53 protein-coding genes and 1 pseudogene (1 of these 54 running past the window's edge) are annotated in these 57671 nt (G+C 69.1%); 30 read left to right on the forward strand and 24 right to left on the reverse strand.

Annotated elements, in window-relative coordinates; all coding sequences use genetic code 11:
* Window positions 1-202 precede the first annotated feature (202 nt).
* Entirely contained in the window at window positions 203-1747 is a 1545-nt protein-coding gene (locus tag IT779_RS33000) for an AMP-binding protein (protein WP_196153410.1), read from the reverse strand.
* Between the two features lie 430 nt (window positions 1748-2177).
* Here IT779_RS33000 and IT779_RS33005 point away from each other — a divergent pair, with 430 nt between their 5' ends.
* From IT779_RS33005 to IT779_RS33025, 5 genes are all read left to right on the forward strand, one after another.
* Window positions 2178-2369 (forward strand): ferredoxin, encoded by a 192-nt coding sequence (locus IT779_RS33005; protein WP_196153483.1) that lies wholly within the window; start codon window positions 2178-2180, stop codon window positions 2367-2369.
* Between the two features lie 111 nt (window positions 2370-2480).
* A complete protein-coding gene (locus tag IT779_RS33010; protein ID WP_196153411.1) occupies window positions 2481-3572 on the forward strand; it encodes an amidohydrolase family protein in 1092 nt (363 codons plus the stop codon).
* A 20-nt stretch (window positions 3573-3592) separates the two neighbouring features.
* Window positions 3593-4738 carry an amidohydrolase family protein gene (locus IT779_RS33015; protein WP_196153412.1) on the forward strand — a complete coding sequence of 382 codons (1146 nt, stop codon included), beginning with the start codon at window positions 3593-3595 and terminating at the stop codon, window positions 4736-4738.
* The gene (locus IT779_RS33020) at window positions 4738-5157 is read left to right on the forward strand and encodes a Rieske (2Fe-2S) protein (RefSeq protein WP_196153413.1); all 420 of its coding nucleotides are present in this window, start codon (window positions 4738-4740) and stop codon (window positions 5155-5157) included. Before IT779_RS33015 ends, IT779_RS33020 begins: the two co-directional genes overlap by 1 nt.
* A gap of 13 nt (window positions 5158-5170) precedes the next feature.
* Complete coding sequence (locus IT779_RS33025; RefSeq protein WP_196153414.1) at window positions 5171-6037, forward strand: alpha/beta fold hydrolase; 867 nt, start codon at window positions 5171-5173, stop codon at window positions 6035-6037.
* Window positions 6038-6048: 11 nt separating this feature from the next.
* On the opposite strand, the gene IT779_RS33030 is transcribed toward IT779_RS33025, so the two are convergent.
* Window positions 6049-6540: a hypothetical protein gene (locus IT779_RS33030; protein ID WP_196153415.1), complete on the reverse strand. Its 492-nt coding sequence runs from the start codon at window positions 6538-6540 to the stop codon at window positions 6049-6051.
* A gap of 69 nt (window positions 6541-6609) precedes the next feature.
* Here IT779_RS33030 and IT779_RS33035 point away from each other — a divergent pair, with 69 nt between their 5' ends.
* The 3 genes and pseudogenes from IT779_RS33035 to IT779_RS33045 all read left to right on the forward strand — a co-directional run bounded on the left by IT779_RS33035 (window position 6610) and on the right by IT779_RS33045 (window position 8568).
* On the forward strand, window positions 6610-7917 hold the full coding sequence (locus tag IT779_RS33035) for an NADH-ubiquinone oxidoreductase-F iron-sulfur binding region domain-containing protein (protein ID WP_196153416.1): 1308 nt from the start codon (window positions 6610-6612) through the stop codon (window positions 7915-7917).
* Window positions 7914-8100 (forward strand): annotated as a pseudogene (locus IT779_RS38310) (ferredoxin); the annotation flags it as partial. The gene IT779_RS33035 and the pseudogene IT779_RS38310, both read left to right, overlap by 4 nt.
* Before the next feature lie 276 nt (window positions 8101-8376).
* Window positions 8377-8568, forward strand: coding sequence for a ferredoxin (locus IT779_RS33045; protein WP_196153418.1), 192 nt, complete (start codon window positions 8377-8379; stop codon window positions 8566-8568).
* Window positions 8569-8627: 59 nt separating this feature from the next.
* Here IT779_RS33045 and IT779_RS33050 read toward each other — a convergent pair whose 3' ends face one another.
* Complete coding sequence (locus tag IT779_RS33050) at window positions 8628-9803, reverse strand: acyl-CoA dehydrogenase family protein (protein ID WP_196153419.1); 1176 nt, start codon at window positions 9801-9803, stop codon at window positions 8628-8630.
* A complete protein-coding gene (locus IT779_RS33055) occupies window positions 9787-10779 on the reverse strand; it encodes an acyl-CoA dehydrogenase family protein (protein WP_196153420.1) in 993 nt (330 codons plus the stop codon). Before IT779_RS33055 ends, IT779_RS33050 begins: the two co-directional genes overlap by 17 nt.
* A 254-nt stretch (window positions 10780-11033) precedes the next feature.
* Here IT779_RS33055 and IT779_RS33060 point away from each other — a divergent pair, with 254 nt between their 5' ends.
* From IT779_RS33060 to IT779_RS33070, 3 genes are all read left to right on the forward strand, one after another.
* A complete protein-coding gene (locus IT779_RS33060; RefSeq protein ID WP_196153484.1) occupies window positions 11034-11693 on the forward strand; it encodes a TetR/AcrR family transcriptional regulator in 660 nt (219 codons plus the stop codon).
* Window positions 11694-11733: 40 nt separating this feature from the next.
* Window positions 11734-13341 carry an FAD-dependent oxidoreductase gene (locus IT779_RS33065; RefSeq protein ID WP_196153421.1) on the forward strand — a complete coding sequence of 536 codons (1608 nt, stop codon included), beginning with the start codon at window positions 11734-11736 and terminating at the stop codon, window positions 13339-13341.
* Between the two features lie 244 nt (window positions 13342-13585).
* The gene (locus IT779_RS33070; RefSeq protein WP_196153422.1) at window positions 13586-14062 is read left to right on the forward strand and encodes a DUF4254 domain-containing protein; all 477 of its coding nucleotides are present in this window, start codon (window positions 13586-13588) and stop codon (window positions 14060-14062) included.
* Between the two features lie 192 nt (window positions 14063-14254).
* On the opposite strand, the gene IT779_RS33075 is transcribed toward IT779_RS33070, so the two are convergent.
* From IT779_RS33075 to IT779_RS33120, 10 genes are all read right to left on the reverse strand, one after another.
* Complete coding sequence (locus IT779_RS33075) at window positions 14255-15697, reverse strand: MCE family protein (RefSeq protein ID WP_196153485.1); 1443 nt, start codon at window positions 15695-15697, stop codon at window positions 14255-14257.
* Window positions 15698-15699: 2 nt separating this feature from the next.
* Window positions 15700-16851 carry an MCE family protein gene (locus IT779_RS33080; RefSeq protein ID WP_196153423.1) on the reverse strand — a complete coding sequence of 384 codons (1152 nt, stop codon included), beginning with the start codon at window positions 16849-16851 and terminating at the stop codon, window positions 15700-15702.
* Complete coding sequence (locus IT779_RS33085) at window positions 16848-18104, reverse strand: MCE family protein (RefSeq protein WP_196153424.1); 1257 nt, start codon at window positions 18102-18104, stop codon at window positions 16848-16850. Before IT779_RS33085 ends, IT779_RS33080 begins: the two co-directional genes overlap by 4 nt.
* Window positions 18101-19123 carry an MCE family protein gene (locus tag IT779_RS33090; RefSeq protein ID WP_196153425.1) on the reverse strand — a complete coding sequence of 341 codons (1023 nt, stop codon included), beginning with the start codon at window positions 19121-19123 and terminating at the stop codon, window positions 18101-18103. The genes IT779_RS33085 and IT779_RS33090 overlap by 4 nt, the downstream gene beginning before the upstream one ends.
* A 1-nt stretch (window position 19124) precedes the next feature.
* Window positions 19125-20147, reverse strand: coding sequence for an MCE family protein (locus tag IT779_RS33095; RefSeq protein WP_196153426.1), 1023 nt, complete (start codon window positions 20145-20147; stop codon window positions 19125-19127).
* Complete coding sequence (locus tag IT779_RS33100; protein WP_196153427.1) at window positions 20144-21319, reverse strand: MCE family protein; 1176 nt, start codon at window positions 21317-21319, stop codon at window positions 20144-20146. The genes IT779_RS33095 and IT779_RS33100 overlap by 4 nt, the downstream gene beginning before the upstream one ends.
* A 12-nt stretch (window positions 21320-21331) precedes the next feature.
* Entirely contained in the window at window positions 21332-22177 is an 846-nt protein-coding gene (locus IT779_RS33105; RefSeq protein WP_196153428.1) for an MlaE family ABC transporter permease, read from the reverse strand.
* A 10-nt stretch (window positions 22178-22187) separates the two neighbouring features.
* Window positions 22188-22901, reverse strand: coding sequence for an MlaE family ABC transporter permease (locus tag IT779_RS33110; RefSeq protein WP_196153486.1), 714 nt, complete (start codon window positions 22899-22901; stop codon window positions 22188-22190).
* Between the two features lie 77 nt (window positions 22902-22978).
* The gene (locus tag IT779_RS33115; RefSeq protein WP_196153429.1) at window positions 22979-24484 is read right to left on the reverse strand and encodes an aldehyde dehydrogenase family protein; all 1506 of its coding nucleotides are present in this window, start codon (window positions 24482-24484) and stop codon (window positions 22979-22981) included.
* A gap of 758 nt (window positions 24485-25242) precedes the next feature.
* Complete coding sequence (locus IT779_RS33120; RefSeq protein WP_196153430.1) at window positions 25243-25680, reverse strand: LLM class oxidoreductase; 438 nt, start codon at window positions 25678-25680, stop codon at window positions 25243-25245.
* A 99-nt stretch (window positions 25681-25779) separates the two neighbouring features.
* Between IT779_RS33120 and IT779_RS33125 the strand changes: the two genes are divergently transcribed.
* The 8 genes from IT779_RS33125 to IT779_RS33160 all read left to right on the forward strand — a co-directional run bounded on the left by IT779_RS33125 (window position 25780) and on the right by IT779_RS33160 (window position 35321).
* Complete coding sequence (locus IT779_RS33125) at window positions 25780-26358, forward strand: TetR/AcrR family transcriptional regulator (RefSeq protein ID WP_196153431.1); 579 nt, start codon at window positions 25780-25782, stop codon at window positions 26356-26358.
* A 367-nt stretch (window positions 26359-26725) separates the two neighbouring features.
* A complete protein-coding gene (locus IT779_RS33130; RefSeq protein WP_196153432.1) occupies window positions 26726-27946 on the forward strand; it encodes an oxygenase MpaB family protein in 1221 nt (406 codons plus the stop codon).
* Window positions 27947-28323: 377 nt separating this feature from the next.
* A complete protein-coding gene (locus IT779_RS33135) occupies window positions 28324-29538 on the forward strand; it encodes an LLM class flavin-dependent oxidoreductase (RefSeq protein ID WP_196153433.1) in 1215 nt (404 codons plus the stop codon).
* A gap of 11 nt (window positions 29539-29549) precedes the next feature.
* On the forward strand, window positions 29550-30911 hold the full coding sequence (locus IT779_RS33140; protein WP_196153434.1) for an NtaA/DmoA family FMN-dependent monooxygenase: 1362 nt from the start codon (window positions 29550-29552) through the stop codon (window positions 30909-30911).
* Between the two features lie 189 nt (window positions 30912-31100).
* On the forward strand, window positions 31101-31328 hold the full coding sequence (locus tag IT779_RS33145) for a ferredoxin (RefSeq protein ID WP_196153435.1): 228 nt from the start codon (window positions 31101-31103) through the stop codon (window positions 31326-31328).
* Window positions 31325-32755, forward strand: a complete 1431-nt coding sequence (locus IT779_RS33150) for an NAD(P)/FAD-dependent oxidoreductase (RefSeq protein WP_196153436.1) — start codon at window positions 31325-31327, stop codon at window positions 32753-32755. The genes IT779_RS33145 and IT779_RS33150 overlap by 4 nt, the downstream gene beginning before the upstream one ends.
* Before the next feature lie 36 nt (window positions 32756-32791).
* The gene (locus IT779_RS33155) at window positions 32792-33997 is read left to right on the forward strand and encodes a cytochrome P450 (protein ID WP_196153437.1); all 1206 of its coding nucleotides are present in this window, start codon (window positions 32792-32794) and stop codon (window positions 33995-33997) included.
* A gap of 451 nt (window positions 33998-34448) precedes the next feature.
* Complete coding sequence (locus tag IT779_RS33160; protein WP_332839073.1) at window positions 34449-35321, forward strand: peptidoglycan recognition protein family protein; 873 nt, start codon at window positions 34449-34451, stop codon at window positions 35319-35321.
* Between the two features lie 71 nt (window positions 35322-35392).
* On the opposite strand, the gene IT779_RS33165 is transcribed toward IT779_RS33160, so the two are convergent.
* The 3 genes from IT779_RS33165 to IT779_RS33175 form a co-directional block, all read right to left on the reverse strand.
* The gene (locus IT779_RS33165; RefSeq protein WP_198429209.1) at window positions 35393-36127 is read right to left on the reverse strand and encodes an FkbM family methyltransferase; all 735 of its coding nucleotides are present in this window, start codon (window positions 36125-36127) and stop codon (window positions 35393-35395) included.
* A 236-nt stretch (window positions 36128-36363) separates the two neighbouring features.
* Window positions 36364-36906 carry a hypothetical protein gene (locus IT779_RS33170; protein ID WP_196153439.1) on the reverse strand — a complete coding sequence of 181 codons (543 nt, stop codon included), beginning with the start codon at window positions 36904-36906 and terminating at the stop codon, window positions 36364-36366.
* Window positions 36903-37418 (reverse strand): hypothetical protein, encoded by a 516-nt coding sequence (locus IT779_RS33175; RefSeq protein WP_196153440.1) that lies wholly within the window; start codon window positions 37416-37418, stop codon window positions 36903-36905. Before IT779_RS33175 ends, IT779_RS33170 begins: the two co-directional genes overlap by 4 nt.
* Window positions 37419-37583: 165 nt before the next feature.
* Between IT779_RS33175 and IT779_RS33180 the strand changes: the two genes are divergently transcribed.
* The 5 genes from IT779_RS33180 (at window position 37584) to IT779_RS33200 (ending at window position 42041) form a co-directional block, all read left to right on the forward strand.
* Window positions 37584-38471, forward strand: a complete 888-nt coding sequence (locus IT779_RS33180) for a Scr1 family TA system antitoxin-like transcriptional regulator (RefSeq protein ID WP_196153441.1) — start codon at window positions 37584-37586, stop codon at window positions 38469-38471.
* Window positions 38472-38508: 37 nt separating this feature from the next.
* The gene (locus IT779_RS33185) at window positions 38509-39357 is read left to right on the forward strand and encodes an SAM-dependent methyltransferase (protein WP_196153442.1); all 849 of its coding nucleotides are present in this window, start codon (window positions 38509-38511) and stop codon (window positions 39355-39357) included.
* A 38-nt stretch (window positions 39358-39395) separates the two neighbouring features.
* Window positions 39396-39788 (forward strand): DUF397 domain-containing protein, encoded by a 393-nt coding sequence (locus IT779_RS33190; protein ID WP_196153443.1) that lies wholly within the window; start codon window positions 39396-39398, stop codon window positions 39786-39788.
* Window positions 39785-40819 (forward strand): alpha/beta hydrolase, encoded by a 1035-nt coding sequence (locus IT779_RS33195; protein WP_332839074.1) that lies wholly within the window; start codon window positions 39785-39787, stop codon window positions 40817-40819. Before IT779_RS33190 ends, IT779_RS33195 begins: the two co-directional genes overlap by 4 nt.
* Before the next feature lie 334 nt (window positions 40820-41153).
* On the forward strand, window positions 41154-42041 hold the full coding sequence (locus IT779_RS33200) for an alpha/beta hydrolase (RefSeq protein WP_196153489.1): 888 nt from the start codon (window positions 41154-41156) through the stop codon (window positions 42039-42041).
* Between the two features lie 8 nt (window positions 42042-42049).
* Here the strand turns inward: IT779_RS33200 and IT779_RS33205 are convergent, their stop codons facing one another.
* The 3 genes from IT779_RS33205 to IT779_RS33215 all read right to left on the reverse strand — a co-directional run bounded on the left by IT779_RS33205 (window position 42050) and on the right by IT779_RS33215 (window position 45328).
* Entirely contained in the window at window positions 42050-42358 is a 309-nt protein-coding gene (locus IT779_RS33205; protein WP_196153444.1) for a Rieske (2Fe-2S) protein, read from the reverse strand.
* A gap of 91 nt (window positions 42359-42449) precedes the next feature.
* Window positions 42450-44963, reverse strand: coding sequence for a nitrite reductase large subunit NirB (nirB, locus tag IT779_RS33210; RefSeq protein ID WP_196153445.1), 2514 nt, complete (start codon window positions 44961-44963; stop codon window positions 42450-42452).
* Window positions 44964-44974: 11 nt separating this feature from the next.
* Window positions 44975-45328 (reverse strand): molybdopterin oxidoreductase, encoded by a 354-nt coding sequence (locus tag IT779_RS33215; protein WP_196153446.1) that lies wholly within the window; start codon window positions 45326-45328, stop codon window positions 44975-44977.
* Window positions 45329-45833: 505 nt separating this feature from the next.
* On the opposite strand from IT779_RS33215, the gene IT779_RS33220 reads away from it, so the two are divergent.
* On the forward strand, window positions 45834-47921 hold the full coding sequence (locus IT779_RS33220) for an acyltransferase family protein (RefSeq protein WP_196153490.1): 2088 nt from the start codon (window positions 45834-45836) through the stop codon (window positions 47919-47921).
* A gap of 272 nt (window positions 47922-48193) precedes the next feature.
* Entirely contained in the window at window positions 48194-51820 is a 3627-nt protein-coding gene (locus IT779_RS33225) for a BTAD domain-containing putative transcriptional regulator (protein ID WP_332839075.1), read from the forward strand.
* Between the two features lies 1 nt (window position 51821).
* On the opposite strand, the gene IT779_RS33230 is transcribed toward IT779_RS33225, so the two are convergent.
* Window positions 51822-52490 carry a hemerythrin domain-containing protein gene (locus IT779_RS33230; RefSeq protein ID WP_196153447.1) on the reverse strand — a complete coding sequence of 223 codons (669 nt, stop codon included), beginning with the start codon at window positions 52488-52490 and terminating at the stop codon, window positions 51822-51824.
* Window positions 52491-52690: 200 nt separating this feature from the next.
* Between IT779_RS33230 and mftA the strand changes: the two genes are divergently transcribed.
* Genes mftA through mftC form a run of 3 tightly spaced genes read left to right on the forward strand, consistent with a single transcriptional unit; the run spans window position 52691 to window position 54280 of the window.
* On the forward strand, window positions 52691-52792 hold the full coding sequence (gene mftA / locus IT779_RS33235; protein ID WP_196153448.1) for a mycofactocin precursor MftA: 102 nt from the start codon (window positions 52691-52693) through the stop codon (window positions 52790-52792).
* On the forward strand, window positions 52782-53072 hold the full coding sequence (mftB, locus tag IT779_RS33240) for a mycofactocin biosynthesis chaperone MftB (protein WP_332839076.1): 291 nt from the start codon (window positions 52782-52784) through the stop codon (window positions 53070-53072). The genes mftA and mftB overlap by 11 nt, the downstream gene beginning before the upstream one ends.
* Before the next feature lie 17 nt (window positions 53073-53089).
* Window positions 53090-54280 carry a mycofactocin radical SAM maturase gene (gene mftC / locus IT779_RS33245; RefSeq protein ID WP_196153450.1) on the forward strand — a complete coding sequence of 397 codons (1191 nt, stop codon included), beginning with the start codon at window positions 53090-53092 and terminating at the stop codon, window positions 54278-54280.
* 149 nt (window positions 54281-54429) lie between these two features.
* Here mftC and IT779_RS33250 read toward each other — a convergent pair whose 3' ends face one another.
* The 3 genes from IT779_RS33250 to IT779_RS33260 form a co-directional block, all read right to left on the reverse strand.
* Window positions 54430-55407 (reverse strand): homocysteine S-methyltransferase family protein, encoded by a 978-nt coding sequence (locus IT779_RS33250; protein ID WP_196153451.1) that lies wholly within the window; start codon window positions 55405-55407, stop codon window positions 54430-54432.
* Between the two features lie 227 nt (window positions 55408-55634).
* A complete protein-coding gene (locus tag IT779_RS33255; RefSeq protein ID WP_196153452.1) occupies window positions 55635-56039 on the reverse strand; it encodes an ArsR/SmtB family transcription factor in 405 nt (134 codons plus the stop codon).
* The gene (locus IT779_RS33260) at window positions 56039-56695 is read right to left on the reverse strand and encodes an SRPBCC family protein (protein ID WP_196153453.1); all 657 of its coding nucleotides are present in this window, start codon (window positions 56693-56695) and stop codon (window positions 56039-56041) included. Before IT779_RS33260 ends, IT779_RS33255 begins: the two co-directional genes overlap by 1 nt.
* Before the next feature lie 399 nt (window positions 56696-57094).
* Here IT779_RS33260 and IT779_RS33265 point away from each other — a divergent pair, with 399 nt between their 5' ends.
* Window positions 57095-57671, forward strand: the 5' portion of a protein-coding gene (locus IT779_RS33265) for an NAD(P)H-binding protein (RefSeq protein WP_196153454.1). It continues 320 nt past the right edge of the window; 577 of the gene's 897 nt are visible here — the first part of the coding sequence; the start codon lies at window positions 57095-57097; its stop codon lies off the right edge, out of view.

The raw sequence follows: 57671 nt of genomic DNA on the forward strand, positions 1-57671 counted from the left end.
TTTGTCGGTCGGGGGGGGGGGGGGGGGGGGGGGGGGCGCGGGGGGGCCGCCCCGGGGGGGGGGGGGGGGGGGGCCGCCCGGGCCCGGACTGTCACGCACCGGATCGACTCGACGAAGCGAACTCTGGTTCTCGGTCCGGAGCTGCGATGACAGCGCAATTCCGGCAACCACTTGAAACAGTCATTCGCTTCTATGAAGAATCCTATTCTCGCATGGAGGATGTCGCAATCCCCTGTCGGATCAGATGTTTCTGAACCTTGCCGCTCGGCGTGCGCGGATAGTCGTCGACCTCGGACAACCGCTCCGGCCACTTCTGGCGCGCCACGCCTGCGGCGGCGAAATGTTCGCGGATATCGGTCACCGACGGGAGCGCAGCGCCCGGCCGCACCCGTACCACCGCACCGACGACCTCGCCGAAACGCGCGTCGGGAACGGCGACGACCACGGCCTCCGCGATCGCGGGCAACTGGGCCAACACCTCCTCGACCTCGAGTGCGCTGATGTTCTCGCCGCCGCGGATGATCACGTCGGATTTGCGGTCGGTGATCGTCAGATGGCCGTCGGCGTGCAGCACTCCGATATCCCCGGTGCGATACCAACCGGTCGCGTCGAAGGCACGCTCGGTCAATTCCGGGTCGAGGTAGCCCAGGCACAGATCCGGGCCTCGGCTGAGGATCTCACCGTCCTCGGCGATGCGGATCTCGACGCCGGGCATCGGCCTGCCGTCGGTCTCCAGGCGTTCGAACTCCGGCGCCGAATACCGGGAGGCGGTGATCGACGGATGTTCGGTGCTGCCGTAGGCACGGAACGGGTGCAGGCCCATTCCCGCCAGCCTGCGGGTCACCGAGACCGGCACCGTCGAACCGCCGAGGCCGACGTACTTCACCCGCGACATGTGTTCGGGCGTGAATTCCGGATGGTCGAGCAGGCTGGTCACGAAGTAGGGCGGGCCGCCGCCGACGGAAAGGCCGTACTCGCGCATCAACGCCAGCGCCCGGCCCGGCTCCCAGACGTCGGTCAGGTGCACCGGTTTCCCGTGCAGCAGCGGGATGAGGAACGCCCCGACCATGCCGATGAAATGGCCGACCGGGGTCGCGGTCAGGTGCGCGCTGTCGTCGAGTTCGTTCTGCTCGGCGAGCTGCCTGGTCTCGCAGCCGAGGGTCTGATGGCTGTGCACGACGCCCTTGGCCGCGCTGGTGGTGCCCGAGGTGAAGGCGATCAGCGCCGGGGCGCCCGGATCGACCGGGAGCACGCCCGCGAGCGGTTCGGCCGCCGAGAGGTCGTCGAAATCATCGCCGACCACGCCGACGATCGGCACCTTCGCCCGCACGCCGGGATCGAAACTCATCCTCGGGAACGCCGCGGCGGTGACGAAGACCTTCGGCCGCGCCGACTCGATGATGTGGTCGAGTTCGCGGCGCCCGTAGAAGTGCACGATCGGCACCGTCACCGCGCCGAGCAGCGCCGAGGCATAGAAGGTCGCCGCCGCTTCCATCCAGTTGGGGAGTTGGAAGGCGATCACGTCGCCGGGGCCGACGCCGCGCGCCCGCAGCCCCGCGGCGAGCCTGCGCGCCGCGTCCTCGACCTCGCCGAAGGTGCCGTGCCACGGCCGGATCTCGGAGTGCACGTGGAATTCGACGGCGCGGGCGCGCGCGAGGTGCTCGGTGAGCAGCTCACCGAGCGACTCCCGGCGCCACCAGCCCTCGGCCTCGTATCGGACTCTCAGGTCTTCGGGGATCACTCGCATTCGACCGCCGCTCCGGTACCGGCGCGCACCGGTCGCGCGCCTGGGATATCGCGATCGCCCCGGCGCCGCGCGGCTCGTCGTCCGCACTCGGCGGTCGGGAATCACGACGTGTTGAAAATAGCATTCTCATCAGTTGCGAACGTCAATCTTCAAAATTGAGTAGCGGCACCTCGCGGACCGAGGGTCCCTTCGAGCGAAGGCCATAAGTCACCTCTCGATCGCCGCTGGTCAAGCAAACCTTGCAGGTCGACGCGGAGGTAGAGTAACGTTCTCACTAGACGCAAGGAGGATTCTTGCGGCGTGTGAAGGTCGCGGTGACCATGAGCACCGGGAGTACCGAGCACCGGGAGTGCCCAGCCCGGACGGCATGACTTCCGAGGGGTGTCGGGCCGGACGCCCCGATCACCACCTACTCGAAGGGATGCCGACAGTGAAGGTCAAGGTCGACTCCGAACGGTGTCAGGGACACACCCTCTGCGCGATCAACGCGCCACACGCGTTCGAACTCAGCGATATCGACGGACACGCCACGCCCGCGTTCGACAGTGTGCCCGCCGACCAGCAGGAGCAGGTGCGCGAAGCGGTGCGCTCGTGCCCGGAGCGCGCCATCTCGCTGTCCTGACCCTCGCGGGGTGAGTGGAACAGCCCCCGCGCGCCCCCGACCACGGTGCGTCGGCCTCCCACCGGCGCCGCAGGCATGACCACGCGTTCGCGCGCTCACCGGAGATAACGAATGAGACTGCTTCCCGACGGCACGAGCACACCGATCATCGACGCCAGTGTGCACATCTTCTTCACCTCGAACCGCGATATGCGCGGGTTCCTGCGCGAACCGTTCAAGAGCCGAGGCGTCCCCGATGCCGAGATGGACTGGTACGGCGCGCCCGGCGGTGAGTACGCGAAGGGAACGCGCGGCGCCGAACGCGGATATCCGGGCTCCGACCCGAGTTTCGTCGGCGAGCAACTGTTCGGCGCACGCGGCGTCGACGTGGCGATCCTGCATCCCATGACCCGAGGCATCCTGCCCGACCGGCACCTCACCACCGCCGTGCTCGCCGCGCACAACGAGATGATGGTCACCCGGTGGCTCGAATCCGGCGAATACTCCTCGCGTTTCCGCGGCACCATCCGGGTCAATCCCGAGGACATCCCCGGCGCGATCCGCGAGATCCAGAAGTGGGGCGACCATCCCGGCGTCGTGCAGCTCGGCATCCCGCTGCAATCGCGCGAACTGTACGGCAAGCCGCAGTTCTGGCCGCTGTGGGAAGCCGCCGTCGAAGCCGGACTTCCGGTAGCCGCCCATATCGAGACCGGTGAGAGCATCGCGTTCCCGCCGACGCCGTCCGGGCACACCAGGACCTACGAGCAGTACCTGGGCTTCATGTCGCTCAACTACATCTACCACCTGATGAACATGATCGCCGAAGGCGTGTTCGAGCGGCTGCCCGAGCTGAAGTTCGTCTGGGCCGACGGCGGCGCCGACCTGCTCACCCCGTTCACCTGGCGCATGGATACCTTCGGGCGCCCGCACCTCGAACAGACCCCGTGGGCGCCGCGGATGCCGAGTGACTACCTGCCCGGCCACGTGTACTTCGTCCAAGGCAGCCTGGACGGCCCCGGCGACTCCGAATTCGCCTCCGAGTGGCTCGATTTCACCGGCAAGGACGACATGGTGATGTTCGGGTCGAGCTATCCGCACTGGCATGCGGGCGATATCGACGCGCTGCCAACCACGCTCACCGCCGCACAGCGCGAAAAGCTCTGCTGGCGCAACGCTTCCGAACTCTACGGGATCGACATCCCGGCCGAGCTGGTCACCGAGTAGTCGCGAACAAGGAGACGATCATGACGCTGGCACACGAGCAGCACCGCACCCCCGCGCCCGAGACCATCGCGGTCCGTGTCGTCGACTCCGACGTGCACCCGGTGCCGCGGCGGCGCGAGCTGGTGGAATACATCCCCGAGCCGTATCGCAGCAAGCACTTCCTTTCGCACCGCGTCGGCGAGACCATCATCTACGACGCGCCCGACTACGCGCACTCCTATGCGATGCGGGTCGACACCTTCCCCGCCGACGGCGAATTCCCCGGCAGCGACCCGGATCTGGCATTCCGCCAGTTGATCGTGGAAGCGGGCTCCGACATCGCGATCCTGGAGCCGACGGTCAAGGCGACCCGCCTGCCCGAGGCGACCCAGGCGCTGGCCACCGGCATCAACCACTGGCTGGCCAACCACTGGCTGGACTCGAAGAACAACTGGCATCAGCGCTGGCGCGGCTCGATCTGCGCGGCCATCGACGACCCGGCGAACGCGGTACGCGAGATCGAGCACTGGGCCGGGCACCCGTACATGTCCCAGATCCTCATCAAGGCCGAACCCCGACCCGCCTGGGGCGACCCGAGATACGATCCGATCTGGGCCACCGCCGTCAAACACGACCTGGTGGTGAGCTGCCACCTCGGACGCGGCGCCTACGAGACCATGCCCATGCCGCCGGTCGGATTCCCCAGCTACAACCACGATTTCATGGTCACCTACTCGCTGCTGGCGGCGAACCAGATCATGAGCCTGATCTTCGACGGCGTGTTCGACCGGTTCCCGTCGCTGCGGATCGTGTTCGTGGAGCACGCCTTCAGCTGGATTCTGCCGCTGATGTGGCGCATGGACGCGATCTATGCCGCGCGCAAATCCCATGTGAGCATCGGCCGCAAGCCATCGGAGTACGTGAAGGAGCACATCCGCTTCACCACCCAGCCGCTGGACTACCCGGAGGACAAGACCGAACTCACCCGGGCGTTCGAATGGATGGAGGCGGACAAGATCCTGCTGTACTCCTCGGACTACCCGCACTGGACCTTCGACGATCCGCGCTGGCTGGTCAAGCATCTGCCGCCCGCCGCGCGCGACCGGGTCATGTACAAGAACGGCATCGAGACATACCACCTGCCCGAATTCGTCCCCGCCATCGAGGGGCAGAGGCGGGTTCTCTGATGACGACCTCGGAATCAGCGAACCCCGAACCATCGCCCGCCGAGCGTCCGCGCCTGGCCCAAGGCCGCGAGCACGTCGTGGCGACCGTGGACGAGATTCCGCCGGGCTCCTCGAAAGTGGTGCCGATCGGCAGGCACGGCGTCGGCGTCTACAACGTGAACGGCACCTTCTACGCCATCGCGAACTACTGTCCGCACGAGGGCGGTCCGCTGTGTGCGGGCCGGGCGCGCGGGCGCACCGTCGTGGACGAATCCGTGCCGGGCGACGCGGTCATGGTGCGGGACAAGGAATTCATCTACTGCCCGTGGCACCAGTGGGGTTTCGAGCTCGCGACGGGCACGACCGCGGTGAAACCGGAGTGGAGTATCCGCACCTACCCGGTGCGCGTCGTCGGCGACGATGTCGTCGTCATGGCTTGAGAGGAGTCGGTTCATGCCCTCGGTGGAGGTCAACGGCGGCAATGTCGTCTACGAGATCCTCGGTGACTCCGGCGATCTCGTGGTGATGACGCCGGGCGGGCGCTTCGGCATGGACGTGCCGGGGCTGCGGCCGCTGGCCGATGCCGTCGCCGCGGGCGGCTACCGGGTCCTGTTGTGGGACAGGCCCAATTGCGGCGCCAGCGACGTGCAGTTCTACGGACAGACCGAATCCCATATGCGCGCCGAGACGCTGCACGGCCTGCTGACCGCGCTCGACCTCGGACCCTGTGTGCTCGCGGGCGGTTCCGGCGGCGCGCGCGACTCCATGCTCACCGCGATGCTGTACCCGGAACTGGTCACCAAACTGGTGCTGTGGAATATCGTCGGCGGCGTCTACGGCATGTTCAACCTCGGCTCCTACTACGTGCTGCCCAGTTTGCAGGCCGTGCGCGCGGGCGGGCCCGCGATGCTGCCACGGCTGCGCGAATGGCGCGAGCGCATCGCGGCCAATCCGGACAACGAGGCGCGCCTGCTCGGGCTCGACCGCGAACAGTTCGTGAAACTGTCGCTGCGCTGGCTCAACGCCTACGTGCCTCGGCCCGGTCAGACCATTCCCGGCGTCGAGGACGAGATGTTCGAGCGGATCCAGGTGCCGACCTTGATCATTCGCGGCGGCGCGAAGGATCTCGATCACCCCAAACGGGTTTCGCTCGAGGTCGGCTGCCTGATCGAGGGCTCGCAGGTGGTGGATCCGCCGTGGCCCGAGGACGCGTGGGAACAGGCCATGGAGGACCGCGCGACCGGAAAGATCGACCGCTACAACCTGTTCGACACCTGGGTGCTCGCGGCTCCGACGATCCTGAAGTTCCTGGACGGGTGATGACCGGGCGTTCACCGGGTCAGGATCTGCACCTCACAGTTGAGCGAGGCCTCGAGCGCGGTGTGTATGCGGCTCTCCGGCACCCGCTCGAGATCGGCCTCGCGCACCGTCACGACCACCACGTCGAAGCCGTCGGCGTCGACCGAGCGGGTGATGTCACCCGCGAGGCCGAAACCGGCGAGCACACCGTGGGCGTCGTCATCGGTGCCGCGGCTGATGAAGGTCACCGCGCCCGCCGCCGGTTCCGTGCCGAAGGCCAGCGCGCACAACTCGGTCAACACGCGGAGCGCGGTCTCTGGATCGTCGGTGCCGACGAGCAGTTGGATCTCCCGCTTGCCCGCGGCGGCGCCCGCCTGCGCGACGCGTTCGGCCAGACCGGCGTCGTGCACCTCGGCCGCTTCGGTAGCCGCGGCTTCGCGCAGCGCGGCCAGTCCGTCGGCCAGCCGTGCGGCGGACAGCCCGCGCGCCGGGTCGACATCGATGCGTACTACCGCGGTCCTCATGGCGGCAAGCCTAACCGCAGTCGCCGATCACGATGCGGCGGAGTCGAATTCCACCCGAAAGGGGTTGTCATGCAAGGAACCTTCGAACCGGTCGGGACCGTGGTCGCGACCCCGGTCCCCGGCTGCACGCCGCGTTTGCTGCACGACAGCACAGGGGTCGAGGACATCGCCGCCTACACCGCGGGCGGCGGCTACGGCGCGCTCGGATCGGTGCCGGATCTCCTCGCCGAGGTCAGCGCGAGCGGCCTGCTCGGACGCGGCGGCGCGGGCTTCCCGATCTCGGTGAAACTGTCCGGGGTGCGGGCGACGCACCTGCGCGGGCGCGAGACCGTGGTGGTCGCCAACGGCGAAGAGGGCGAACCGGCCTCGGTCAAGGACAAGTGGCTGATGCGCCGCCGCCCGCACCTGATCCTGGACGGACTGCGCCTGGCGGCCGCCGCGGTCGGCGCGCGCCGGGCCTTCGTCTACCTGTCCGACGCCGAATCCGAGCGCGCTGTCGACCGGGCGCTGACCGAGCTCGACGCGGCCGGGCACACCGACGTGGTGATCGAACGGGTCACGGTGACACCGGGTTACGTGGCAGGTGAGGAGACCGCCGCGATCCGGGCGATCAACGGCGGACCCGCCAAACCCTCCGACAAGCCGCCGCGCCCGTTCGAGGAGGGCGTGGACGGCGTCCCGACGGTGGTCAGCAATGTCGAGACGCTGGCCCATCTGCCTTTCATCGCGCGCCACGGCGGCGCGGCCTTCCGCTCGGCGGGCACCGCAGGCTCCCCCGGCACCTTCCTGGCCACCGTGACCGGCGCGGGTCGCCCGCCCGCGCTGTACGAACTGCCGCACGGAACGAAGGTCACCGACCTGCTCGCCGTGCACGGCGTCGACCCGGCTCGGGTGCGCGGCGCGCTGGTCGGCGGCTATTTCTCGGGTCTGGTCGACACCGCGATACTCGGCGCGACGCTGGATCACGAATCGCTGCGCGGCATCGGCGGCGCGCTCGGCTGCGGCGCGCTGGCGTTGCTCACCGACGAATGCCCGGTGGCCACGGCCGCGTCCGTGCTCGCCTACTTCGACCGGGAGAACGCGGGCCAGTGCGGTTCGTGCTTCAACGGCACCGCCGCCATGGCCGCCGCCGCGGGCGCGCTCTACCACCAGGTCGCCGACGCCGAGGATCTGGCGCGACTGCGGCGCTGGTCGGTGGTGCTGCGCGGGCGCGGCGCCTGCGGAACCCTCGACGCCGCGACCAATGCCGCCGCGAGTCTGCTCGCCCGTTTCGCCCCCGAGGTGGACGCGCACCTGAGCCGGTCCTGCGCGGCGTGCGCGCAGGCGGCCCCGCTCCCGATCCGTCCGTTCGCCGTGGAAAACGGAGTGCTCTCATGAAGATTCGGCTCGATCGCACGATGTGCGACGGATTCGGCATCTGCGCCAAGCACGCGCCCGCGCACTTCCCGCTCGACGACTGGGGTTACGCCTCGCTCGAAGGCGACGGCGTGATCGCGCCCGAGGACCGCGACGGGGTGCTGCGCGCACTGCTGGACTGCCCGGTGCACGCGATCATCGCCATGCGCGAACCCGAGAACGCGACCCCGACGGAACCGGCGGCAGTGTCCACTGCACAATCGGAGCCCACTGCACAATCGGAGCCTATTGCACAATCGGAGGCGGACACCGCGACGCCCGAGTCCGCCACGGCCGGGCATCCGGCTGCCGACGCGGCGGCGCAGCCCTCCGCCGCGACGGTGCGGGCGCGGGCGGAACAGCCGACCCGATGACCCGCACCGCGACCAACCCGCCGCGACCGGGCGCCCGCCCGCCGCACACCGTCACGAAGGGGACGATATGAAGGTCGAGGTCGATCTCAAGATCTGTGAGGCCAACGCGATCTGCATGGGCATCCTGCCCGAGGTCTTCGATCTGGACGACGACGATCGGCTGCACATCCTGAACCCGGATGTGACCGCCGACAACGAGTCAGCCGTGCGCGACGCGGTCGCGCAGTGCCCGCGCGCCGCGCTGACGATCACCGAATGACAGACGAGGGGGCGGGCGGATAATCCCGCCCGCCCCCTCGCGTTTCGTCCGCGCGCCGCTCAGCCGCGCGGCAGTCCGAGCACGCGCTCGGCGACGATATTGCGCTGGATCTCCGAGGTGCCGCCCGCGATCGTGCCCGCGAAACTGCGGAGATAGCGTTCGAACCAGCCTGCCGCCGAGTTCTCCAGGCTGAACGCGCTGTGGCGGGCCGTGGTGTCGGGATGCGAGAGTCCCGCGATGCCCGCCGCCGCCAAGGCGTGCTCCGAAGCCCGTTGCACCGCTTCGGAACCCAGCAGTTTCAGCACCGAGAGGCCAGCCCCGTCGTCCTCGCCGCGCGCCGCCTTCGCCAGCGCGCGCGAGCCGAGCAGATGCAGTGCCTGCGCATCGATGGCCAGCGTCGCGTAGCGATCGTCCTCGAGCGGCGTCGCGGGCTCGAAATCCTCGAGCAGTCCGTCCAGGCGCTGGGCGAAACTCATCCACAGCAGGTTGCGCTCGTGCCCGAGCGACCCGTTGGCGACCCGCCAGCCCTTGTGGAGTTCGCCGACCAGGTTCTCGGCGGGCACCCGCACCTCGGACAGGAAGACCTCGTTGAAGTCCAGCTCGTCCGGATCGGTGATGGCGGCGAACGGGCGGCGTTCCACACCGGGCAGGTCGGTGGGGATCAGCAGCGCCGAGATGCCCTTGTGCTTGGGCGCGTCGGGATCGGTGCGCACGAAGGCGAGCAGCACGTCGGCGTCGTGCGCGCCCGACGTCCACACCTTCTGGCCGGTGACCACGAAATGGTCGCCGTCGCGCACCGCCTTGGTGCGCAGCCCGGCCAGATCCGATCCGGCGCTCGGCTCGCTCATGCCGAGCGCGGCGGTGAGCTCGCCGCGCAGGATCGGCACCGCCCAGCGGCGCTGCTGTTCGGGGGTGCCGAAGGTGATCAGCGAGGCCGCGATGATGCCGACGCCCTGCGGGTTGAAGTTCTCGTAGACGCCGCGGCGCGCCAGTTCCTCGCGGTGCACGTACTGCTGCAGGATTCCGGCGTTGCGCCCGCCGAACTCGGGCGGGTTACCCGGTACCAGCCAGCCGTGGTCGAACTGCACCTGCTGCCAGCGCCGCGCCCAGTCGGGGACGTGCGAGGTCGAGGTCGGCCGTTCGCCCGCCGCGCTCTCCGGCGGCAGGTGCTCATCGAGGAAGGCGACGAACTCGGCGCGGAAATCCTCCACGTCGCGGTCAAATTCGAGCTGCACGGTACTCCTTCGCGATCGTCGCGCGGTGTTCGTCGCCACCGCCGAGCAGCAGGTCGGCGGCCTTGGCGCGCTTGAGGGCGAACTGCAGGTCGTTCTCCCAGGTGTAGCCCATCGCGCCGAACAGTTGCAGGCCGTGGCGGAAGACCATGGCCTGGCATTCGCTCGCGGCCGCCTTGGCCATGACCGCGGCCAGATGCCCGCGCGGGTCGGCGGCGGAGATGGTCAGCGCGGCCCAGTAGGTGAGGGCGCGGGCGCGTTCGACGGCCACGTGCATATCGGCGGCCTTGTGCGCGACCGCCTGGAAGGAGCCGATCGGCACGCCGAACTGCTGCCGTCCGCTGACGTGCTCGACGACCAGGTCGAGCACCCGCTGGCTCGCGCCGACCACGGTGGCGGCGAGTCCGGTCAGGGCGACCGCGCGGGCGTCGCGCACATTGCTGTCGACCCGGTCACCGGCTTCGACGCGCACGTCCTCCAGGGTCACCCTGGCGATGTGCAGTACCGGGTCGAGCGCCGAGATGCGATGCGCTCGAACCCGATCGGCGGCGATCACGAAGACGCCCGCGCCGGTCACCACGGCGAGGTTCTCGGCACGGTCGCCGTCGAGGACCAGTGCGCTGCCCTCCAGGGTCCAGCCCGCGCCGACGCGCCGCGCCGAGATCCCCTCGTAGATCGCCGCGCCCGCGGCCTCCGGCGCGTCGCCGCCAGCCAGTGGCGCGAACTGCGTGGTGGTGGCGAGGAAGGGGGTGGGATCGGTGGCCCGGCCGAGCTCTTCCAGGACGATGGTCAGCTCGACGGCTTCGGCGCGCTCGGTGAGCGCGGTCCAGCCCTGCTGGAGGTAGGACTTCCACAGCGGCCTCGGGTCGGCCCCGCGGTCCACGACATCCCGGATCAGCGTCGGCGGGCAGTGCTTGGCGACCACGTCGCGCACGGTCTTCTGCCACAGTCGCTGATCGGAGTCGAATTCGAGCAACATCCGATCGTCCTCCCCGACGGCCGCCGGATCCCGGCTGCCGTCGTGCCATGAGAATGTGATTCTTATATTAGGATAGTATTGATTTCAGAAAATGGGATACTCCTGGACAGGAGAGGCAGAATGCTAATTCCATCTCGGTCGCGTGCCATGCCGTTCCGGTTCCGCGCCGGGCGGAACCCGGGTTCGGGTCGCTCGTGACCCGGGCCGACGGCGTGCGCAACGGCGCACACGAGGACCGCACCGGCGACGACGCGATGTGGCGCCAGCGCGCGGTCGAGCGATCGCTGCGCACCGCCAAGGTGCGCGCGGGTGTACGCGTGCAACGCTTCCTCGACGCGGCGCAGGCGATCATCACCGAGAAGGGCAGCACCGACTTCACCGTGCAAGAGGTCGTCGACCGCTCACGGCAGTCGCTGCGCAGCTTCTACCTGCAATTCGACGGCAAACACGCACTGCTGATGACGCTCTACGAGGACGCGCTCGGCAAGACCGTCGAGCAGATCCGCGCGGCATCGGGCAACGGCGCGGACCCGGTCGAACGGCTGCGGACCTCGGTGCAGCTGCTGTTCCAGCTGTGCCGACCCGACCCGCAGGCGCGCAGGCCGCTGTTCACCGAATTCGCGCCGCAACTGCTGAGTTCGCATCCGGTGGAAGTGCGGATGGCGCACGCCTCCCTGTTCGCGCTGTTCGACGATCTGGTCGCCGACGCCGCGGCCGCCGGCATGCTGCACGGCTCCATCGCGCCGCGCAGGCTCGCCGCCATGATCATCCACACCGTGATGTTCCTGTCCCAGGCTCCGAGCGTCGAGGCGCTGCCGACCACCGCCGAAGAGGTCTGGGAGTTCTGCGCGCGCGGCATCGCGATCGACCGCCCCGCCGCGGCGGGCGCCGAGCACTCCCGCGACGAGCACTGAGGCTCGCGCGTCACCCGAATACCACCCCAGGAGAGCGACGATGGCGTACGTCATCACCCAGAACTGCTGCAAAGACGCCAGTTGCATAGCCGCCTGCCCCGTCGACTGCATCCGCCCGGCCGAGGACGACGGCACGACGGCGGGCACGCAGATGCTGTTCATCGACCCGGAGACCTGCATCGACTGCGGCGCCTGCGCCGAGGAATGCCCCGTCGACGCGATCTACTCCGAGTACGACCTGCCTCCCGAGATGGCTCGCTTCGCCGAGATCAACGCCGCCTACTTCCGGCACCACCCGCTCGAGCCCGGCCTGCTCGCGCCGCTGTCGGCGCCCGCGTCGCTGCCGCGCGGCGCGCTGCGGGTCGCCGTGGTCGGCGCGGGGCCCGCGGCCTGCTACGCGGCCGCCGGACTGCTCGAGATCGGCGGCGTCGAAGTCGATGTGTTCGAACGGCTGCCGACCCCCTACGGTCTGATCCGCGCGGGCGTCGCCCCCGATCACCAGCGCACCAAGTCGGTGGTGCGGATCTTCGACCAGGCCTTCGCCGACAGCCGCTTCGGCTGCCACCTGAACGTGGAGATCGGCCGCGACCTGACCCACGCCGACCTGTTCGCCCACCACCACGCGGTGATCTACGCCGTTGGCGCGTCCGCGAGCCGCGACCTCGACATCCCCGGCGAGCAACTGCCCGGCCATCACGCCGCCGCCGATTTCGTCGGCTGGTACAACGGGCACCCCGACCACGTCGGCCACGTCTTCGACCTGTCCGGCGAGCGCGCGGTGATCGTCGGCAACGGCAATGTCGCCCTCGACGTGGCCAGGGTGCTGCTCATGGATCGCGACGCGCTGCTGGCCACCGATATCGCCGACCACGCGCTGGAGGCGTTGGCGCAGAGCAGGATCGAGGAGGTCGTCGTCCTCGGCAGGCGGGGGCCGCGCGAGGCCGCGTGCTCACTCGGCGAATTCCACGCCCTCGGTCACCTGCCCGGCATCGATGTGATCATCGACGGCGGCGACCTGGAACCGAACGCCGACGACGATGTCGAGACCACGCTCAAGCTGGAGCTGGCGCGCGAATTCGCGGAGCGTCCGCACACGCCGGGCAACAAGCGCATCGTGTTCCGCTTCCTCAGCTCGCCGACCGAGATCGTCGGCACGGAGCGCACCGAGGGGCTGCGGGTGGTCCGCAACTCCCCCGACGGCGAGTCCGAGGTCATCGAGACCTCGCTGGTGCTGCGTTCCATCGGGTACAAGGGCCGGTCGGTGGACGGACTGCCCTACGACGCGGCCTCCGGCACCGTGCCGCACGCGCACGGACGCGTGGTCGACGGCTCCGGCGCGCCGCTGCCAGGGGTGTACGTGACCGGCTGGATCAAGCGCGGGCCGCGCGGTGTGATCGGCACCAACCGGGCCTGCGCCGCCGAGACGGTGGCCTCGCTGCTCGAGGACTTCCGCGCGGGCACGCTGGATCGGGCGATCCCGGATCGGGCGGCGTTCGAGGAGCAGATGGCCGCGCGCGGTTCGGACGCGGTCGACTGGAAGGGCTGGCGGGCCATCGATGCCATGGAGAAACAACGCGGCACCGCGGCGTCACGCCCGCGCGTGAAGTTCGTCTCGGTCGAGGAGATGGTGGCGACGGCTCGCCGGTGACGTTCTTACAGAACGTCATTATTACAATCCGAGAACTTGATTTCCGCTGGTGGTAGGATCATATCCACGACCCTGAGCCGGGTCGGGGAACACACCGGAGTGAACCGATGGCGCAGCTTTCCACCACATCGATCAGGGGCGGCGGTCATACGACACCGCCCCCGATTCCTCGCGCCGCGCCACCGCGGAACCTCCCTGGCCCGATCACGGCGCTAGCGGGCGCACGCCTGCGAGGGGGCGGGCGGTGACCTCGGTGGAAAGCAGATTCACACCCGACCCGCACACCCCCGACCCGTTCGCCGAACCGGAGACCTACTTCCCCTCCGCCGAACTGCTCGCCGCCATCAGCGGCCACGCCGCCCCCACCCACCCCATCGTCCGCTGGTGCGTGGACCTGGTCGACCTACACCGCGATGGCGCCTGCGAAATCGCCGCCCGCCGCCGCTCCGAAATCATCCACGACATCGACATGTGGACCAATCACCATGTCCCCCAACACCTCAACGGCTCCCGCCTGCACACCGAATCCATCGGCGCGGTGATCGACAAGATCGCCAGAGCCTACACCCGCTTCCAAACCGCCATCACCCAGCACGCCCCCGGCGACCCCCGCGTCCACGGCGCCTGGCACTGCGTAGCCGAACTCGTCGTCGCCTACAAGGATCTCGCCGCCGAAGTAGTCCGCGGCCAACGCCGCCTACCCGACCGCTCCCCGGACTGAACCGCGAGCGACCGGGTCCTGCGGGCCGCCCGCGGCAAGTCCACCGTCGAGCGACATTCCCATCGGTCCGACCCCCGGACTCGACTGGCGTCTTCGCACGCCGCTACCGAAAGCCCGTCCCACCGAGGACATTCGCCGAGTGCGCACACCGCGACTGTGTCGCCGCCACTTCGCAGTGGCGGCGGCCGGATCTCAGTGCGGCATCATCGAGGTCCACGGGCGATTGGACGAGGGTGTCACGAGATCGCCTTGCTGGTATAGCTTTCCGTCCGAACCCAGGTAGTTTCCGGTGCGGGGATCGTAGTTCGCGGCGCCGAAGGAGGCGGGGGTCGCGGTGCCCGGTGACGAGCCGCCGGTGCTCGCACTGGGAACGGGGCGCGCGTCGGGGGGTACGCCTTGGCTTTCCAGGCCGGGATCGCGCGGGTATGGGCCGATCAGTGGCTGGTCGGTGGCTACCGGTTCGAACTGCTTGTCGCTGTTGCATTCCTCGGCGGTGGCGGCGCGCTTGCCCGGCACCGCCGCGCAGGGGATGTTGCGGGCGCCGCGGACCGCGATTCCGGAGTCCTGCGGGAGTTTGCAGTAGAGGCCGTCGGGGGTGTCGATGGTTGTGGTGTCCTCGGGGGAACGCCAGGCGGTGGGCGGGAGGAAGCCGACGGTGCAGGCGGGCGGGTCGGAGATGCCGCCGAAGCGGAAGGTGCCGAGGCCGAGACCGGAGGCGTTGCGGTTGGGCTGGACCGCCTGGATCATCGAGATCGAGGGCGGCAGAAGCACGAGGGTCTGTTCCAGGCCCGCGTTGTAGGTCACCGCGAGCTGCCCGATGCTCGACAGGTTCGCCAGCAGCACCGGCAGGGTCAGTTCGACGGACTCGAACAGCTTCCTGGCCTCCCCCGCGAAACCGGGACCGGTCTGTAGCAATGTCCTGACCTGCGGGTCGTCGGTGACGAGTTGGCCGGTGACGCCGGCGAGGCTGCGCGTCCAGATCTGGATCGCGTCCAGCGACTCGGCCTGCGAGCCGAGCAGCGGTTCGGCGTCGCGCACCAGGCCCGCGGTTTCGCCGGAGACCTCGTCGAGCCGCGCGGACAGCGTTTCGGCGGAGGTGAGCAGCGAATTCATCTCGTAGCCCGCGCCGTTCACGCTCTTGAACAGTTCGTCGAGCAGGGCGTGCAGTTTCTCCGTGGGAATGGTGCCGACCAGCGCGCTGAGCCGATCCAGCATGGGGCCGACGGCCTGCGGGATCTTGGTGTCGGTCATGTCGATCACCGACCCGTCGTGCAGGTACGGTCCGCCGTCGACGCGCGGACGCAGGTCGACGTACTGTTCACCGACCGCGGACACGCTGCGCACCTGCGCCTCGAGGTCGACGGGGATGTCGTGGGAGCCGTCGATCGCCAGGGTCGCCCGCACGCCGTCGCGGGTCAGCCCCACCGCGGTGACCTTGCCGATCTCGACGCCGCGATAGGTGACGTTGCCGAACCGGTACAGTCCGCCGCTGGCGGGCAGGTCGACGTAGACGGTCATGGTGCCAACGCCGACCAGGGTCGGCAGCCGCATGTAGACCGTCGCCATCACGATCATGCCGATCACCGACAGGATCGAGAAGGTGACGAGCTGGAATTTCACGAACCGTGAGAGCAACATCAGCGTCCTCCCTGCGGCGCCGGGGCGGGCTCGATGCCGACGCCGAGCGGATTCCTGGTCTGCGTGGCGTAACCGGGGTCGCCGATCGCGGCCTGCACGACGGCGGTCGGGTCACCCCACGGCGTACCGAGCAACAGTTCCTTGCGCAGGCGCGGCACGGTCAGGTCGACGGTCGCGTGCAGGTTGATGTAGTCGCCGCGCACCGCGCGGTCGATCGTCTTCTGGCCGTACGGGTAGACGGTCGCGTACGCCAGCGCCGCGTTCAGTTTCGGCCCCACGTCGGCGATCGCTTTCAGGGTCGGTTCCAGATTGCTCAGGTTGGTCACCAGATCGGTGCGCACTTCGCGCACCACGCCGGTGGCGGTGTCGCTGAAGATTCGCAACCGGTCGAGGGCCGTGGTGAGGTTCTGGCGTTGCGACACCAGCACTTCCAGCGATTTCGGCAGTTCGTTCAGCGCGTCGGTGAGTACGTCGCGCTGCACGGCGAAGGTGGCCGCGAGACGTTCGAGATTGCGCATGGTCGCGACGATCTGGTCGCGCTGGTCGTCCAGGGTCCCCATGAAGGTGTCCAGGCGGGTGATGAGCGCCGAAACTTGTTCCTGGCGACCGTCGAAGGCGTCGCCGAGGTCGGCGATGATGTCGCCGATCTGGCCGAGTCCGCCGCCGTTGACCACGACCGACAGGGAGGCCAGGGTCTGCCCGGTGGACGGGAAGGTGGAGGACTTGTTCAGCGGAATCGTCGACCCCGAGGCGAGTTTGCCCGCGGGCGGCGTGCCGTCGGGGGTGTTCAGCGCCAGGTGGCTGGAACCGAGCAGGCTGGTCTGGCCGATGGTGGCTACCACGTTCGCGGGTACCTCGGCGTCGTGGCGCAGCGAAACCTCGACGGCGGCATGCCACCCCGATCGCTTGATCGCGCTCACGCTGCCGACCACGACGTCGTCCACCAGGACCGGTGAATTCGTCACCAGCGTACCGACATTGGCCATCTCGACGGTGATCACCGTGGCATCCGAACCCCGCCCCTGCGCACCGGGCAGCGGCAGCGATTCCACCCCGCTCCATGCGCAGCCCGAGGTGACGAGCAGGCCGACGCCGATCAGTGCGGCGCCGCAGCTCTTGACAAGTCGAATTATTCTGTCGCGCAAGGTCATCGCCTCCCGCCGGGGAACAGGATGTCGGTCAGGTTCGGCAGCGGCGCAGGCGGCGGCCCCTGGGTTTCGACCTCCTGCGGGATCAGATCCGGTTCGGTGTAGATGAGTTCGTCCGGCGTCGGTCCCGGCCCGATGATCGGGGTGAGCGGCACCGGCAGATAGTTGAAGCTGAGCAGCGGCAGCACCGGACCGAGGTAGCGGCGGCAGCGCTCCGCCGACTCGGCCGCCGTCCCGGTGCCGAGGCTGGCGATGGCCGAGCAGACGAACTGCACGGGATTGGAGAAGTTGTTCACCACGAAAACACCGGCCTCGGTACCCGTTTGCGGGGTGTAGATGTTGTAGAAGTTCGCCATGCTCGTCGGGAAGATGTGCAGCAGTTGCTCGAGATCCTTGCGGTTGTCCACCAGGTTCTGGGTCACGTTCACCAACCGCTGCACCTGCTCGCTCGCGCGGTCCCGGTTCGCCACCACGAAGCGCTGCACATCCTGCACGGCCACCGACAGATTGCTGAGCGCGGCATCCAGATCCGACCTGCTGTCGTTCAGCACGCCGGTCAGCGAGGCCAGGCGATTCTGGAACTGCACGATTTGCACATTGCTGTCGCGCAGCACCGTGACGAACTGCTGGAGGTTACGGATCGTGGCGGCGATGTCACCGCTGCCATCGGCGAGAATCCTTGCCATCGAGGACAATTGGCTCACGGTCTGGCGCAGCTTGTCGCCGTTGCCCGCCAACGCGTTCGCGGCGCTGTCGATGAAGCGGCCCATGGAACTCACCGCACCCGAACTGTCCGCGCCGAGGCCGTCGGGTCCGAGATCGGTGGACAGCCTGGTCAGCTGGGTCTTGATCTCGTCCCACTCCACCGGAACCGCGGTGCGCTCCAACGGAATCACCGCGCCGTCGGCCATGGTCGGACCGCTGCCGCGATAGGACGGGGTCAACTGCACATAGCGGGAGTCGACCAGGCTCTGCGCGATGATCACGGCCTTCGCGTCGGCCGGGATCGACACCGAGCGGTCCACGTGCATGACCATCTCGACGGTGGCGCCCTTGGGTTCGATATCGGCGATGGTGCCGACCTTCACGCCGGCGACGCGCACCTCGTCGCCCTTGTAAATGGCTGTGGCGGTCGCGAATACGGCACGGATGGTGTCGGGTCCGAAGACCAGCCGCCAGCCCGCGAAGGCGCCGACGAGCAGCACGGCGGCGACGGTGAGCACGCCCGCGGCGCGCAGGATCGATTGACGGGTCATCGCGGCGGCTCCGGGGTCGCGACCGTTGGCGCAGGGGGGAAGGCCAGGTCGATGATCGGCTGTACGAGGTCACCGGGCAGCAGGTTGGCGACGAAGGCGTTGTAGAAGGGGCCGTTGGACACCGCCTCGCCCTGGGTGAGCGCGACCTTGGCCAGACCGGGCAGCGCGGCGGCGATATTGTCGCGGTTCTTCTCCAGCATCGCGGCCACCGAATTCAAGCGGTCGAGCGTCGGCCCGAGTTCGGCCTCGTTGTCGGCGACCAGCCCCGAGAGTTGCTGGGCGACGGCCGCGGTGTTGGCGAGCAGGTCGACGATCGCCTGACGCCGTTCCGCGAGCACCTGCAGCAGCGAATTCCCGTTCAGTATCAGGGAATTGAGCTGCGTGCCGCGTTCGGCGAGTATCCGGGTGACATCCGAGGTCGCCCCGAGCAGTCCGCGCAGCGATTCGTCGCGGCTGTTGATGGTGCGCGAGAGCGCAGTCAGCCCGTCGAAGGCCGGGCCGAGTTGCGGGGCGATCTGATCAAGGGTCGAGGACAACAAGGTCAACGAGCTGTTGAGCGCCTGGGTGTCCATCTCGGTGACATTGGTGGTCAGCTCGCCCACCGCGTCGGTCAGCGAATACGGCGAGGACGTGCGCTCGACCGGGATCACGTCGAACGGGCGCAGCTTGTCGGGCCCGTCGGAGACCAGGGTCAGCATCCGCTTGCCGAGCAGCGATCCGGTCTTGATGTGGGCGCTGGTGCCGCCGCCGAGCACGATCGAGTCGTCGACGGCGAACACCACCCGCGCGTCGCCGTCTTCCAGCGACACCTTCGCGACGCGGCCGATCTTCACACCGGACAGCACGACGTCGTCGCCGACGGCGAGTCCGCCCGCCTCGGTGAAGACCGCCTCGTAGCGCACGGTGCTCAGCCAGGTGATGAACTTCTGTGATTGCAGCCCGATGAGGATGACGCTGACGATCAGGACGATGCCGATCACGCCGTGGCGGGCCAGGTGCGTTCCGCGGTACTGGAGCATGTTACGGGCTGCACCTTCCTGTCTTCTGCTCGATGGCGGGCAACTCGATCACCTCGCCGCTCGGGTCGTTGAGGCGCACCGAGAGCGCGCAGATGTAGTACTGGACGAAGTTGCCGTACGCGCCGGTGCGCACCAACTTGCGGAAGTTCTCCGGCGCGCGTTGCAGGGCCGCGTCCAGGGTGGCCTTGTCGTCGTCGATGAGCGGAGCGAGCCTGGACAGCTGCTCGATGGTGCCCGCCAGCGGCGGGCGCGCGGTGGTGAGCAGATCGGCGATGGTCGCGGTGCCGACGTCGAGCGAGTCGACGGCGGCGCCGATCGGGTCGCGTTCGCCCGCGAGTTCGGTCACCAGTTGTTCCAGGCGGCCGATGGTTTCGGAGAACTGCGCGCCGTCCTCGGACAGCGTGCGCATCACCGTGTTCAGGTGGTCGATCAGGTTCTGCACGACCTCGTTGTTGTTCGCCAGCGCCGAGGTGAACGAAGCGGTGCGGGCGAACAGCGAGTTGATGGTGCCCTGCTTGCCCTGCACGATCTCGAGCAACGACCAGGTCAGCGAGTTCACCTCGCGGGCGTTGAGCCCCTGGATCACCGGTTTGAGGCCGCCGAGCAGCAGATCCAGGTCGAGGGCGCTCGCGGTGCGCTCCAACGGGATTCGCGCGCCCTCGGGCAGGATGCCGCCGTCGCCCGCCTCGTCGGTGAGCTCCAGGTAGCGGTCGCCGACGAGGTTGAGATAGCGCACCGACACCTTGGTTCCTGTGGTCATCGCGACCGAGCGATCGGCGTCGAAATCCACCAGCACCCGGTGGTCGTCGCGCAGTTCGATCCCGCGCACCTTGCCGACCTGCACGCCCGCGATGCGCACGGTGTCACCCTTGCGCAGGCCGGACGAGTCCGCGAACACCGCGGAGTAGCCGACGGTGTCGCCGGTGCGGTACTGCCCGAACACCAGGATCAGGAATCCGGACAGCACGACCATGACCACCGCGAAGGCGCCGAATTTGAGCAGCGGGGTGTCGCGTGACTTCATCGCGTTCCTCCCGTGGCGGGCGCCGGTGCGCTCGCGGGCCCGAACAGGGCCTGCGGCAGGGTGTCGACGTTCAACTTCAAGCCGGGGGTGCTCTTCTCGAAAGGATTGGCGCCGGTGTCGGCGACCACGAACGGCGGTTTCTGCTCGTAGCCCACCGGCAGCATCGAGCACTGCGACCCGCCGCTCGCGGCCACCTTGGGCAGACTGTTCGGATAGGTGTAGGACTCGGTGCCCCAGAGGAATCCGGCCGAGAGGCCGAGTCCGGGCACATCGACGCCGGGTGAGGTCGACAGCCAGCCGAATCCGGCGAGCGAGCAGTGCAGCGCCTCGTGGTACTCGGCGGTCAGCGAGGTCGTCGGCACCAGCAGGTCCATGGTCCGCACCAGCGCCGGACCGTTGGCGTCGAGCACCCGATTACCGGTATCGGCCAGCCCGATCAACCCGACCAGCATGGCGTCGAGGTTCTTCTGTTCGTCCACGATGGTCCGGCTGATCCCGGCGGCATTGCCCGCGGTGACCACCAGATCGGGCGCGGCGTTCGCGTATGCCTCGGCCACCGGCGGCGCGAGCGCGAGATCGTTGCGCAGCGCGGGCAGCGTCGGCTCCAAAGTGGCCAGGAAGTGCTCGAGATTGCCGAGCGTCTGGCCCAGTTGCGCGCCGCGCCCGTTGGTGGCCGCGGCGATCGCGCCGAGCGTCTCGTTCAGCTTCTCCGGCTCGATCTGCCCGAGCACCGTGGTCAACTGTTCGAAGACGGTGTTGATCTCCACCGTCACCCGCTGCGCGTCGAGCACCTGACCGGCCGCCAGCGTCTTGGTTTCCGGCCGGTCCGGCGGGATGAACTGGACGTACTTGGCGCCGAAGACAGTCGTGGAGGCGATGTCGACGGAGATGTTCGACGGAATCATGCGCAGCTCACCGCTGTTGATCGCGAGCGTGATCTCGGCGAGCCCGTCGGAGCGCTCGTCGATGGACTCCACCTTTCCGACCGTGACCCCGCGCATCTTCACGTCCGCGTCGGGATTCATCACGAGACCCGCGCGCTGCGACAGCACCGTCACCCGCACGGTGTCGGTGAAGCCGCCGCGGAACATGATCATCGCCACCACCACGATCGCTACCCCGAGCAGGAGCGAGACCAGCCCGGCCAGCGGGCGCACCACATTGTGTACCAACCCCGCGCCCCTTTATCCGGAGAGATCGAAATTGCCGTTGGCGCCGTACACCGCCAACGAGACCAACAAGGTCACCGAAACAACCGCCACCAGCGACGTGCGCACCGCGTTGCCGACGGCGATGCCGACACCGGAGGGTCCGCCGCTGGCGAAGAATCCGTAGTAGGTGTGAATGAGCAGGATCGTCAACGCCATCGCCATCGCCTGCACGAACGACCACATGAGGTCGATCGGGTTCAGGAACGTCGAGAAGTAGTGGTCGTAGAGACCCGATGACTGCCCGAGCAGGAACACCGTGGTGAACCGGCTCGCCAGGAACGACCCGACCACCGCGAGCGCGTAGAGCGGGGTGATCACGATCATGCCTGCCACGATCCTGGTGCCGACCAGATACGAGATCGGTTCGATCGCCAGCGATTCCAGCGCGTCGATCTCCTCGTTGATCCGCATCGCGCCCAGCTGTGCCGTCGCGCCCGCGCCGAAGGTGGCCGCCAACCCGATGCCCGCGACCACCGGCGCGGAGATCCGCACGTTGATGAACGCCGCGAGGAATCCGGTCAGCGCCTCGATGCCGATATTGCCGAGCGAACTGTAGCCCTGCACGGCCAGGATGCCGCCCGTTGCCAGGGTGAGGAATCCGACGATCACCACCGTGCCGCCGAAGACCGCGAGCGCGCCCGCGCCCATGCTGGTCTCGGCGATCAGCCGCAGCGTCTCGCGACGGTAATGCCACGCGGCCGACGGCGCGTACCCGATGGCCCTCAGGTAGAACAGCGCGTGGTCGCCGATACTGCCGAGACTCGCCACCGGCTTGCGGATACGGCGGATCGTCTTGGGATAGCGTGCCGTCAGTGTCACCGATTCCCCCTCATCGAACCGTCATCTGGATGCCGATCGCGGTGACCGCGACATTGATCACGAACAGCGACATGAACGCGTAGACCACCGTCTCGTTCACCGCGTTGCCGACCGCCTTCGCGCCGCCGGTCACGATCAGGCCGCGCCAGCAGGCCACCAGCCCGGCCACCAGGCCGAACAGCAGCGCCTTCACCGAGGAGATGATCAGCTCGTTGATCCCGGTGAGCAGCGTGATGCCCGCGGCGAACGCGCCGGGGTTGACGTCCTGCACGAAGACGGAGAACGCGTAGCCGCCCATGATCCCGATCAGGCAGACCAGGTTGTTCAGCAGGAACGCCACCAGTCCCGAGGCGAGCATGCGCGGGGTCACCAGGCGCTGCACCGGATCGATGCCGAGCACCTGCATGGCATCGATCTCCTCGCGGATGGTGCGTGAGCCCAGGTCCGCGCACATCGCGGTGGCTCCCGCGCCCGCCACGATCAGCACCGTCACCATCGGGCCGACCTGGGTCACCGCGCCGAACGCCGCGCCCGCGCCGCTCAGGTCGGCGGCGCCGAGCTCGCGCAACAAGATGTTGATGGTGAAGCTCACCAGCACGGTGAACGGAATCGCCACGAGCAGGGTCGGCACCATCGACACCCGCACGATGAACCAGGACTGCTCCAAGAACTCGCGGGTCTGGAACGGGCGCCGGAACGCGAACTTGACCGCGTCCGCCGACATCGCGAACAACCCGCCGACCGCCTGCAGCGGCGTGGCGGCACGGCGCAGGATCGCGGGCCGCCGCGACCGCACGTCACTCACGGCACGACCGTCGCGAAGGTCTTGCGTTCCAGGAACTCCTCGAGACCAGCGATGCCCATCTCCCGGCCGATGCCGGACTGCTTGAACCCGCCGAAGGGCGTGTCCATGCCGAAGAAGCGGCCGCCGTTCACACTGAACGCGCCCGCCCTGATGCGCCGCGCCACCGCGACGGCGCGGTCCTCGTCCTTGCTGTACACCGCGCCCGCCAGTCCGTAGATGGAGTTGTTGGCGATGCGCACCGCGTCGTCGTCGCCCTCGTGGCGCAGCACCACGAGCACCGGTCCGAAGATCTCCTCCTGGGCGATCTCGCTGTCCGGGTCGACATCGGTGAGCACGGTCGGGGCGTAGAAGAAGCCGGGATCGATCTTGTGGCCGCCGGTGACCAGTTTCGCGCCCGCCTCGACCGCGCGCTGCACCATGCCGTGCACCTTCTCGCGCTGCTGTTCGCTGATCAGCGGACCCATGTAGGTGTGCGGGTGCGCGGGGTCGCCGTGCGAGATGTTGCCGAAGCCCTGGGCGAGCAGTTCGATCATCTCGTCGTGGCGCGCGCTCGGCACGAGCAGGCGCGAGGTGAGCGCGCAGCCCTGACCGGCGTGCGAGGTCATGCTGAACGCGGAGAACATCGCGGGCAGCGCGAGGTCGGCGTCGTCGAGGACGACCATGGCCGATTTGCCGCCGAGTTCGAGGAAGACCTTCTTCACCGTCGCGCTGGCGGCGGCCATGATGCGCCGTCCGGTGGCGGTCGAACCGGTGAAGGTGATCATGTCGACGTCGGAATGGGTGGTGAGCACCGGCCCGACCTCCGCCGAGGAGGAACTGAGCACATTCACCACGCCCGGCGGGATGTCGGTGTGGTTCGCGATGAGCTCGCCGATCGCCAGGGTCACCAGCGGGGTGTCGGGCGCGCCCTTGAGCACGACGGTGCAGCCCGCCGCGAGGGCGGGCGAGAGCTTGGCCAGCGCCAGCTGGTTCGGGTAGTTGTAGGCGATGATCGCGGCGACCACGCCCGCGGCTTCCTTCTCCACCCACCTGCGGTGTTTGGCGCCGCGGATCTCCATCTCGCCGAGTTCCTCCGACATCGGATAGTCGCGCAGCAGGTCGGCGTAGTAGCGCACGATCGCGACGGCGTCGTCGACGTGCGGGCCGTTGGTCAGCAGCCGGGCGGCGCCGCATTCGGCGATGGTGAGTTCGCGCAGTTCCTCGATGTTGTCGAGGAGCGCGCGGTGCAGCTGGTCCAGACAGTGCAGTCGGAATTCGGTGTCGGTGGCCCAGGTGGTGGTGTCGAAGGCGCGGCGGGCGGCCGCGATGGCGGCCTCGGCGTCCTCGACGCCCGCGTCGGGTGCGTGGCCGAGCACTTCCCCGGTGGCCGGGTTCAGCGTCGGGAAGGTGGTCGCGGCGCCGACCAGCCGACCGTCGATCAGCATGCGGCGGTCGAACCCGTCCGCGGTGCCTGCCGTCTGTCCGTCGCCGGACGCGTCTGCTTCCCTGACCTCTGATTGCATCGTTCGCCCCTAGTGGAAATCACATTCTCTTCGCGACAAGGCTACAGCTTGTGACCGAGAACTCAATACCTCTCGGTAACCTTTTCCCCTTGCGCCCGCGAATGCGAAGAGCTAGTAGCAGAAATGCATGGAAGCTACCGAATCCGAGCCCCGGAGAGCGGTCGGGAAAGACGGTGACAAGGCAACCGAACAGGAGTTGACCCCGGGCGTCACACTTTATTTGGAGCGCTTTTATTCTCTTTATTAGTCGCGTTGTCGTCAGCAGGAAAACTGCCTCTGAACAGCTACTATCCCCTCGGCAACGCGGGAGTGATCGACGTCATAATCAACCACTCGACAGCGATATGGAACGGCTGGAATCCAACGGAGACTCAACACGCCGCCAACATAGCTTGCGAACATCGATAGCCGACCGATCCGACGTACCAGGCAATTCGTACACACACGGACAGAGGTCGAGTGCGACAGCTCCGTCGAATTGTTCCCGACCGCTCGCGCGACAATTCACGAGGAACGGTTATCCGAATTCATTCGTCCGTCGGCGCGATGCCGCCTCCTCAGAAAACTCGTCACGAAGTGCCGCCACGGCGCCCGCTACCGCACCGGCGGCACGACGCTCGTGACGCTCATGCGCACGCTTCAGCCAGGTCGCAGCGATTTCTGAAGCCACGACCGGCCGCGATAGCGCTGTTCTCCATAGAGGAGAATACCATAATCGCAGCTACACACCAGTACCGCGGGGCCGAGGACGCGGGCGTTCACACCCGTTCAGCGAGCCCGAGCAGCGGCGCGAGCACCTCCAACTGGTCGACCGCCGAGGCCAGGTCCGGCGCGAGCGGATGCAGCAGCACATGGTCGGCGCCCGCCGCGCGATGCGCCCGCAACCTCGCGGCGACCGCCTCGGGATCGCCCGCCGCGAGCACCGCGTCCATCAGCCGGTCGCTGCGCCGACCGACCACATCGGCATCGGTGTAGCCGAGCCTGCGGAAGTTCGCGGTGTACGGACTCGACTCGCCGCGGGTATCCAGCGCGACCACAGCGCGCAGCAACTCGCGCGCATGTTCCGGGGCGACGCCGGTGAGCAGGAACTGATGCGGGATAACCAGCGCCTCCGGGCCGAGCGCCGCCCTGGTCACCGCCGTCTGGGCCACCGGCTGGCTGAACGGGTGCGCGCCGTCGCCGCGGCGCGCCGCCAACGCAGGCGCCCCCGGGCCCCAGCGCGGCGAGCACCACGGCCGACCGCGCGAAGAGCCGGCGATATCTCGCGAACCCGCGAACGAGAGGAGAATCGCGGCATGGAACGCACGCCGAGCGCGCGCCCGCTGCGCGCCGACGCCAAGCGCAACCGCGACCGCCTGCTCGAACGGGCCCGCGAGCTGTTCCTCGAACGCGGCATAGACGCGCCGCTCGAGGAGATCGCCGCGCGCGCGGGCGTCGGCGTCGGCACCCTCTACCGCCACTTCCCGACCAGAGAGGCGCTGCTCGAGTACCTGCTGCGCGAGCGGTTCGACGCGCTCACCGAACTCGCGAACGAACTCGCACGGGAGTCGGAACCCGGTGCGGCGCTGCGGGAATGGACGCTGCGCTTCGTCGAGGCGACCACCGTCTACCGCGGGCTCGTCGGCGCGCTCACCGCGACGTTGCACGACCCGGGCTCGGCGCTGCACGCCGCGTGCGAGCGCATGCGCGGCGTGGGCGCCGATCTGCTCGCGCGCGCACGCGAGGCCGGTCGGATGCGCGCCGATGTGTCCACCGAGGAATTCCTCACCCTGGTCGCCGGGGTGGCCTGGTCGGGTGAGCAGATGCCCGACGCCTCGCCGCACGAGCGCCGCCGCCTGCTGTCGCTGATGTTCGAGGGGCTCGAGCGCGACTGAGTCCGCTGCGTGCCTGAGCATTCTCCGGATCATCGATCTTCGTAGATGTGACCGACCGTTAACCCATGATCGTGATATCGCAGTCGACTCGAACTCCACGATCGACCCGGCGACCAGAGCTGGCGACACAACCGTTGTGCACGGTAACAGCGCAGCTCAGAACGTTCAATTGACAGTAGAGGACAAAGTTCCGTAATCCTGGCCACCCTCCAGCAGAGTTGCCCCAAAGCAAGTACGTACCGGCTGGACGCTTGCTAAGTTAATGACTATTCCGATCGGTGTCGAAGCCGGAACGGTCCGACGCATCGCGCTAGAAGTCGACGCGATGAACCCGATCGCGATGAACTCAATGAGGAGTAGCGAAGCCATGGACGATCTCAACAGGCGCGACGCATTGAAAGTGGGCAGTGCGTTGGGAGCCATCGGCGCGTTGGCGGTGGTCGCACCCGCCCGCGCGCAACCGTGGACCTGGTCGCCGGAAGGCTCGGTGGCGGGCGGCGGCGACGGCGCGGACCCGATGGGAGTCTGGGACGACGAAGCCGACCCCGTGGTCGCCGACCTGCTCGACAACCACGACGTCACGGCGGTCAACGACCTACTGCGCACCTGGACCCGCAACGGCCAACCGCTGCCCGACGGTCTCCCGAACGGGCTGCGCGACTTCATGGAGTACGCGCGGCAGCTACCGCCGTGGGCCGACCAGGGCCAGTTGGCCACCGCCATCGAATTCAACTCCAAGCGCGGCCTCTACCTCGGCGTCCTGTACGGCCTCGCGAGCGGCATGATGAGCACCGTCATCCCCAAGGAAGCCCGCGCGGTCTACTACTCCAAGGGCGGCGGCGACATGAAGGACCGCATCACCAAGACCGCCAAACTCGGCTACGACATCGGCACCGCCAACGCCTACGCGCCCGACGGCGAGATGATCGTCACCTGCGTCAAGACCCGGCTCGCGCACGCGGGCGTACGCCACCTGCTGCCGCGCTCCCCCGGCTGGTCTGCCGTCGCCGAGGAAGGCATCCCGATCAGCCAGAACGACATGATGGTCACCTGGCACAGCCTGCCGACCACCGTCATGCGCCACCTCACCGCGTGGAAAGTCCCCATCCCCTCGGGCGAATCCGCCGCCTTCCTGCACTCGTGGCAACTCGCCGCGCACATGCTCGGCATCCGCGACGAATACATCCCCAACTCCTGGCCCGAAGCCGAATCCCAAGCCCGCCAAACCCTCGACCCCATCCTCAACGCCACCCCCGAAGGCATCAAACTCGCCGACATCCTCCTCGACCTCGGCGCCCAACTCGACCTCACCGTCCTCAGCAGAGGCGTGCTGAGCGCCTTCACCCGCTTCCTACTCGGCGAACGCATCGCCGACTCGCTGTACATCGGCCGCGAACCCGTCTGGAGCCCGCTGCTCGAATTCAGCTGGGGCCCTTTCGTAGCCGTACGCGAAGGTCTACTCCCCGTGGTCCCCCTCGCCAAAGAGACCTACTGGCTCTTCGACGAGTTCCTCCGCCGCTTCGCCCTGCTCTACCTCAACGAACTCCGCTTCACCATCAGCATCGAAATCCCTACCCGCAACCGCTGACCCGTCCTCCGGACTCCCCACCGGAGGACACCCGGCGGCGGGGGGGGGCCCCCCCCCCCCCACCCCCCGCCCCCGGGCCCCCGCGGCCCCCGCGCCCGCCGCCTGCCCGACGCGGCCCGCGAGTCCGCGTTCTCACGATCGCCGCCGGGTTCCGGATCGGCGACCGCATTCCGCACCGCTCGAGGTGATCCCAATCGTTGACACCGCGGCCGTCGGGCACGACGGTCGGCTCTCGCGTCCGTGACCACCCGTTTCCCCGGATGTACCGCCCGACACCGGGCCGCGTCCCCGCTCGCACATCGCGCCCGCGCGGTGGGTGCGGGGTGCTCCGCGTTGTGTCTCGGCGGTATCCGCGCGACGCAGAGGAACGGGAGACGATGGCGGCGAAAGAATTGCATCTCGGGGTTGCGCTCGACGGGGCGGGGGCGCATCCCGCTGCTTGGCGGGAGCCGAACTCTCGGCCCGCGGAGTTGTTCGGGCCCGCTTACTGGGTGGATCTGGTCGGCGTTGCCGAGCGCGGATTGCTCGACTTCGTGAGCATCGAGGACAGTCTCACCGTTCCGTATGAGCGGCGGGTCGACGCCGACGGCGCCATCGACCGGGTGCGGGCGCGGCTGGACGCGCATCTGATCGCGGCGCGGGTCGCGCCCGTGACTCGGCACATCGGGCTGATTCCGACGATCACCACCACCCATACCGAGCCGTTCCACGTGTCCACCGCTGTCGCCACGCTCGACTACACCTCGCGCGGGCGGGCCGGGTGGCAGGTCAGGGTGTCGGGAACGCCGGAGGAGGCGGCGCATTTCGGGCGGCGTGCGGTGCCCGAGCTCACCGATGCCGAACTCGCCGAGGCCGTGTCCTCGGGTGTGTTCCCGCCGCCGGTGGTCGAGTTGTTCGACGAGACCGCCGATGTCGTGGAAGTGGTGCGGCGGCTGTGGGACAGCTGGGAGGACGGCGCCGAGATTCGCGATGTCGCCGACCGGCGGTTCATCGATCGCGACAAACTGCATTACGTCGATTTCCGGAGCAGCCATTTCAGTGTCAGAGGGCCTTCGATCACGCCGCGCCCGCCGCAGGGGCAGCCGGTGGTCGCGGCGCTGGCGCACGCGCCGCTGATCTACGAATTCGCCGCTCGCGCAGCCGATCTGGTCTTCGTCACCCCGGCGCTGGACGCAGGTCCCGACGCGGTGCTCACCCAGGTCCGCGACGCCGCGACCCGCGTCGGACGCACGGGCGAAGCGCTGCGCGTCTACGCCGATCTGGTCGTATTCCTCGACACCGCCGCCGAATCCGGCGCGCGCCGACTGACCCGGCTCGACGAACTCGCGGGCCGCGAATTCGGTTCCGACGCGGCGATTTTCACCGGCAGCGCCGACGAACTCGCGGATCTGCTGCTGGACTGGTCCGGGCGCGGCGTCGACGGTTTCCGGCTGCGCCCCGGCGTCGCGGTGGACGACCTGAACGCCGTCGCGGATCAGCTCGTCCCGATCCTGCACGGCCGCAATGCATTCCGCACCACTTACCCCAACGGTTCGCTGCGCGCCCTGCTCGGCCTGCCGACCACCGTCCCCAATCGTTACGCGACTGTCTGAGCGAGGTCACCGTGAGCAATCGACGCAAGCAGGTCATTCTCGGCGCCTACCTGGGCGGGGTCAACCACCACACCGCCTGGTGGCATCCCGAGGCGGGCAGCCAGATCGATTTCAGCAGTTTCGAACACACCGCGCGCACCGCCGAACGCGGAAAGTTCGACTTCTTCTTCCTCGCGGAGGGGCTCATCCTGCGCGAACGCGCCGGGAAGATCTTCGACCAGGACATCATCGGGCGCCCGGACACCTTCACCGTGCTGGCCTCCCTCGCGGCGGTCACCGAACATCTGGGTCTGGCGGGCACCATCAACGCCACCTTCAACGAGCCCTACGAACTGGCGCGGCGCTTCGCGAGCCTGGATCACCTCTCCGGCGGGCGCGCGGCCTGGAATGTGGTGACCTCCTTCGACGCCTTCACCGGCCAGAACTTCCGGCGCGGCGGCTTCCTCGATCCGGCCGACCGCTACGTGCGCGCCGAGCAGACGTTGAACGCCGTTCGCGCCCTGTGGGATTCGTGGGACGCCGGAGATGTGGTCGCCGACCGCGACACCGGCCGCTTCCTCGCCCGACCCGAGGCGGGCTCGTTCGCTTTCTCCGGCAGTCAATTCGACATCTCCGGCCGGTTCACGGTGCCGCGCAGCCCGCAGGGGCGACCGGTGATCCTCCAGGCGGGCGTGTCGCCGCAGGGTCGCGATTTCGCGGCCGCCAACGCCGACGCGATCTTCTCCCCCTACGGGAAACTGCCGGAGGCCGCGGAGTTCTACCGCGACATCAAGGCGAGGGCGGTGGCGGCGGGTCGCGCGGCCGACGACATCAAGATCCTGCCCTCGGCGAGTTTCGTCCTCGGCGACACCGAGGCCGAGGCGCGCGAGAAGTACCACACGATCCGCGACGAACAGGTCACCGGGCAGACCGCGCTGATCCTGCTGGAGCAGATCTGGAACCGCGACCTGTCCGCCTACGATCCCGATGGCCCGGTCCCCGACATCGACCCCGATCCGGAGGCGCCCGCATTCATCCAGGGCCGCGCTTTCCTGCACCAGGACCGTTTCGCCACCGCCGCCCGACTGCGCGAGGTCGCCGAGGCGAAGAAGCTGTCGCTGCGCGGGGTGGTGATCGACCAGTTCGAGCGCGGCCCCCTGGTCGGCACCCCGGCCCAGGTCGCCGCGCACATCGACGACTTCGTCGACGGCGACGGCTCCGACGGCTTCATCCTCGGCTCTCACCTGGTGCCGTGGGGCCTGGACGAATTCGTGGACCGGGTGGTTCCGCTGCTCCAGGACCGCGGCGTCCTGCGCGCCGACTACACCGGCGTCACCCTGCGCGACAATCTCGGCCTGCGACCGCTGCCGTCGGAGGCGGTCGCTTCTCGGTAGCCATTACAAGACTGGACGGTCTTCTGAATCCGCCGACGACCTCCGCCCCGCGGCGGTATCGTCGGAGGCGGTTCAGGATGTGGTTCGGGAGCTCCGTGGCGGGTGCGGGCAGTCGCGCACCACGTGGGTGGACAGCGGTGCGGCCGCGTGTCCCGGTGTCGTCACAGTCGCGAGAATCGAGTTGCCGCCGTGAGACTCGTCGTCGATCTCAACCGTTGCCAGGGCTACGCCCAGTGCGCGTTCCTCGCCCCGAACGTCTTCACCCTGCACGGCGAGGAAGCGCTGCTCTACGACGCGGCGCCCGCCGAATCCGAGCACGCGCGGGTGTGGCAGGCCACCGCGGCCTGCCCGGTGCGTGCGATCGTCACCGACGAGGGCCCGTTCATCGAGTCGACCGCGCCGACGGGGCCGCGGTGAAGGTCGAGACCGGGTTCTACGCCACCGTCGCGCAGGCCCGCCGCGCCAGTCGGATAGTCATCGTCGGCGCCTCGCTCGCGGGGTTGCGCGCCGCGGAAAGCCTTCGGGCGGGCGGCTTCTCGGGTTCGCTGACGATCATCGGGGAGGAGCCGCACCCGCCCTACGATCGCCCGCCGCTGTCCAAGGCGGTGCTGCTCGGGCTGTCCGCGCCCGAACACACCGAACTGCCCGGCGATTCCGAGGTGGACGCCCGCTGGATTCTCGGCACCCGCGCCACCGGACTCGACCTGGACGCGAACCGCATCCGCCTCGACGGCGGCGGCGAGATCGAATTCGACCAGGCCCTGCTCGCCACCGGCGTGCGCGCGCGACCGTGGCCCAACCCCGAGGAGGCCGCGCTCGACGGCGTCTTCGTCCTGCGCACCCGCGACCACGCCGCGCGGTTGGCCAGGAGTCTGGCGGCGCGCCCGAACCGGGTGCTGGTGATCGGCGGCGGCTTCACCGGCTCCGAGATCGCCTCGGTGTGCCGCGAACTCGACCTGCCGGTCACGGTGACCGAACGCGGGCCCGCGCCGCTGGTCGGCGCACTCGGCGGGATGCTCGGCGGGATCGCCGCGCGCCTGCAGCGCGACCACGGCGTCGACCTGCGCACCGAGACCTCGGTGACCCGCCTCGATGGCGACGGGGACGGCCGGGTGGTGCGCGCGCATTTCACGCGGGGCGATCCGCTCGAGGTGGATCTCGTCGTCGTCGCGCTCGGCGCGGTCCGCAATACCGAATGGCTGGCCGATTCGGGCATCGCGGCCGGACCGCGCGGCATCGCCTGCGACACCGGCTGCCGTGTCTTCGACATCAACGGCCTGATCACCGACCACATCTTCACCGCGGGCGATGTGGCGCGCGCGCCGAATCCGCTCTACGACTACCAGATGATCGCGCTGGAGCACTGGGGCAACGCGGTCGGCCAGGCCGAGGTCGCCGCGCACAACATGCTGCACGCGGGTCGGGTGCGCCGCGCCCACCTCGAGGTGCCCGCGTTCTGGTCGAGCCAGTTCGGGGTGAACATCAAATCCGTCGGCATACCGACCTTCGCCGACCAGGTCGCCGTCACGCAGGGCTCACTGAACCAGAACCGGTTCGTCGCCACCTACGGCCATCGCGGCCGGGTGACCGCGGCGGTGTCCTTCGACCAGGGCAAGTGGATGGACTTCTATCGCGGCCTGATCGAGTCGGCGGCGGCTTTCCCGCCCGAGTTCAGCGTGCTCGACCCGCCCGAATCCACCGAGATCCATCCCGTCCGGTGGCGTGACCCGGCGACGCTGAGCCACGGCCCGACCGTCTGCGTCACCGGCTATTTCCCCGACGAACGCACGATGTCGGTCATCGAAGGCCCGCGCGCTTCGGCAGGCCACCACTGGCCGAGCTGACACCCGACGCCCCGGCGGAGCAGGAAGGACCTACCCATGGCGACCGAGGAACTGCTGCGGGAGATCATGGATCCGGCCAATCGCGCCGATCCCTACCCCCTGTGGGCCGAGTTGCGCCGCACGCGCGTGGCCCGCCAGGACACCGGCGCCTACATGGTCGGCGGCTATCACGACGTGCTCGCGCTGCTGCACGATCCTCGGGTCAGTTCGGATCGGCGGCACCGCACCGGAGCCGCGGACGCCGTCTCCGATGGCGAAGCGCAGTTTCCCGGCGCGGCGAATCCGCCGTTCATCCGGTTGGATCCACCCGAACACGACCGGTTGCGCCGCATGCTCACCCGGCCGTTCGGGCCGCCGCACTCCCCCGACCGCGTCGACTCCATGCGCGCGGAACTGCACGCCATCGTGGTGTCGCTGGTCGACGAACTCGTGGACCGCGATCGCGTGGACCTGGTCGATGACTTCGCCTACCCGTTCCCGGTCACGGTGATCTGCCGTCTGCTCGGGGTGCCGAAGCAGGACGAGCCGCGCTTCCACGTGTGGGCCGACGCGCTGGTCGCCGCCATCGACCCGACCGGGCAGACCACCGCCGAGCAGGCGCAGCTGGAGATGGCGCGGTACATGGCCGGGCTGATCGCCGAACGGCGCGAGTCGCCCCGCGACGACATGCTGACCGGACTCGTGGCCGACGAGGGGCCCGACGGCACGCTCACCCTGCCGGAGTTGATCGTGAACGCGATCCTGTTGTTCATCGCGGGTCACGAGACCACGGTGAACCTCATCACCAACGGCATGCTCACCCTGTTCCGCGACCCGGAGCTGCTCGAGCGTCTGCGGCGGTCGCCGGAACTGATGCCGATGGCGGTGGAGGAACTGTTGCGTTTCGAACCGCCGGTGCAGATGATTCCGAATCGCACGCCGTTGGCCGATATCGAGATCGACGGTGTCACGATTCCCGCCGGGTCGCAGTTGATTCTGGGGCTGGCCTCGGGCAATCGCGATCCGCGCCGGTTCGACGATCCCGACCGGTTCGTCCCCGACCGTCCCGATATTCGCCATCTCGGCCTCGGCAGCGGCGTGCACAGTTGTTTCGGCGCACCGCTGGCGCGGCTGGAGGGCCAGATGGCGTTGACCGAAATCATTCGGCGCCTGCCGAATCCGCGTCTCGCGCAGGATCCGCCGCCGTATCGACCCAATCCCGTACTGCGCGGTCCGCGCCATTTGCTGGTCGACTGCGGCTGATTACGATTCGGCGAAATCCATTGCGTCCATGACGGTTGACGTGCGCCCGTGATCATTGTCATATTCGGTCACGCGACCAGGTGAAATACGTCGACCTCGGATGTGGACCGCCCGCTCCGGCGGCGCGGAATCGGGAGTGCGCCGATCGGTTACCGAGCCGATGGGACCGCACCTGCCCGACGCCATAGATTCGCACGAATCTTATTCGTACACAACATATTTGCGCGAATCTCAGCCGCCATGCCTGCCGCGCGGATGATCTGCCTCGGGCACACCGCACGGGCGACCCCGAGCACGCAGGCACGGGCCGCGCAATCCCGTGGCTGAGAGCGTCGCACATGGTAGAGACCACGACGCGCCTTCGGCAATGCGCCATGGCAATTCCCTCGGAACCCCCCATCGCGGCGCACAGTGCGTCACCCTGGTCACACGGGGGATGCATCACACCATCGTGAATGTCAGCCCGTCTGTACTAATCTCGATCTTGCTGTCGCCGATGGGAGTCGCGTATCTGCGCGGAACGGCGAGGCAAGGGGAGGAGGGAGTCGTGTCGTGGACAGGGGATCCCGTGTGGTTGGCCGATGTGCTACGCGCGGAGGGGCTCTCGGTCATCGAACATCTGGGCTGGCGAGATCGCGGCCACGGTGATTTCGCCGATATCCGCGGCGTGCTGTGTCACCACACCGGTGGCGGCGGGCCCGACGACTGGCGGATCGTGCAGAACGGCAGACCGGATCTGGAAGGACCGCTCGCCCAACTGGTTCTCGAACGCGACGGCGCGTATCGCGTGATCGCGGCGGGCGTGTGCTGGCACGCCGGACGCGGGCGTTGGCCCGGCTGGCCGACGAACAACGCCAACTACCACGTCATCGGCATCGAAGCGGTGTCGCGCGGAGACGGTTCGGACTGGACCGCCGTGCAACTCGACGCCTACAAGCGCGGATGCGCGGCGATCCTGCGCCGAATAGGCCGCGGCGCGGGCGATTGCGTCGCGCATCGCGAGTACAGCACCGAGGGAAAGATCGACCCGGCGGGTATCGACATGGACCGGTTCCGCCGCGAAGTCCAGGCTTTGATCGAGGGAAGGGATACGCCGATGAGCGCAGCGGAGGTCAAGCAGATCCAGGACTTCGTGGCGGGGTTCTGCGGTCCGATCGGCAGTGATGTCAAGGACATTCGCGAACAACTATGCGGCCTCGCCCAGCGCGACACGGGCGAGTACGACGGGTGGCCGCAGCTGGGGGGACGCACGGTGGTCGACGCGCTCGCGGAGATCATGAAGCGGCTCGATAAACTCGAGCACGGCGCCGCGCCCCCGGTGTGATCCGAAACCTGTTGCCGTCCAGCACATCCCGCGCGCGACGAGGCGCGCGCGGGATGCCGCGGCCGTGACGCTCAGATCACGCGGGTGGCGATCACCTCGTGCAGTTCGGTGCCCGACAGGCTCGGATCCTGACGGGTCACCGGCTCGAGCCCGTGCGCGCGCAGCATGCCGCAGAACTCGGCGAGGCGGCCGTCGGTGTCGTGCACCTCGGCGACCACCGAACGGATACGCGGCCAGTCGTTTTCGGTGATGCCGTGCAGCACCTCGAGTTCGGCGCGTTCCACGTCGACCTTGAGCACGCCGACCGCGCTGCCCGCCGCGTGTTCGGTGAGGATGTCGGAGACGGTCCGCACCTCGACGTCCATGGTCTCGCCGTCGTGCAGCCCTTCGGTGATCAGGTCGATCGCGTCGTCGGCGAGGCCGCTGTTGCGCAGGAAGATCCGCGTCGCCTCGTCGTCGGCGCCGCGGTCGGCGTAGAAGCCGGAATTCGCCGTGGCGCGCGGATAGAAGGTGAACCGCCTCGTGCCGCGCGCCGCACCGACGGCGGTGCGCAGCGGCACGCAGTCGACGACGTGCGCGGCGGCATTGCGGGCCAGGCAGTCGTAGGTCACCGGCGCGGGTTCGGCGGCGATGACGGTGACGCCGGGACAGGTGTCGGCGAACATCATGGCGCTCAAGCCGATATTGGCGCCGATGTCGAGTGCGACGTCGCCGGAACGCAACTGCTGGGCCGCGCGACGGTAATACCCGTCGGTCGACATCTCGTTCCACAGCATGCGCGCCTCGGCGGGACTGGTGCAGGCCACGGTTCTACCGTCGTCGAGCCTGAGTTGTTGGGGTTGCGGAGAATTCGTCGACATACGTTCGTGCCCCCTTCGAATACCGGCCGTCGACGGCCGATGCGGACGGATGATCAAACGCAAAGAACGGGACGAGCTCGATTCGACAAGGGTACAGCCGGCATCGAACCGGCTACGCGGCGGCAACCCACCCCGCGTCGCGCTCCGATCGCCACCGCACCTCGGCACGGGACGGGAACGGTTCAGCGCGACGCGGGCACGCTCGCGGGAACCGATGGGTCGGCGATCACCTCGGTCGGCAACTGAACCCGCTTGGTTTCGATATCGGCGAGCAGCGCGGCGTAACCCTCGCGAATCTCGCCGAGCCGGGTCCAGGCGTGGTGGCGGACTTCCTCGTCGTCGCTGTGGCGCACGGTCCACCACGCGGTGGCGAAGGTCTCGGCGACGGTGCTGACCACCTGACCGAGGGTGTGGGTGTGGGTGCGGGCCTGCGGGATGCACGGCAGTCGCCCGACGGCGCTCGAATCGATGATGTCGATGATGCGCGCGATCTCGGCGCGCACGGCGGCGGGGTCGAATCCCTCCGGCCGCCGGTCGGGGGCGCACGGCAGCAGGCTGGCGTGTAGATCGCCCAGCTCACGGGCCCACGCGACCATGGGCGATACGCCCTGGATCTTCCCGGCGATCGCGGCGATCAGTTCGCGGGGCGAGAGCAGGATTTCCGCGCTGTCGCCGCCTGCTGCCTCGGTGGACGTGGGCGCGCTACCGAGTCGGGATCCGCTCATCGACGGGCCTCGCGGATCGCGGCCAACACCAGATGCATGGAGGGAACATACCCGTCCATGGGTGGGACGAGCCACCGGCGCACCCCGGTGGCTTCGTCCAGGGGTGAGGGCAGCACGCAGACGCCACCCATTTCCACGCCGGATCGCACGGCCGCCGAACTCAGATGATCCGACCATCGGGGCGCGCCCGCGAGGAAGACACAGACGCGCTCGCGGGTGTCGTGGATCACCGGACCGCGCGGCGAACCGTCGCGGGCCGCCGCGTCGACGCCGAGCCGGGACGGCACGACCACGGTGCAGATGCGGGCGTCGGCGGGGTCGAGCAGGATCCGTGCGCGCGCCCGGTCGTATTCGACGGGCAGGTCGAGGCGGGCGTAGCGGCGGCAGCGCTGCTCGAAGGTCTCACCGACCGGAGGGACCGATACGCCCTCGCCCGAGGTCCGACAGCGGCGCGGCGCGTCGGCCTGCATGACCCAACCGGTCGGTTGATCTATTCGCACACTGACAGTCACCCGAGACCTCTTGGACCAGTAGGGAAAATCACTCTGATCCGTGTACTCCACGCATCGTGTGGTGATATCGTCGACATCGCGGATCATAGCTTGATAATCATTATTCGTATAGAGGGATAGCCGTAGTGAAGCCTGTCGATCAGGGCGCCGGGATAGGCTGAGCGCATGGGAGCACCGTTGCGCACGGCACGAAAACTGCTGCTAGGACGCGAGATAGCCCACATGATCGCCACGGCGGGGGTGAGTCAGGCCGATGCGGCGAAACTCATCGAGACCACCCAGAGCCGAATCGCCGGTCTGGTCAACGGCGTTGGCGCCATCACCGTCGGCGATCTCGAACTCTTGGCCGCCCGGCTGGGATTCGACGATTCGAGCTATCTGGACCAGCTACGCGAACTACGCCGCGACAACCACAAGCGCGGCTACTGGGACACCGGCGTCCGCCGGGCCTACGCGGAAAATCTGCGACTGCTGGTGGATCTGGAGGACCACGCGGGCCTCATCCGGGTGACCGAGGCCGAGATCATCCCCGGACTGGCGCAGTGCGAGTCCTACATTCACGCGCTACACGAAGCGGCGGGCGAACGCGCGGGCGTCACCGTGGCCGACGAGGTCGCGGCCCGGCTCGCCCGCCAGCAGGTACTGAACAAGCCTGCCGACCAGCTCGTCTACCACGCCATCCTGTCCGAATCCTGCCTGCGCCGCGAACACGCGCCGCGCCCGGTCATGCTCGATCAGCTCGAACACCTCCAGGAACTGTCCCAACAGCCCAACATCCAACTCCAGGTGCTGCCGTTCTCGGTCCGCGTACACGGCGCGGGGATGGAGGACCGGTTCGCCATGTTCCGCGTGCCCTCCCCCGGCGCGGCGGGCGATCTCGACATCGTGGTCACCGAATCGCAAGGCGCGCTGCGCTACAGCGACGACAAAGCCGATATCGCCGCGCGCGAACGGGTCTGGGCGCGCCTCACCGCCGCCGCGTTGAGTCCCGCCGACTCCAGGGAGTTCTGCGCCAACGTCGCGCGCAGCTTCCGTCGCAAGACCCGTCCATGACCGCCACCCGTATCACCTTCTCACCCAGGAGTTTTCGATGACCGAGGAATTCGTCCCCAGAGAAACGGACCCCCGCGTACCGAGCAGCGCGCGCATCTACCACTACTACCTCACCAGCGAACCGGTCTTCGATTCCGACGCCGTCTTCGCCGAGCGCATGTTCGAGATCGTCCCGTGGGCCGACGAATGGGCCCACCACAACCGCAACTTCCTGCGCCGCGCCGTGAGCTTCATGGCCGAACAGGGCATCAGGCAGTTCCTCGACATCGGCTCCGGCCTGCCGACCGGCGGCAACACCCACGACATCGCGCGCGCGATCGACCCGAAGTCACGGGTGGTCTACGTCGACCTCGACCTCGAGGCCGTCGACCGCGCCCACGATCTGCTCGCCGCCCAGGACGTGCTCGACACCACCGCCGTCATCGAGGGCGACCTGCGCACCCCGCAGCACCTGCTCGACCACCCCGACACCCGACGTCTGCTCGACTTCTCCGAGCCGATCGGCTTGCTCATCGTGAGCGTGCTGCCCTTCGTGCCCGACGAGGACCGCCCCGGCGAACTCATCGCACACCTGCGCGACCAACTGCCCTCGGGCAGCTACGTGGCGCTGAGTCACGCCTCCATGGCCGAGGCCCCCGCGGAGATCCTGGACAAGTTGCAGGAGGCGAACACCCTCTACCAACAGACCTCCGACCCCATCACCTCGCGAAACCGGGAGGAATTCACCCGTCTCCTCGATGGATTCGAACTCGTCGAACCCGGCGTCGTCTTCGCTCCCGACTGGCGTCCCGACGAGAAGGGCGCCGTGGATCCGCAGGATCCCGCGCGTCGTTGTAACTTCGCAGCTATCGGCCGCAAGCCGACCACGGCGGATCAGGGCAGTTAGCCCGTCCGCAGGCTCCACCCCGCCGGAAAGGAAATACCATGCAGCAGCTGCCGGAATTCGCCCTCGGTGAATTCAAGAAAGCTTCGGCCAGCTCGCCCAGCCAGAACTGCGTCACAGTCGCCCGCGTCGACGGTTACACCGCCATACGCGACGACAAGCTGCCCGATCCCGCCGGGCGCGTCCCGCACGAGCAGCTCATCATCCTCACCGACGACCAGTTCGACCATTTCCAGCACGCGGTGCGTGCCGGCCGCACCGTCACCGACCACCTGTCCCTGCTTCGGCGCGCGGACGGCATGTACGCCATGCGCGCCACCACCGTGCAACTCGTTCCCGACGTGGAACTGCTCTTCGACCACGGCGAGATCGACGCCTTCCGGCGCGGCATCCTCGCCCACGAGTTCGCTCTCGGCGCGGCGCTGGCCGCGTGAGCGACCGGGGGACGCGGGCCGCCATCGCGGCGGTCCGCCGTCTGCTCACCCTGCCCAGGTCCGTGAAACGACGCCTCGCCGGTCCCGCCGCGCACCGCGACGGCCTCGAACTCGACCTCGACGCCCAGCTGCTGCTCCGCATCTCGCGCACACTGCCGCGCCGTCGGCCCGACCCGGTGCGGATGCGGGCCGACGCGCGGCGCCTCGCGGCCATCGGCGCCGGACGCACCGCGGCGGTGGCCGTCACCGATATCGAGGTCGCGGGCGCGGCGGGCAGGCTGCGCGGTCGGGTGTATTCGCCCGAGACGGCCGACGCGGCGATGGTGTACTTCCACGGCGGCGGCTGGGTCATCGGCGATCTCGACACCCACGACGGACTGTGCCGGACGCTGGCGCGGGCCGCGCGGGTCACCGTGATCGCGGTGGACTACCGGCTGGCGCCCGAACACCCGTACCCCGCCGCGGTCGACGACGCGCACGCCGCCTTCCGCGATATCGCCGCCCGCGCGCACGAGTTCGGCGCCACCGCCGCGCGCCTCGCGGTTGGCGGCGACAGCGCGGGCGGATACCTGGCCGCGCTGGTCTGTCAACGATTACGCGACGAGGGCGCCCCCGCCCCGCTCGCGCAACTGCTGATCTACCCGCCGACCGACCTGACCGGCGGTTCGCGCTCGCGCACACTGTTCGCCGACGGATTCGCGCTGACCGCCGCCGAGATCGACTACTTCGACCGCTGCTTCCTCCCACCCGGCCTCGACCGCACTCGCCCCGAGGTATCCCCGCTACGCACCGCCTCCGTCGCCGGACTACCACCCGCCGTTGTGGTCACGGCGGGCTTCGATCCGCTGCGCGACGAAAGCGAGGCGTACGCGGACCGACTGCGCGCCGAGGGCATACCGGTGATCACGCGCCGCTACGACGGCTACATGCACGGTTTCGTGAACAACGCCCTCGCGTTCGGACCCGCGATCATCGAGATCGCCGGGATGTTCGCCGCCGCGATAGCGGTACGCGACGATCGCGCGTCTTGACCGCACGCGGTGACCACGACTACGCCCGTTCCGGTCGGATCCGGCGATGCGGACCCGCCGCGCACGTGCGACATTCCGGCTCGATCGCACAGGGTGATCGAAGCAACCTGATCGAGATCTTTCCGATCGAACTCGGCGGCGGCAGGAATCGTTGTCGAATACACCACCCTTCGGCGACCGCAAACCTCCCGCAGCCGATGGGCGAACCCTTAATGTCGTCTCGACCGGGTGAACGCGGGATGTGGAGAGGAGCGCCGCCGTGGCAACGCCGCTGTACTACCGGGATCAACCGGACTGGCGCGCACTGCAGCGCTTCCTGCCCGGCAGGCTGCGCATGGACGAGTCGAACGCGCCGGTGGAGGATTTCTGGGAGTGGCGCGGCAATACCGTCCACCTCGACCGCTACCGCGCTCCCGACGCGCAGGCGAAAGTGGTGCTGCACCACGGCGTCGGCACCAACGGAAGGCAGATGAGCCTGATCCTCGGGGCGCCGCTGGCCCGGCGCGGCTTCGAGACCGTCGCACTGGACAACCTCGGCTACGGACTCACCCGCGTCGCCCCCGGGACCACGCCAACCTATGCCGACTGGGTGGCGCTGGTCCTGGACTTCCTGCACTTCGAACGCGGCCGCGACGACCGGCCGATCGTGCTGTTCGGGCTCAGCGCGGGCGGGATGCTCGCCTACCACGTGGCCGCCGAGGCGCCGAAGGACACCCTGTCCGGCATCGTCGGCACGACCTTCCTCGATCAGCGCGACCAGCGGGTCCGCGACGCCACCTCCCACGACCTCCTGCACTCCCGCCTCGGCATCCCGCTCATGCACCTGGTCGCGCATACGCCGCTGGGCGGATTCCGGTATCCGATGACGCTCGCGGCGAAGATGTCGGCGCTGGTCGAGAATCCGGCCGCACTGCGGGTCATGACCCGGGACCGGACCTCGGGCGGCAACTGGGTCTCGGCGCGGTTCCTCGCCTCCTACACCTCCTACGTCCCGGCCGTCGAACCCGAACAGTTCGACCACTGCCCGATCCTGCTCACCCAGCCCGAACGCGACCGCTGGTCACCGCTGCCGCTGAGCGAACGGTTCCTCGCGCGGGTCACCCGCGTGCCGGTGCGCACGATCGGCCTGGAGAACGCGGGCCACTATCCGCTCGAGGAGCCGGGGCTGCGGCAGTTGGAGGACGCGGTCGCCGAATTCGTGACCGCCCACGTGAAGACCTGATCGAGTACTCAGCGCGTCGTCACGGTGACCGCTCCGTCCGAGTCCACCGTCGCCCGATATGCGCACACCGCGTCCGCCCCGTCCGCCGCGACCCCGGATTCCAGGTCGTAGGCGCGGCCGTGCAGCGGGCACACCACCACGCGCTCGTCGGTGAGCCCGTCGGCCAGCGGACCGCCTCGATGCGGACACACCGCGCCCAACGCGCGCAGGGTGCCGTCGCGCAGCCTATACACCGCGACCTGTTCGCCGTCCACCGCGAAGGCGCGGCCCTCGCCGACCGGGATGTCATCGACCCTGCCGATGTTCGCGCCGCTCATCGGATCGACGCCTGCGGTGGGGTGCGGAACCGGCTCGCGGTGCGCGGCCTGCCACGGTCGCGATATGCGCCGCCCCTTCCGATGGCCGCGCTCATCGGACCGGCACCTGCGGCAGGACGGTGAGCGGCAGCGCGGTGCGGAACTGGCCTGGGGTCCGCGGCTCGTCGCGGTCGCGCCACGGGTCGCGGTAGGCGTCGACGGTCTTCTGCATCTCGGCGTCCAGACGCGCGGCGTCGCCGTCGCGATCCTCGACCACCACCGCCCTGATCTCCTCGATGCCGACCCGGGGCACCCACGCGTAAGTGCGTTCGAGCCAGTTCGCGGATTCCCGGTAGTACTGCAGGAAGCGCCCGGTCAACTCGATGACTCGGGCGGGACCGTCGGCGACGGCGAGCAGGTCGCCCTTGCGGATGTGCGCGCCCGCCGCGCCGCCGACATAGATCTCCCAGCGCCCGCCGTCGACGGCGACCACCCCGAGGTCCTTGCACAATGCCTCGGCGCAGTTGCGCGGACACCCGGTGACCGCGAGTTTCATCTTCGCCGGACTCGCGATGCCCTGGAACCGCTGCTCGATCGCGATGCCGAGCGCGGTGGAGTCGCCGAGCCCGTAGCGGCAGAAGTCCGATCCCACACAGGTTTTCACCGTCCGGAAGCTCTTGCCGTAGGCGAAGCCCGACGGCATGTCCAGATCCGCCCACACCGCGGGCAGGTCCTCCTTGCGCACGCCGAGCAGGTCGATGCGCTGCCCGCCGGTGACCTTGATCATCGGAATCTCGTATTTGTCGGCGACTTCGGCGATCTTGCGCAGCTGGGCGGAATCGGTGACGCCGCCCTTCATCTGCGGCACCACCGAAAAGGTGCCGTCGCGTTGGATATTGGCGTGCACGCGGTCGTTGACGAAACGAGCGTCACGCTCGTCGACGAAGTCGCTCGGCCACATCGTCTGCAGCAACGAGGCCAACGCCATCTTCGAGCCGGCGTCCTCGCGTCCGTCCGGAGCCAGCGCGGCGAAAACCGAAGAGACCGAATGCAATCGGAGTTCGCGGATCAACCGCATCAACTCCGGCTTCTCGTACGGGACGCCGGGAACATACCAGCGCGCCGATGGGTCTTCGGCGATCTCGCCGCCTGCGGCCCACTCCACGATCTGGGTCACCAGGGAGGTGCACGAGCCGCAGCCCTTGCCCGCGCGGGTCGCGGCCATGACCCCCGACAGCGTCCTGGTGCCGCCCGCGACGCAGGCCGTCAGCTGTCCCTTGCTGACCCCGTTGCAGTTGCAGACCTGGGCATCGGCGTCGAGTTCGGCCACCCCGACCTCGGCGTCGGGCGTCCCGAGGTCGAACATCAGCGAGATGCGCTGTTCGGGCAGCGGCAGTCCGCGATCGAAGGCCTGGGTGAGGAAGGCCATCTTGCGCACGTCACCGACGAGGGTGGCGCCGACGAGTCGCCCGTCGCGCACCACGACCGTCTTGTAGACGCCGTGCGCGGGTTCGGAGAACTGGACGAATTCGTCGTCGGGCGCTTCCGGGCCCTTGAGTCCCATGGCGGCGACATCGATGCCGGCGACCTTCAACTTCGTCGCCGTGCGCGAACCATGGTATGCCGCAGCGCGATCGACGCCGGTGAGATGGTCGGCGAGCACCTTGGCCTGCTCCCACAGCGGCGCGACCAGACCGTACACCTGCCCGCGATGCTGAGCGCACTCGCCGACGACGTACACGCGGTCGTCGTCCACCGAACGCATCTGGTCGTCCACCACTATCGCGCGTTCCACGGTGAGTCCGGCGCGCACCGCGAGTCCCACATTGGGCCTGATGCCCGCGGACACGACCAGCATGTCGCAGTCCAGTTCGGAACCGTCGGCGAAGGCCACCCCGGATACCGCGCCGTCGCTGGTCAGCACCTTCGTCGCGCGAGCGCCGGTGTGCACGGCGATGCCGAGCCGCTCGACCGACCGACGCACGATCTCCCCGGCGGCGGTGTCGAGTTGGGCGTTCATCAGGGTCGCGGCGGAATGCAGGACCCGCACCTCGAGCCCGCGACTCTGCAGACCGCGCGCCGCTTCCAGCCCGAGCAGCCCGCCGCCGATGACCACCGCGCTGCGCCGCCCGGCCGCGTAATCGATCATGGCGGTGCAGTCGTCGAGGCTGCGGAAGCCGAAGACCCCGGTGGTCAGCGCGCGGTCGTCGGCCCACAGTCCCTCCATCGGAGGGAAGAAGGAACGGCTTCCGGTGGCGAGGATCAGGCGGTCGTAGCGCAATGTGGCCCCGTCGTCGGTCTGCACGACGCGCGCGTAGCGGTCGACGCGGACCACGCGCGCGCCCGTGCGCAACTCGATCCCGTTGTCGGCGTACCAGTCCGGCGGATTCAGGAAGATCTCCTCCGCCCCTTCCGAGCCCGCCAGCATATGCGACAACAGAATGCGGTTGTAGTTGCCGTACGGCTCGTCGCCGAACACCGTGATATCGAAAAGGTCGCCGCCGCCGCGCGACAGGATCTCCTCCACCGCGCGCACACCGGCCATCCCGTTGCCGACCACCACCAGCCGGGAGCGGGTGCGCGGCGCGGCGGAATCGGGGCGCGGGGCGGTCATGGTCGTCGTCATGATGCGCCCCTTCAGATCTCGACGAGTCCGAGATCGACGACGAGGGTGCCGCCGACACCGACCGGCGCCGCCACGAACAGTTCGAGCACGGTGTCGGCGAGCAGATCCTCGACCACCCGCAGCGACACGTGGGTCGCGCCCTTGGCGGCTATCGGGAACCAACGCATGGGGTTGCCGTCGCGCATCAGCACCGCGACCACCAGTTCCCCGGTGCTGTTGCCGCCGCGGAAATAGACCGGCTGGGTGACCGCGCCCACCGGGACGACGTAGCGTAGCGCACCGTCCAGCGGTAGCGGATTGTCCAGTCCCTTGCCCTCGAAGGTGAAGGCGCCCTGTAGGAATCGGGGCGTACTTGTGTCGGCCATCGACTGTCTCCTCCCTGAGTGGACGGGAATCGAGGGAGCACGTGGCGTCGCCGGAACAGCGCGACCGCGCACAACCCCGAACACCGGCGTTCGCGCCGAGTCGCACTGTCCCGGCCTTGTGCCACGCCGGTGACCCGGCGCCGCCCTCGGGCGCTCGCGCTGCGCCGCCTCCGAACCGGCTGCGCGATCGGCGCTGTCCACGCTATGTCGCACACATTGCCACCAGGTTGCCCCGACGATTCGGCCGTGAGTCCTACCGCCCCGCCCCCGCCCGGCTCCGGGATCGCGACCGAAACCAGCCGTTTTGCCCTCGCGCCCGGTATGCGGCATCTTTACTGTTTCGACCACCCGGCGATCGTGTTCGGTCCGCCGGTGACGAGCGCGGCGTCACCCGCGCCGACGGATCGGCGAACGGACGAATCCGCTTGCCGGGGAACGCCGGTCGCGGTCCCACGTCGGCGTCGGAGCGCGTCGTGTCGGACCGCGAAAGGAGCAGCCCGTGCTGATGGCACCGGACGCGCCCGTCCCGCGCTGGATCACCGCATCGCCCGTGACCACCGAAGCGCCCCCCGAATACCGCCACGACCTGGACGGATTACGCGGCATCGCGATCGCGCTCGTCGTCGGATTCCACGTGTGGATGGGCCGGGTGTCCGGCGGCGTCGACGTGTTCCTCGTGCTGTCCGGATTCTTCTTCACCGCCATGCTGCTGCGGCGTTCCGCGAGCGCCGATGGCGTCGGGATCGCGGCGACACTGCGCAGGACCGCGCGGCGGCTCACCCCCGCGCTGGTCGTCGTGCTCGCGGCGGTGGTGGTCACGACGATCGCGGTGCGCCCGTTCACCCAGTGGGGCGACATCTCCGGGCAGACACTGGCCTCGGCGCTGTACTTGCAGAACTGGTTCCTGGCCAACGCCGAACTGGACTATCTCGCACCGAATCCCTCCGTCAGCCCGCTGCAACACCTGTGGTCGATGTCGGTGCAAGGGCAGTTCTACCTGCTGATGCTGCTGGTCGTCGCCGCGTGGGCGTGGCTAGCGCGCCGTGTCTCCCGGCGCACGGGCCGCATCGGGCTCTCGATCCTGCTCGGCGCGGCGGCGGCGCTGTCGTTCTGGTACGCCGTCGACGGCGCGAGCCGCCACCAGCCGTGGACCTACTACGACAGCGGCGCACGCGCGTGGGAACTGCTGGCGGGCGCGCTGCTCGCGATCGCGGCGCCCGCCGTGCGGCTGCCGAATCCGGTGCGCACGCTGCTCGCGATCCTCGGCATTCTCGGCGTGCTGACCTGCGGCGTCCTCTTCGACGGCGCCAACCAGTTCCCCGGCGCGCCCGCCCTCTACCCGGTGCTGGCCACCGCGGCGCTGATCCTGGCGGGCACGAACGCCGGCGCCGAGCGGCAGCCGTGGGTGAACCGGGTGCTCGCCACCGGCGTCTGCACCGGACTCGGCACCGTCGCCTACGCCTTCTACCTGTGGCATTGGCCGATCCTCATCTTCTACCTCGCCGAATACGGCGCGCCCGCCGCTGGCCTCACCGACGGCCTCGTCGTGGTCGGCCTCGCACTCGCGCTCGCCGTGCTCACCCACCGATTCGTCGAATCACCGCTGCGCCACGGCGCGTTCGCGTCGAGTCGACTGGCCGAAGCGCTGCGGCGTCGGATGCTGATACCCGCGGTGTGCGCGCTCGGGGCGGCGCTGCTCGGCGCGACCGTCGGCTGGCAGGCCAGCCTGCGCGTCCATCCGGCGACACCGCCCGTCGCGCTACAGGTCGCGCAATATCCCGGCGCGGCCGCGCTGGTCCCCGGTGTCGTCTACGCCGCCGCGCCGATGCGCCCGAACCTGTTCGAAGGCTGGAACGACTCGCCCGCACCCACCCGCGACGGATGCATCACCCCCGATCGCGAGGTACGCAGCTGCGTATACGGCGACCTCACCGCAACGCGAACCATCGCCGTCGTCGGCGGATCGCACTCCGAACACTGGCTGCCCGCCTTGGAGGTGCTCGCGGCGGACCACGGCATCAGGATCGTCACCTACTTGAAGGAGGCGTGCCCGCTCACACTGGTCGACGACCCCGCCTACTATCACTCGCCGTTCCCGGAATGCCGCGAATGGTCCGTCGACGTCATCGACCGGCTCGCCAGGACCAAGCCGGACTGGGTGTTCACCCTCGGCACCTACTACCGGGTCGACGGCCGAGGCGACGAGGTCCCCGCCGAATTCCGCGACGTGTGGACCGCTCTGTCCAACCGCGGCCTCAATGTGCTCGCCATGCGCGACACCCCGCGCCTGCGCCGCGACGGCGTGCTCTACCGCGCCATCGACTGCCTCGGCGGCCACGGCACCCCGCAGAGCTGCGGCCTCGACCGCGCCCTCGTCCTCGACCCCGTCAACCCGGCCATCGACGCCACCTCCGCCTACCCGAACGTCTACCCCCTCGACCTGTCCGACTCCCTGTGCCGCCCCGACCGCTGCTGGGTAGCCGAAGGCAACGTCCTCATCTACCGCGACGAACACCACCTCACCGCCAGCTACGCCCGCTCCCTCGCCCCCGAACTCGGCAGGCAGATCGGCGAGATCACCAACTGGTGGTAGGTCGAGGTCTCGCGGCGTCGCGTTCCCCTGCCGCCGCACCGACCACCGCGCAGCGTCGATCGCGCGCGCAGAATCAGACGGGGTGTTCAGGACGTGCGCACGGAGTTGGACCACGGAGTCGACCGCGAGGCGACGGCGCGGGATTCCTCGAGCGATCATGTCATGGCATCGTGTCGATCCCTTCTCGGCGCGGGCAGGCCGATAGCCACATGTGTGCGAGCATCGGCGCAGCGACGACAGAGGTGAGCCGACGTGACGGATGGGAGCCGACCGTGAGGATCTCGGTACTCGGGCCCATCCGGCTCGAACTCGGGCCCGCGGGCGAGGTGGGCGCGGGCAGGCAGCAGGCGTTGCTGATCCGGCTCGTCGCGGCGAACGGTCGGGTGGTGTCCACCGACCGGCTCATCGACGATCTCTGGCACGGCGAACCGCCGCCGAAGGCGCTGGCCGCGCTCCAGGTGCACGTCTCGAATCTGCGGCGGATCCTCGAACCCGACCGGCCGCCGCGCGCACCCGCCCGCATCCTGGTCAGCGAACAGCCCGGCTACGCCGTCCGCGTGCCGCGCGAAGCGGTCGACGCGTGGGAATTCGACGCGCTGCTCGCCGTCGACACCGCCGCCGACCCCACTACCCGCCACCGCCGCCTCACCGCCGCGCTCGCCATGTGGCGAGGCGAACCGTTCGGCGCGTACGCGGGCGAGCCATGGGCCGTCACCGAGGTCACCCGCCTGCACGCGCTGCGCCTGTCCGCGGTCGAGCGACGAGCCGCCGCCGCCCTCGAAACCGGCCACCCCGACGAAGTCGCCGACACCCTGCCCGCCGAATGCGCCACCCACCCCGACCGCGAGGAACTCTTCCGCCTCCTCGCACTCGCCCAATACCGCCTCGGCCGCCAAGCCGACGCCCTCACCACCCTGCGCACCGTCCGCACCTACCTGTCCGACGAACTGGGCGTCGACCCGACCCCCGCCCTCCGCAAACTCGAATCCGACATCCTCGCCCACGCCCCCGAACTCACCCCGGACCTCACACAGTCCGCCGCCGGGACAACCGGCGTCCGCGATGCCGCACCGCGCGGAAATGGCGCCACGCCCACCCGAGACACCAGTGGCGACGCCTCCGAAGGCTTCACTCCGCCCACCGCGCGAGACTCCGCCACCGTCGACACCCGAGAGGGCTCGCCCCGTAGCAGTGGAAACACCGCCACACCGAACACCGCCGACTTCGGCCGCAGCACCCCACCGGACTCGGCCGGATTCACCTCGCCGAACGCGGGTGACACCGCGGCCTCGCACACGACCGGAGCCGCCCCGTCGAACTCGGGGATCGCCGAACCGACAGCAGATGTAGCTGGTTCGACGAAGGGGGGCCACACCCCTTCGTATGCGGGAAGCGGTGTCTCGCCGGACGCAGGTGGAACGATTCCGTTGGGCACGAACGGTTTCGATTCGCGCTCGACAGCGGGCGACCAGGCCGGGGCCGCCCGTTTCGCCGAGCGTCGTGAATTCGCCGGGCGGGAAACGGAATTGGCCACGCTGACGCGGATCGCCGATACTGTTGCGACGGAAGGGCTTCGGCTGGTCTGGATCGCGGCGGAGGCGGGCGGCGGCAAGTCGACGTTGGCGCAGACCCTGGCCGCGCGGTTGATCGCGCAGCGGTGGACGGTGGCGGTGGCGCACTGTCCCGAGGTGGACGGCGCGCCTGCCGCGTGGGCGTGGCGGGAGTTGTTGGGCGGGCTCGGTCATGGCGCCGATGTGGACGATCCGTTCGGTATCGCGCGGGAGGTGGTCGCCGCTTGCCGCGGTCACCGCGACGGCGTCCTGCTCGTGGTGGACGACGCGCACCGCGCCGACAGCGCGACCCTTCAGGTGCTGCGCCAGACCATCGCCTGGATGCGGGAGCTGCCGGTGCTCGTGGTCGCGACCTTCCGGCCGTCCGAGGCGGGCGCCGAACTGCCCGCGACGGCCGCCGCCCTGATCTCGGTCACCGCCGACCGGCTCGAATTGGCGGGCCTGTCCGACGACGGCATCGTCGAGGTGGCCGGATCGGCGGGCCTGGCGGAACCCGATCCAGCGACCGTCGAACTGCTGCGCGAACGCACCGGCGGAAACCCTTTGTTCGTCAGGGAATTGGCGAAGTGGATCGCCTCGAACGGCCCCCGCGACGCGCACACCTCGGTGCCGAGCGGCATCCGCGACGTGCTGTTGCGCCGCGTGGACCGGCTGCCCGCCGACGTGGGCCGAATGCTGCGGCTGATCTCGGTGTGCGGTCGCGGCGTCGCCATCGACACCCTGCTGGCCCTGTGGTCGGACGCGGGCGCCGCCGACGAGGACCAACTGCTCGACGCCGTCGACACCGCCGTGGTCGCGGGCCTGCTGCGCGCCGACGCCGATCGCGTCGACTTCCAACACGTGCTGGTGCGCGACGCCGTCCACGACAGTGTCCCCGCACTGCGCAGACGCCGAATGCATTGGCGCACACTGTCGTATCTGGAGTCGCTGCCGCGTCCGGATCTCGACGAACTCGCCTTCCACGCCGCGCACGGCGCGAGCCCCGCCACCACCGAGCAGGCCATCGCCCACGTCGAGGCGGCCGCGCGGGCGCGCTTCGAATCGGGTTTCCGCGCCGATTCCGCACCGCTGTGGCGCGATGCCGTCGCCTTGCGGGACGGCGCTGGACACGACGCCACACCCGCCGATCGCGCCTGCCTGGTCGCGGCCCTGTGCGCACTGGTCACCGCGCTGGCCCATCGCGGCGAGGTGGCCGAGGCGCGCGGGCGTCGCGGTCGCGCTCTCGCGTTGGCCGAGGGCGACGAGCGACTGGTGCGACTCGCGCTGACCTGTTGGCGCACACCGCGAATCTGGACCACCCGCCAACAGCGACTGCCCGACACCCAGATGACCGCGGCCCTGTCGCGCGCACTGCCCGCCGCCACCGGCGTGGACCGAGTGCTGCTGCTGGTCACCGCCGTCTTCGAATTCGAAGGCAACGACGGCCCGTTCGCGCTGGCCTGTGCCACCGAAGCGGTGGAACTGGTCCGCGGCATCGATGATCCCGAGGCGACCTGCGCCGCCCTCAACGCGCTGGCCTTCATGGCCCTCGGCCCGGACCTGAAGGACCGACTTCCCGATATCACCCGCGCATTCCTGGACGCGGCAGGCGAATCCGGCAATGTCGCCTATCTCGCGGCGGCGCACTACTACCGGTTCCTCGCCTACCTGTCCCGAGGTGACCTGCTCGCGGCCTCGACCGAGGTCACCCGCGCACTCGAGACGGCCTCGAGCGGCAGGGTCGGCGAATTGATCGTGGTGCTCTCGGCTTTCGACGCGGTACTCGACGTACTGCGCGGCGACCTCGACGGCGCGGCGGCCCGCTACGCCGCGCTCGCGGCCAGGCTGAGCGCGGCGGGCCTGGCGAACGCGGCCGAGATCGGCCTGGTCGGCGAAATGGTGGTGGCCTGGTTCCGCGGCTCGCTCGCCCACCTCGCCGAACCGCTGGCCGAACAGTACAAACATGCGCCGCAAACGATTTCGTGGGTGTACGTACTCGCGCTGGTGGACGCGGGCCGGGAAGCGGAGGCGCGCGTGATCGCCGAACGCGACCACGAGGTGAGCCGAGACTTCTATTGGACCGCCATGTCGGCGTTCCACGCACGCGCCCTGGTCCGACTCGGCATGCGCGACCGCGCCGCCGAGTTGTACCGGGAGCTGCGACATTGCGCGGGAACGGTGGCCGGACTCGATTCCGCGTCGGTGGCCATGGGCCCGATGGACACCGTGCTGGCCGAACTCGCCGACCTGCTCGGCGATCCCGAGGCCGCCGCCGCGCACCGCGCGGGCGCGCGGCGGGTGGACGCCGAGATCGCCGCGAGCCTGGCCGCCCTGGACGCGCACCGATGACTCACCCGGCGATCACGGCCTCGCGCTTGTCGAAGGAACGCACCAAGAGCCCCAACAGGATTCGGATCAGCGGCCCGGCGCCCGCGCGCAGTTCCACCAATTCCTCCTCGGTGGCGTACCTGACGAATCTCGGCACCTCGAACGACATCTTGCTGCCCTTCTTCGCCGCCTTCTCCACGCGTTCCCAATCATCGACGCGCACATAGCGATCCACGATCGGGAACACGACCCGCTCCTCTTCGGCGATGTGCTCGGACAACAGCGCGTGCGCGGCGTCGAGCGTCTCGGTCAACGCGGCCGCGGCGCGCGCACGGTCGGCGTCGGCGGCTCCGAACGCGCTCGCCCGCTGCCGCAGCGTCCCGAGCACGGCGTCGAGCTGGACGTGGTCGTCCTCGAGTTCGTCGACCGCGACGGCGGGACCGGCCGCGGCCACCAGCACCGGCCACACCACCGTGTCCTCGATCGTGTGGTGATGGTGCACGGAGTCGCAGAGCAGCGTCAGGTACTGCGCGACGGCCGCCGCCCGAGCCGGCGGGCACGACTCCCCCGCCGCGATCCGCGCGGTGATCTCGGCGAACCGCCGCGTGTCGGCGAGCATCCCGCGGTGCGCGATCCGCATGCCCGTGACGTCGGGTCGCACTCGGGTGTCGGTGGCGGATGTTCCGGTCATGGTCGATTCCTCCCGTCGCGGCCGCGTTCGGCCGGTGGTGTCCGGGCGTCGCGCCCGCTCGGACACCACGGTGCGCCGCGCCACTTGCGAGCCACTTGGCACCGGCTTGCACTCCGGGAATCTCTCCGCACTTCCATTTTGTCATTCGATGCCATTATGCTGACAGTCACATTTTCCCCACGGCATAGCGAGGAATGGCCATGAGTGATGTGACCGCCAACAAGACTGTCGCCGACGACGATCTGGTCGAGGATGTGCTCGTCGAAGAGGTCTCGATCGACGGCATGTGCGGTGTCTACTGAGTCCGCGCCCTTCGACCCGACCCTGCCCTACACCTTGGCGGGGTCGGTGTCGCTGCGGCCGGAACCCTTCGGCGCGCTGGTGTACGACTACACGACCCGCAGGCTGTCGTTCCTGAAGACGCCGCTGCTGGTCACCGTCGTCCGCGAACTCGAACACCACCCGGACGCCATCACCGCGCTCACCGCGGCCGAAGTCCCCGCAGCCGACCACGATCGGTATCTGCGCGCCCTCACCGGATTGTGCGAATCGGGCACCATCCATCGGCGCCGCGCGTCCTGAATCGAACGGGATCAACCATGAAACTTGTCGAGCACTTCGAATACGGCCTGGACGCCCCCATCTGCCTGACCTGGGAGCTCACCTACGCCTGCAACCTCCAGTGCACCCACTGCCTGTCCGCCTCCGGCCGCCGCGACCCGCGCGAACTCAGCACGGCCGAATGCAAAGCCGTCATCGACGAGTTGCAGCGCATGCAGGTCTTCTACGTCAACATCGGCGGCGGTGAGCCCACCGTGCGCTCGGACTTCTGGGAACTGCTCGACTACGCCGTCGACCACGGCGTCGGGGTGAAATTCTCCACCAACGGCGTGCGCCTGACGCCCGACAAGGCGCGCCGCCTCGCCGCCACCGACTACGTCGACGTGCAGATCTCCATCGACGGCGCCACCGCCGAGGTCAACGACGCGGTGCGCGGCGCGGGCTCCTTCGACACCGCCATGCGCGCCATGCAGAACCTCGCCGACGCGGGCTTCAAGGGCTTCAAGATCTCGGTGGTCACCACCCGCCACAATGTCGGTCAACTCGACGAGTTCAAGGCCATCGCCGACCGCTTCGACGCCCAGCTTCGCATCACCCGCCTGCGGCCCTCGGGCCGCGGCGCCGACGTGTGGCACGACCTGCACCCCACCCTCGACCAGCAGCGCGAGATCTACGACTGGCTCATCGCCAACGGCGAGAACGTGCTCACCGGCGACTCGTTCTTCCACCTCAACGCACTCGGTTCGACCCCGCTGCCCGGCCTGAACCTGTGCGGCGCGGGACGCGTGGTGTGCCTGATCGACCCCGTCGGCGACGTCTACGCCTGCCCGTTCGCCATCCACGACGAGTTCCTCGCGGGCAATGTCCGCGACCGCGGCGGCTTCGAATCGGTGTGGCGCTCCTCGGAACTGTTCACCCGCCTGCGCGAACCGCAGACCGGCGGCGCGTGCACTTCCTGCTCCGCCTTCGATTCCTGCCGCGGCGGCTGCATGGCCGCGAAATTCTTCACCGGCCTGCCCCTGGACGGCCCCGACCCCGAATGCGTGCGCGGCAACGCGGAACTGGCCCTGGTCGGCGCGGGCGCGAACCGTCCACTGCCCGACAAGGACCACTCCCGCACCGGCGCGCGCCGCACTTCCGTTGCCCTCGGCCTGCCGACCCTGACCCCGCCCGTCGCCACGCCCGACCGCGCCTGCGACACCAGCCCCCTGGCGGGTTTCGTCCGCTGACACCGGCGCCGTCGTCCCGCATCCGGTAGGACGACGGCGTTCGCAGCGGCACCCGAGACCGTCGCCCGGCGCGCAACCGAGGCGGCCGCACCCGAGCCTCGACATGGACCCGGCCACCAACCGCACCACGTCGATCGCCCCGCCGAACTTCACACGCTGGAAGCGCTGTTCGCGGGTGACAGTTCGCGGGCCTCGGGTGCGCACGCTTCTGCCACGGCGGCGATGTGGCGGTCGTCGGTGCCGCAGCAGCCACCGAGCACAACGAGGTTCGGAAACCGCCCGCGCAACTCGGCGTACCGCGCGCCGAGTTCGGCCGGATCACCACTGTCGAGCTCGGTGGCCTCATCGAGTTCGGCGTGACTCGACCGCGAGGCATTGGCCCGCAGCAGCCCGATCCGCGCCGCCCACGGCTCGGACCGCAGCACCGGTTCGAAATGGTCGGGATGCGCGCAGTTGATGCCGTAGTGCACCGGATACCCCTCGGTCGCCGCGTCCACCTCGATGATCGCCGCCGACAGCGCCTGCCCGGACGGCAGCGTCCCGTCGGTCTCCACCGTGAACCCGACCACCACCGGCATCGACTCCGCACGCGCCGCACGCACCACCCCCACGGCTTCCTCGACATGAGTCATGGTCAGCACGGTGATCAGATCCGCACCCGCACGAGCCAGCGCCGCGATCTGCGCCCGGTGATACTCCTCGGCCGCATCGACACTCATCCGCGCACCGACGTCGTATCCGTCGCCGCGCGGCCCGACATTCCCGGAGATCACCACGTGCGTCCGCGGCGCATACTCGGCGCGAATCCCGGCGAGCAGATCCACCGCGGCGGCATTGAGAGCGACGAGCGCGTCCGCGTCGTACCCGAGGCGCGCACCCCAATCCGACGGCGCCCGCCACGTCGGGGTGTCGAGCACGATCCCGAGCCCGTGCGTATGCGCGATATCGGCGTAGTCGCGGTAGTAACCGCGCAACACATCACGCCCACCCTCGTCCTCCAACAACGGGAAGGCCGCGAAGTCGGGCAACTCGATATCTTCGTGGAATACGAGCGTGGTCTCCAACCCACCGTCGGTCAGCAGCAGCTGCCCCGCGGGCCAGGGTGCGATCGGGCGTGCGGTACTCATCGTCGGTCTCCGAGTTCGTTCGGTCGCTGTGTCTCGGATACAACGGACGCGAACCCAACCCGGTTCAACCCCTCACCGAATCCCTTTCCGACCCGCCCGCGCCCCCCCGACCCGATTCCATGAGGTCGCGGTCGGTGATCGAGGCGTCCACGAACTGGATCCTCGCCGGGATCGACCAGACGTCACCCGATGTTCCGGTGCCCGTGATCGTCACGCGGCGGTACCCGCTATCCCGACCGGCGACCGTACTCATCGTCGTCGACCCCCGCAGGCGACTGCTCCGCGCGTCGCGCTCGCTGTCCGCGCGCGATCTCGGTGGCGAGGGCGTCCAGGGGCTGGGCGAACTGTTCTATCGGATGGGACAGGCGGGCGAGCCAGGAGGCCGCGAGATCGACGCCCGCCGGATCGATGGCGTGGATCCGGCGGGTGCCTTCGGCTCTGACCTGGAGCAGGCCCGCGTCGCGTAGGACCTTCAGGTGTTGGGAGACCGCGGGCTGCGAGATCGGGGTGATCGCGCGTACGGCGTCGACCACCGCGCCCGCCGACAGTTCGCCCGAGGCCACGATCTCGAGGATGCCTCGGCGCACCGGATCGCCCAGCGCTTCGAAGATCTTCGCGGCCGAAGCGTCCATCAGGAGTCGGAGCCCTCCTCGGGCACGGTCGTGTAGAACACGATGGTCTGTTCGGCGGCGGTGTGGGCGGCGATCGGTTCGTCGCCGTCGGCGGCGGCGGCTTCGGCCCATCCGGTCGCGGCGGTGCGTACGAACGCGATGCCTTCGGGGGTGGTCGGGAATTCCAGTCCGGCCGCCGGGTCGACGGGCTCTCCGCTCGCCAGGTGCAGGCCGAGCCCCATGAGCGCGAGGTCCCAGCCGACGCCGACCGCGCCAGGACCGTACTGGGTCCAGAACTCCGGGTCGACCTGCGCTTCGTGGACCAGTTCCAGCCGGGTGCCCGCCCCGTCGACACTGAGGGTGATCTCGAGCCACGACATCTGCGGCCCCATCTCCCAGGTGACGGCGAAGCTCTCCGGCTCGTCGCACCGCTCGACCACGCCGCCCGCATTGCCTTCGAGCTGATACCGCCCGCCGACCCGCAGGTCGCCGCTGACCGGAAGGAACCAGCGCGGCAAGCGCTCGGCGTCGGTGAGCGCGTCCCACAGATCACCCCGATCGGTGGGATAGGTGCGCCGCGCGACCGCGATCCTGGTCGGCGCGCCATCGCGTGTTCCCGAGCGCACCTCCCGCGTGACCAGGCCCGCGATCGCGGTCGGATCGGTGAGCAAAGCCATGTCGAACCTCCTTATATAAGTTTGAGCTTATATTACACACGATAGCCGATCCTGCCACCTGCGACGGCACGAGCGCGGGCCGCATCGCGATGAACACGACCGACGATGCCGAAGACAGGCGAGACGACACCGAGGCCAGAACTCACGGCGACCTACCGTCAGCCATGCGTCGGCGGCCCGGCATCGCCCACAGCCTCGTGTCACCTCGCGACCTCGCGGTGCCCGCAATCGCGCTACGGCTACGTGACGGAACACCCGATTTCCCGAATGTGGGCCGATACCCGCGTACAGATGATCTACGCGGGTACCACCGAGATCACCGACCACATCGCGCGGTCCCGACTCGCGCGGCGGTCGACACCAGGACCGCGAACCGGTCCGCTCCGGAGAGGATGCGAGATGCGAGTACTCGTCGCGGGCTCCACCGGTTTCATCGGCAGGCGCCTGTGCCCGGCGTTGGAGAAGGCGGGCCACGAAGTGCACGCCATGACCCGGCACCCCGAGCGCTATAAGGGCGCGGGAACCGCCGTCGGCGCGGACGTGTCCGACCCGGCGTCGCTGCGCGCGGCGCTGGACGGCCGCGAGAGCGCCTACTACCTCGTGCATTCCCTCGCCTCCTCCGACTTCCGCCGCCGCGACGCCGACGCGGCCCGCGAATTCGGCGCGGCCGCCGCGGCGGCGGGCCTCACCCGCATCGTCTACCTCGGCGGTCTCGGCGACGACCGCGACGACCTTTCGGCGCACCTGCGCAGCCGCCGCGAAGTCGAGGGACTGCTCGGCGCGGCGGGCGTGCCGGTCACCACGTTGCGCGCCGGGATCATCGTCGGCGACGGCGGCATCTCCTGGGAGATCACCCGCCAACTGGTCGAGCACCTGCCCGCGATGGTCACTCCGCGCTGGGTGCGCACGCGTACCCAGCCGATCGCGGTGGACGATGTGATCCGCTACCTGGTCGGCATCCTCGACATCCCCGAGA

This window comes from Nocardia bovistercoris (genome assembly GCF_015674855.1).
Taxonomy (GTDB): domain Bacteria; phylum Actinomycetota; class Actinomycetes; order Mycobacteriales; family Mycobacteriaceae; genus Nocardia; species Nocardia bovistercoris.

Excerpts from the sequence above, each read along its gene's own strand:
- IT779_RS33030 (WP_196153415.1), bottom strand. The coding sequence starts at position 6,540 with ATGAGGACCGCGGTAGTACGCATCGATGTCGACCCGGCGCGCGGGCTG.
- IT779_RS33200 (WP_196153489.1), top strand. The coding sequence starts at position 41,154 with ATGGACGAGTCGAACGCGCCGGTGGAGGATTTCTGGGAGTGGCGCGGC.
- IT779_RS33000 (WP_196153410.1), bottom strand. The coding sequence starts at position 1,747 with ATGCGAGTGATCCCCGAAGACCTGAGAGTCCGATACGAGGCCGAGGGC.
- IT779_RS33180 (WP_196153441.1), top strand. The coding sequence starts at position 37,584 with ATGGGAGCACCGTTGCGCACGGCACGAAAACTGCTGCTAGGACGCGAG.
- IT779_RS33080 (WP_196153423.1), bottom strand. The coding sequence starts at position 16,851 with ATGACCTTGCGCGACAGAATAATTCGACTTGTCAAGAGCTGCGGCGCC.
- mftC (WP_196153450.1), top strand. The coding sequence starts at position 53,090 with ATGAAACTTGTCGAGCACTTCGAATACGGCCTGGACGCCCCCATCTGC.
- IT779_RS33010 (WP_196153411.1), top strand. The coding sequence starts at position 2,481 with ATGAGACTGCTTCCCGACGGCACGAGCACACCGATCATCGACGCCAGT.
- IT779_RS33220 (WP_196153490.1), top strand. The coding sequence starts at position 45,834 with ATGGCACCGGACGCGCCCGTCCCGCGCTGGATCACCGCATCGCCCGTG.
- IT779_RS33215 (WP_196153446.1), bottom strand. The coding sequence starts at position 45,328 with ATGGCCGACACAAGTACGCCCCGATTCCTACAGGGCGCCTTCACCTTC.
- IT779_RS33060 (WP_196153484.1), top strand. The coding sequence starts at position 11,034 with ATGTGGCGCCAGCGCGCGGTCGAGCGATCGCTGCGCACCGCCAAGGTG.
- IT779_RS33015 (WP_196153412.1), top strand. The coding sequence starts at position 3,593 with ATGACGCTGGCACACGAGCAGCACCGCACCCCCGCGCCCGAGACCATC.
- IT779_RS33205 (WP_196153444.1), bottom strand. The coding sequence starts at position 42,358 with ATGAGCGGCGCGAACATCGGCAGGGTCGATGACATCCCGGTCGGCGAG.
- IT779_RS33055 (WP_196153420.1), bottom strand. The coding sequence starts at position 10,779 with ATGTTGCTCGAATTCGACTCCGATCAGCGACTGTGGCAGAAGACCGTG.
- IT779_RS33125 (WP_196153431.1), top strand. The coding sequence starts at position 25,780 with ATGGAACGCACGCCGAGCGCGCGCCCGCTGCGCGCCGACGCCAAGCGC.
- IT779_RS33260 (WP_196153453.1), bottom strand. The coding sequence starts at position 56,695 with ATGGCTTTGCTCACCGATCCGACCGCGATCGCGGGCCTGGTCACGCGG.
- IT779_RS33255 (WP_196153452.1), bottom strand. The coding sequence starts at position 56,039 with ATGGACGCTTCGGCCGCGAAGATCTTCGAAGCGCTGGGCGATCCGGTG.
- IT779_RS33115 (WP_196153429.1), bottom strand. The coding sequence starts at position 24,484 with ATGCAATCAGAGGTCAGGGAAGCAGACGCGTCCGGCGACGGACAGACG.
- nirB (WP_196153445.1), bottom strand. The coding sequence starts at position 44,963 with ATGACGACGACCATGACCGCCCCGCGCCCCGATTCCGCCGCGCCGCGC.
- IT779_RS33095 (WP_196153426.1), bottom strand. The coding sequence starts at position 20,147 with ATGAAGTCACGCGACACCCCGCTGCTCAAATTCGGCGCCTTCGCGGTG.
- IT779_RS33020 (WP_196153413.1), top strand. The coding sequence starts at position 4,738 with ATGACGACCTCGGAATCAGCGAACCCCGAACCATCGCCCGCCGAGCGT.
- IT779_RS33170 (WP_196153439.1), bottom strand. The coding sequence starts at position 36,906 with ATGAGCGGATCCCGACTCGGTAGCGCGCCCACGTCCACCGAGGCAGCA.
- IT779_RS33155 (WP_196153437.1), top strand. The coding sequence starts at position 32,792 with ATGGCGACCGAGGAACTGCTGCGGGAGATCATGGATCCGGCCAATCGC.
- IT779_RS33185 (WP_196153442.1), top strand. The coding sequence starts at position 38,509 with ATGACCGAGGAATTCGTCCCCAGAGAAACGGACCCCCGCGTACCGAGC.
- IT779_RS33190 (WP_196153443.1), top strand. The coding sequence starts at position 39,396 with ATGCAGCAGCTGCCGGAATTCGCCCTCGGTGAATTCAAGAAAGCTTCG.
- IT779_RS33085 (WP_196153424.1), bottom strand. The coding sequence starts at position 18,104 with ATGACCCGTCAATCGATCCTGCGCGCCGCGGGCGTGCTCACCGTCGCC.
- IT779_RS33065 (WP_196153421.1), top strand. The coding sequence starts at position 11,734 with ATGGCGTACGTCATCACCCAGAACTGCTGCAAAGACGCCAGTTGCATA.
- IT779_RS33110 (WP_196153486.1), bottom strand. The coding sequence starts at position 22,901 with ATGTCGGCGGACGCGGTCAAGTTCGCGTTCCGGCGCCCGTTCCAGACC.
- IT779_RS33035 (WP_196153416.1), top strand. The coding sequence starts at position 6,610 with ATGCAAGGAACCTTCGAACCGGTCGGGACCGTGGTCGCGACCCCGGTC.
- IT779_RS33250 (WP_196153451.1), bottom strand. The coding sequence starts at position 55,407 with ATGAGTACCGCACGCCCGATCGCACCCTGGCCCGCGGGGCAGCTGCTG.
- IT779_RS33130 (WP_196153432.1), top strand. The coding sequence starts at position 26,726 with ATGGACGATCTCAACAGGCGCGACGCATTGAAAGTGGGCAGTGCGTTG.
- IT779_RS33045 (WP_196153418.1), top strand. The coding sequence starts at position 8,377 with ATGAAGGTCGAGGTCGATCTCAAGATCTGTGAGGCCAACGCGATCTGC.
- IT779_RS33135 (WP_196153433.1), top strand. The coding sequence starts at position 28,324 with ATGGCGGCGAAAGAATTGCATCTCGGGGTTGCGCTCGACGGGGCGGGG.
- IT779_RS33090 (WP_196153425.1), bottom strand. The coding sequence starts at position 19,123 with ATGCTCCAGTACCGCGGAACGCACCTGGCCCGCCACGGCGTGATCGGC.
- mftA (WP_196153448.1), top strand. The coding sequence starts at position 52,691 with ATGAGTGATGTGACCGCCAACAAGACTGTCGCCGACGACGATCTGGTC.
- IT779_RS33025 (WP_196153414.1), top strand. The coding sequence starts at position 5,171 with ATGCCCTCGGTGGAGGTCAACGGCGGCAATGTCGTCTACGAGATCCTC.
- IT779_RS33230 (WP_196153447.1), bottom strand. The coding sequence starts at position 52,490 with ATGACCGGAACATCCGCCACCGACACCCGAGTGCGACCCGACGTCACG.